48 protein-coding genes and 9 pseudogenes (2 of these 57 running past the window's edge) are annotated in these 57671 nt (G+C 61.8%); 35 read left to right on the top strand and 22 right to left on the bottom strand.

The genetic code is table 11. The features are described from left to right. Positions 1–1362 carry the 3' portion of a methyl-accepting chemotaxis protein gene (locus tag G5S42_RS33680; protein WP_246392256.1) on the top strand. Its footprint begins 315 nt before the window's first position, so only the last 1362 of its 1677 coding nucleotides appear in the window; its start codon lies beyond the left edge, outside the window; its stop codon occupies positions 1360–1362. A 193-nt stretch (positions 1363–1555) separates the two neighbouring features. On the opposite strand, the gene G5S42_RS33675 is transcribed toward G5S42_RS33680, so the two are convergent. Genes G5S42_RS33675 through rbsK form a run of 4 tightly spaced genes read right to left on the bottom strand, consistent with a single transcriptional unit; the run spans position 1556 to position 6033 of the window. Then, entirely contained in the window at positions 1556–2650 is a 1095-nt protein-coding gene (locus G5S42_RS33675) for a LacI family DNA-binding transcriptional regulator (RefSeq protein ID WP_176111087.1), read from the bottom strand. 58 nt (positions 2651–2708) lie between these two features. Continuing rightward, positions 2709–3668 (bottom strand): Dap2 family DHDPS-related protein, encoded by a 960-nt coding sequence (locus G5S42_RS33670; RefSeq protein WP_176111086.1) that lies wholly within the window; start codon positions 3666–3668, stop codon positions 2709–2711. Positions 3669–3706: 38 nt separating this feature from the next. Further along, on the bottom strand, positions 3707–5026 hold the full coding sequence (locus G5S42_RS33665; protein WP_176111085.1) for an MFS transporter: 1320 nt from the start codon (positions 5024–5026) through the stop codon (positions 3707–3709). A 53-nt stretch (positions 5027–5079) separates the two neighbouring features. Next, a complete protein-coding gene (gene rbsK, locus G5S42_RS33660) occupies positions 5080–6033 on the bottom strand; it encodes a ribokinase (RefSeq protein WP_176111084.1) in 954 nt (317 codons plus the stop codon). A 621-nt stretch (positions 6034–6654) separates the two neighbouring features. Here rbsK and G5S42_RS33655 point away from each other — a divergent pair. Further along, a complete protein-coding gene (locus G5S42_RS33655; protein ID WP_176111083.1) occupies positions 6655–7518 on the top strand; it encodes a class I SAM-dependent methyltransferase in 864 nt (287 codons plus the stop codon). A 433-nt stretch (positions 7519–7951) separates the two neighbouring features. Then, positions 7952–8758, top strand: a complete 807-nt coding sequence (locus G5S42_RS33650; RefSeq protein WP_312883674.1) for a hypothetical protein — start codon at positions 7952–7954, stop codon at positions 8756–8758. A 547-nt stretch (positions 8759–9305) separates the two neighbouring features. On the opposite strand, the gene G5S42_RS33645 is transcribed toward G5S42_RS33650, so the two are convergent. Together G5S42_RS33645 and G5S42_RS33640 are read right to left on the bottom strand one after the other, a co-directional pair. Continuing rightward, complete coding sequence (locus tag G5S42_RS33645) at positions 9306–9698, bottom strand: hypothetical protein (protein ID WP_176111082.1); 393 nt, start codon at positions 9696–9698, stop codon at positions 9306–9308. Between the two features lie 177 nt (positions 9699–9875). Beyond that, a complete protein-coding gene (locus tag G5S42_RS33640) occupies positions 9876–10709 on the bottom strand; it encodes an NAD-dependent epimerase/dehydratase family protein (RefSeq protein WP_176111081.1) in 834 nt (277 codons plus the stop codon). A gap of 157 nt (positions 10710–10866) precedes the next feature. Between G5S42_RS33640 and G5S42_RS33635 the strand changes: the two genes are divergently transcribed. Beyond that, positions 10867–11880 (top strand): LacI family DNA-binding transcriptional regulator, encoded by a 1014-nt coding sequence (locus G5S42_RS33635; protein WP_246392254.1) that lies wholly within the window; start codon positions 10867–10869, stop codon positions 11878–11880. A 14-nt stretch (positions 11881–11894) separates the two neighbouring features. Here G5S42_RS33635 and G5S42_RS33630 read toward each other — a convergent pair whose 3' ends face one another. After that, on the bottom strand, positions 11895–13172 hold the full coding sequence (locus G5S42_RS33630) for an MFS transporter (protein ID WP_176111079.1): 1278 nt from the start codon (positions 13170–13172) through the stop codon (positions 11895–11897). 496 nt (positions 13173–13668) lie between these two features. Between G5S42_RS33630 and G5S42_RS33625 the strand changes: the two genes are divergently transcribed. Beyond that, positions 13669–15822, top strand: coding sequence for a hypothetical protein (locus G5S42_RS33625; RefSeq protein ID WP_176111078.1), 2154 nt, complete (start codon positions 13669–13671; stop codon positions 15820–15822). 937 nt (positions 15823–16759) lie between these two features. Then, a complete protein-coding gene (locus G5S42_RS33620; protein WP_246392252.1) occupies positions 16760–17326 on the top strand; it encodes an alpha/beta hydrolase family protein in 567 nt (188 codons plus the stop codon). 402 nt (positions 17327–17728) lie between these two features. On the opposite strand, the gene G5S42_RS33615 is transcribed toward G5S42_RS33620, so the two are convergent. Both G5S42_RS33615 and G5S42_RS33610 read right to left on the bottom strand, forming a co-directional pair. After that, positions 17729–18520: a DUF8737 domain-containing protein gene (locus G5S42_RS33615; protein WP_246392250.1), complete on the bottom strand. Its 792-nt coding sequence runs from the start codon at positions 18518–18520 to the stop codon at positions 17729–17731. A gap of 740 nt (positions 18521–19260) precedes the next feature. Next, a complete protein-coding gene (locus tag G5S42_RS33610) occupies positions 19261–20586 on the bottom strand; it encodes a hypothetical protein (protein WP_176111077.1) in 1326 nt (441 codons plus the stop codon). Between the two features lie 432 nt (positions 20587–21018). On the opposite strand from G5S42_RS33610, the gene G5S42_RS33605 reads away from it, so the two are divergent. From G5S42_RS33605 to G5S42_RS33585, 5 genes are all read left to right on the top strand, one after another. Further along, on the top strand, positions 21019–21357 hold the full coding sequence (locus tag G5S42_RS33605) for a YggL 50S ribosome-binding family protein (RefSeq protein ID WP_176111076.1): 339 nt from the start codon (positions 21019–21021) through the stop codon (positions 21355–21357). A gap of 9 nt (positions 21358–21366) precedes the next feature. Continuing rightward, complete coding sequence (locus tag G5S42_RS33600; protein WP_176111075.1) at positions 21367–21561, top strand: hypothetical protein; 195 nt, start codon at positions 21367–21369, stop codon at positions 21559–21561. A 36-nt stretch (positions 21562–21597) separates the two neighbouring features. Further along, positions 21598–21753, top strand: coding sequence for a hypothetical protein (locus G5S42_RS33595; RefSeq protein WP_176110687.1), 156 nt, complete (start codon positions 21598–21600; stop codon positions 21751–21753). 476 nt (positions 21754–22229) lie between these two features. Continuing rightward, the gene (locus tag G5S42_RS33590; RefSeq protein WP_176111074.1) at positions 22230–22652 is read left to right on the top strand and encodes an HU family DNA-binding protein; all 423 of its coding nucleotides are present in this window, start codon (positions 22230–22232) and stop codon (positions 22650–22652) included. A 5-nt stretch (positions 22653–22657) separates the two neighbouring features. After that, complete coding sequence (locus G5S42_RS33585) at positions 22658–23158, top strand: YciE/YciF ferroxidase family protein (protein ID WP_176111073.1); 501 nt, start codon at positions 22658–22660, stop codon at positions 23156–23158. 205 nt (positions 23159–23363) lie between these two features. Here G5S42_RS33585 and G5S42_RS33580 read toward each other — a convergent pair whose 3' ends face one another. Further along, on the bottom strand, positions 23364–23627 hold the full coding sequence (locus G5S42_RS33580) for a hypothetical protein (RefSeq protein ID WP_176111072.1): 264 nt from the start codon (positions 23625–23627) through the stop codon (positions 23364–23366). A gap of 711 nt (positions 23628–24338) precedes the next feature. Between G5S42_RS33580 and G5S42_RS33575 the strand changes: the two genes are divergently transcribed. Both G5S42_RS33575 and G5S42_RS45505 read left to right on the top strand, forming a co-directional pair. Then, positions 24339–25481, top strand: coding sequence for a sensor histidine kinase (locus tag G5S42_RS33575; protein WP_176111071.1), 1143 nt, complete (start codon positions 24339–24341; stop codon positions 25479–25481). 182 nt (positions 25482–25663) lie between these two features. Beyond that, positions 25664–26203: an ATP-binding protein gene (locus G5S42_RS45505; protein ID WP_312883706.1), complete on the top strand. Its 540-nt coding sequence runs from the start codon at positions 25664–25666 to the stop codon at positions 26201–26203. Between the two features lie 232 nt (positions 26204–26435). On the opposite strand, the gene G5S42_RS33565 is transcribed toward G5S42_RS45505, so the two are convergent. After that, positions 26436–26903: a response regulator gene (locus G5S42_RS33565; protein ID WP_176111069.1), complete on the bottom strand. Its 468-nt coding sequence runs from the start codon at positions 26901–26903 to the stop codon at positions 26436–26438. A 466-nt stretch (positions 26904–27369) separates the two neighbouring features. Then, a complete protein-coding gene (locus G5S42_RS33560) occupies positions 27370–27594 on the bottom strand; it encodes a hypothetical protein (protein WP_176111068.1) in 225 nt (74 codons plus the stop codon). Positions 27595–27742: 148 nt separating this feature from the next. Here G5S42_RS33560 and G5S42_RS33555 point away from each other — a divergent pair, with 148 nt between their 5' ends. The 3 genes and pseudogenes from G5S42_RS33555 to G5S42_RS33545 form a co-directional block, all read left to right on the top strand. Then, positions 27743–28999, top strand: a complete 1257-nt coding sequence (locus G5S42_RS33555) for an MFS transporter (protein WP_176111067.1) — start codon at positions 27743–27745, stop codon at positions 28997–28999. Positions 29000–29174: 175 nt separating this feature from the next. After that, positions 29175–29642 (top strand): PRC-barrel domain-containing protein, encoded by a 468-nt coding sequence (locus G5S42_RS33550; protein WP_176111066.1) that lies wholly within the window; start codon positions 29175–29177, stop codon positions 29640–29642. Positions 29643–30024: 382 nt separating this feature from the next. Next, positions 30025–30255, top strand: a pseudogene (locus G5S42_RS33545) (response regulator); the annotation flags it as partial. A gap of 274 nt (positions 30256–30529) precedes the next feature. Here the strand turns inward: G5S42_RS33545 and G5S42_RS33540 are convergent. Together G5S42_RS33540 and G5S42_RS33535 are read right to left on the bottom strand one after the other, a co-directional pair. Continuing rightward, positions 30530–31465: a hypothetical protein gene (locus G5S42_RS33540; RefSeq protein ID WP_217710238.1), complete on the bottom strand. Its 936-nt coding sequence runs from the start codon at positions 31463–31465 to the stop codon at positions 30530–30532. Between the two features lie 505 nt (positions 31466–31970). Next, the gene (locus G5S42_RS33535) at positions 31971–32345 is read right to left on the bottom strand and encodes a phage holin family protein (protein ID WP_176111952.1); all 375 of its coding nucleotides are present in this window, start codon (positions 32343–32345) and stop codon (positions 31971–31973) included. Positions 32346–32763: 418 nt separating this feature from the next. Here G5S42_RS33535 and G5S42_RS33530 point away from each other — a divergent pair, with 418 nt between their 5' ends. The 5 genes and pseudogenes from G5S42_RS33530 to G5S42_RS33510 form a co-directional block, all read left to right on the top strand. Continuing rightward, positions 32764–33174, top strand: a complete 411-nt coding sequence (locus tag G5S42_RS33530) for a hypothetical protein (RefSeq protein WP_176111065.1) — start codon at positions 32764–32766, stop codon at positions 33172–33174. Between the two features lie 137 nt (positions 33175–33311). Further along, entirely contained in the window at positions 33312–33479 is a 168-nt protein-coding gene (locus G5S42_RS45865) for a DUF892 family protein (RefSeq protein ID WP_376777043.1), read from the top strand. A 647-nt stretch (positions 33480–34126) separates the two neighbouring features. After that, positions 34127–34552, top strand: coding sequence for a ribbon-helix-helix domain-containing protein (locus G5S42_RS33520; protein WP_176111064.1), 426 nt, complete (start codon positions 34127–34129; stop codon positions 34550–34552). 80 nt (positions 34553–34632) lie between these two features. Next, positions 34633–35694 (top strand): extracellular catalytic domain type 1 short-chain-length polyhydroxyalkanoate depolymerase, encoded by a 1062-nt coding sequence (locus G5S42_RS33515; protein WP_246392248.1) that lies wholly within the window; start codon positions 34633–34635, stop codon positions 35692–35694. Positions 35695–36729: 1035 nt separating this feature from the next. After that, a pseudogene (locus G5S42_RS33510) lies at positions 36730–37010 on the top strand (helix-turn-helix domain-containing protein); the annotation flags it as partial. Between the two features lie 92 nt (positions 37011–37102). Here G5S42_RS33510 and G5S42_RS33505 read toward each other — a convergent pair. Further along, a complete protein-coding gene (locus G5S42_RS33505) occupies positions 37103–37408 on the bottom strand; it encodes a hypothetical protein (RefSeq protein ID WP_312883671.1) in 306 nt (101 codons plus the stop codon). 186 nt (positions 37409–37594) lie between these two features. Here G5S42_RS33505 and G5S42_RS33500 point away from each other — a divergent pair, with 186 nt between their 5' ends. Continuing rightward, entirely contained in the window at positions 37595–38464 is an 870-nt protein-coding gene (locus tag G5S42_RS33500; RefSeq protein ID WP_246392246.1) for an RNA polymerase sigma factor, read from the top strand. Between the two features lie 190 nt (positions 38465–38654). After that, complete coding sequence (locus tag G5S42_RS44575; protein WP_246392244.1) at positions 38655–38927, top strand: hypothetical protein; 273 nt, start codon at positions 38655–38657, stop codon at positions 38925–38927. An 87-nt stretch (positions 38928–39014) separates the two neighbouring features. Here G5S42_RS44575 and G5S42_RS33490 read toward each other — a convergent pair. The 3 genes and pseudogenes from G5S42_RS33490 to G5S42_RS33480 all read right to left on the bottom strand — a co-directional run. Then, positions 39015–39239 (bottom strand): annotated as a pseudogene (locus G5S42_RS33490) (substrate-binding domain-containing protein); the annotation flags it as partial. A gap of 29 nt (positions 39240–39268) precedes the next feature. Further along, positions 39269–39577 (bottom strand): annotated as a pseudogene (locus G5S42_RS33485) (type II toxin-antitoxin system RelE/ParE family toxin). Further along, a complete protein-coding gene (locus G5S42_RS33480; RefSeq protein WP_176111061.1) occupies positions 39531–39980 on the bottom strand; it encodes an antitoxin PaaA2 family protein in 450 nt (149 codons plus the stop codon). The pseudogene G5S42_RS33485 and the gene G5S42_RS33480 overlap by 47 nt, the downstream one beginning before the upstream one ends. A gap of 1102 nt (positions 39981–41082) precedes the next feature. Here G5S42_RS33480 and rpoD point away from each other — a divergent pair. Continuing rightward, a complete protein-coding gene (rpoD, locus tag G5S42_RS33475) occupies positions 41083–43086 on the top strand; it encodes an RNA polymerase sigma factor RpoD (protein ID WP_176111060.1) in 2004 nt (667 codons plus the stop codon). Positions 43087–43242: 156 nt separating this feature from the next. Here rpoD and G5S42_RS33470 read toward each other — a convergent pair whose 3' ends face one another. Together G5S42_RS33470 and G5S42_RS33465 are read right to left on the bottom strand one after the other, a co-directional pair. Continuing rightward, positions 43243–44625: a hypothetical protein gene (locus G5S42_RS33470; protein ID WP_176111059.1), complete on the bottom strand. Its 1383-nt coding sequence runs from the start codon at positions 44623–44625 to the stop codon at positions 43243–43245. Between the two features lie 445 nt (positions 44626–45070). Then, a pseudogene (locus G5S42_RS33465) lies at positions 45071–45889 on the bottom strand (IS30 family transposase); the annotation flags it as partial. Between G5S42_RS33465 and G5S42_RS44570 the strand changes: the two are divergent. The 4 genes and pseudogenes from G5S42_RS44570 to G5S42_RS33445 form a co-directional block, all read left to right on the top strand. Next, a pseudogene (locus G5S42_RS44570) lies at positions 45879–46133 on the top strand (alkanesulfonate monooxygenase); the annotation flags it as partial. The pseudogenes G5S42_RS33465 and G5S42_RS44570 sit on opposite strands and share 11 nt — an antisense overlap. Before the next feature lie 289 nt (positions 46134–46422). Next, a complete protein-coding gene (locus G5S42_RS33455; RefSeq protein ID WP_176111058.1) occupies positions 46423–46890 on the top strand; it encodes a rhodanese-like domain-containing protein in 468 nt (155 codons plus the stop codon). 98 nt (positions 46891–46988) lie between these two features. Next, a complete protein-coding gene (gene epsC / locus G5S42_RS33450) occupies positions 46989–47939 on the top strand; it encodes a serine O-acetyltransferase EpsC (protein ID WP_176111057.1) in 951 nt (316 codons plus the stop codon). Then, positions 47936–48031 (top strand): annotated as a pseudogene (locus G5S42_RS33445) (helix-turn-helix domain-containing protein); the annotation flags it as partial. The gene epsC and the pseudogene G5S42_RS33445, both read left to right, overlap by 4 nt. Before the next feature lie 7 nt (positions 48032–48038). On the opposite strand, the gene G5S42_RS33440 reads toward G5S42_RS33445, so the two are convergent. Next, positions 48039–48850, bottom strand: a protein-coding gene (locus G5S42_RS33440; protein ID WP_176107597.1) for an IS5 family transposase whose coding sequence is annotated in 2 segments (ribosomal slippage) — positions 48039–48502 and positions 48502–48850 — 813 coding nt in all. Because the reading frame shifts where the segments join, the coding sequence is not laid out codon by codon here. Between the two features lie 84 nt (positions 48851–48934). Between G5S42_RS33440 and G5S42_RS33435 the strand changes: the two are divergent. The 7 genes and pseudogenes from G5S42_RS33435 to G5S42_RS33405 all read left to right on the top strand — a co-directional run. Next, positions 48935–49111 (top strand): annotated as a pseudogene (locus tag G5S42_RS33435) (helix-turn-helix domain-containing protein); the annotation flags it as partial. Between the two features lie 187 nt (positions 49112–49298). Then, positions 49299–50231: a family 2A encapsulin nanocompartment shell protein gene (locus tag G5S42_RS33430; protein ID WP_176111056.1), complete on the top strand. Its 933-nt coding sequence runs from the start codon at positions 49299–49301 to the stop codon at positions 50229–50231. After that, entirely contained in the window at positions 50206–51900 is a 1695-nt protein-coding gene (locus G5S42_RS33425) for a family 2A encapsulin nanocompartment cargo protein cysteine desulfurase (RefSeq protein ID WP_176111055.1), read from the top strand. Before G5S42_RS33430 ends, G5S42_RS33425 begins: the two co-directional genes overlap by 26 nt. Positions 51901–52384: 484 nt before the next feature. Continuing rightward, positions 52385–53608 carry an acyl-CoA dehydrogenase family protein gene (locus G5S42_RS33420; RefSeq protein ID WP_176111054.1) on the top strand — a complete coding sequence of 408 codons (1224 nt, stop codon included), beginning with the start codon at positions 52385–52387 and terminating at the stop codon, positions 53606–53608. 106 nt (positions 53609–53714) lie between these two features. Further along, positions 53715–54059 (top strand): DUF3088 domain-containing protein, encoded by a 345-nt coding sequence (locus G5S42_RS33415; protein ID WP_176111053.1) that lies wholly within the window; start codon positions 53715–53717, stop codon positions 54057–54059. Between the two features lie 22 nt (positions 54060–54081). Continuing rightward, positions 54082–55063 (top strand): annotated as a pseudogene (locus G5S42_RS33410) (LLM class flavin-dependent oxidoreductase). A gap of 42 nt (positions 55064–55105) precedes the next feature. Further along, positions 55106–56461 carry an LLM class flavin-dependent oxidoreductase gene (locus G5S42_RS33405; RefSeq protein WP_176111052.1) on the top strand — a complete coding sequence of 452 codons (1356 nt, stop codon included), beginning with the start codon at positions 55106–55108 and terminating at the stop codon, positions 56459–56461. A gap of 131 nt (positions 56462–56592) precedes the next feature. On the opposite strand, the gene groL is transcribed toward G5S42_RS33405, so the two are convergent. Beyond that, positions 56593–57671: the 3' portion of a chaperonin GroEL gene (groL, locus tag G5S42_RS33400; RefSeq protein WP_176111051.1), read on the bottom strand. Its footprint extends 562 nt past the window's final position; the window shows 1079 of its 1641 coding nt (coding positions 563–1641); its start codon lies off the right edge, out of view — the gene reads right to left on this strand; it ends in the stop codon at positions 56593–56595.

Genomic DNA, 57671 nt, shown 5'->3' with positions numbered 1-57671 from the left:
GTAGCGGGCGCTTCCGACATGAGCGACAACGCACGCAGACTCGCGGCCGAACTTCCCAGGATCGAGGCGCTTTACCGCCCCGTGGCCCTGGAAATCAACAGGCTGGCGGTGAGTAATCAGCGCGACGCGGCGATTGCGGCAATTGATACCAAATGCAGGCCACTGCTTTCGGCTCTGATCAAGGCGTCCAACGAGTACGAGGACTTCACCCGTGAACGCGCACAACAAATGGTCCGCCAATCGAGCGATCAATTCGCGACTCAGCGGAATCTGCTGATTGCAATCTGTCTGGCTGCGCTCGTGCTGGCGGTCGTGGCAGGTGCAGTCATCACCCGCAGCCTGCTACGCGCTTTGGGCGCCGAGCCCGTGGCACTGGTCGAAGTGACGCAGCGCGTGGCCGGCGGCGATCTGAGCCCGGTGCCGGGGGCGAACAGTGCGCCGACCGGAAGCGTGCTCGCCTCGATGGGCAAGATGCAGGCTAGCCTCGTTCAGCTGATCGGTCAGGTTCGTACTTCCGCCGACAGTATCGCGACAGGTTCGAGCCAGATCGCGTCGGGCAACGTGGATCTTTCCACGCGCACAGAACAGCAGGCTGCGTCACTGCAGGAAACTGCGGCAAGCATGGAGGAGCTGACGTCAACGGTGAAGCAGAACGCCGAGAACGCACAGCAGGCGAGCTCGCTCTCGGCCAACGCATCCGAAGTGGCGGGACGGGGCAACCAGGTCGTTGGCGAGGTGGTCGATACGATGAGCGAAATCAGGACGAGTTCCACCAGAATCGCGGATATCACCGGGATCATCGAGGGGATCGCCTTCCAGACCAACATCCTCGCACTGAATGCCGCGGTGGAGGCCGCCCGTGCAGGCGAGCAGGGACGTGGGTTCGCGGTGGTCGCGAGCGAAGTGCGCAGCCTCGCTCAGCGCTCGTCCAGTGCCGCGAAGGAGATCAAGGATCTGATCAACGCGTCCGTGCAGAAGATCCAGAATGGGTCGTCGCTTGCCAACGAGGCGGGGAAGACAATGGCGGAGGTGACACAGGCCGTGGCGCGGGTGACCGACATCATGGGAGAAATCGCAGCCGCGTCGACCGAGCAAAGCCGCGGGATCGAGCAGGTCAATCAGGCGATTACGCAGATGGACGAAGTGACGCAGCAGAATGCCGCGCTGGTGGAGGAAGCGGCGGCGGCGTCGAAATCGCTCGAGGATCAGGGCAGGCAGCTGAACCAGGCGGTTTCGTTCTTCCGTCTGGATTCCCAGGCCGCTGCGCACGCAACGGGCGGAGCTGCTGCCCCGGCAAGCGTCCCGGTAGCACGGCTGCGGACCGCGCCGCGAGCACCCCGGAATAGGGCAGCCTACACGTAACGTTGCGCTCGGGAGGCGGTAGATGTTGGCGAGATGCGGCTCGTGCGCAACCAAAAAGAGCGAGCCGCGGTACTTCTGAACCGATCGAATCCAGGCATCGCTGTAATGCGACGATGGTGCTGTTCGATCAGATTATCGAGCTACTTCGAAGAGCGCGCCTCCGTGCCCCTAGGCTGCAGGACATCAACAACACTCATCCCACGCACGGCCCGGTTGACCCGCGCACTTTCAATTCCACCGGCACGGCATACCCTTGTCGCGTCGGTCGTCCATCCAGCGCATCGAGCAGATGCTTCGCGGCGACCGTGCCGATCTCGCGCGTGTCCACATGCATCGTGGTCAGTGGCGGCCGCGCTTCGCGCGCGATCGCGAGATCGTCGAAGCCGGTGACCGAAAGCTGCTCGGGTATCGCGATGCCGAGTTCTTCCGCCTCCCGTAAGACGCCCAGCGCAATATGATCGTTGCCGCAGATCACGGCGGTTGGACGCGGCCCCGGTTGTTGCCAGAGCGCGCGCAACGCCCGCCGCCCGAAATCGAGCGTGGATTCACCCTCGATCAGATGCTCCGGCCGAACCGCGAGACCATGACGTTCGAGCGCGACGCGAATTCCCGCGAGCCGCGCCTGCACGCGGTCGTTATCCCGCGTCGGCTGGATGCAGACCGCGAATGACCGGTGGCCGAGCGCGACGAGATGCTCGGTGATCTGCTCATAGGCCGCGCGGTTGTCGAAGCCAATGCAATCGTGGGGGCTTCCCTCGCGCCACGCATAGAGCACGACGTAGGGCACGCGCCACACGCGCAGCGCTTCGAAGAGTTCCGGCGGATGCACTTCGCCCACGACCGCGATAGCCTCCACGCCACGCGCGAGCATCGCGTGAACCTGAGAGAGCGCTTCATTGGGGTTGTAGTTCGAACATCCTAGAAAAAGGGTGATGCCGCGCGCGGCGAACTCCGCCTGCATGCCGCTCACCTGCGAGGCGAAGACCTGATCGTCGAGCGTGGGAATCACGATGCCCGCAATGTGACTGCGGGTGGACGCGAGCGCGCGCCCGGCCGCATTCGGAAACCAGTTCAGCTCCAGCGCGGCCTGTTCGACGCGCTCGCGCACGCTGTCGGACACCTTGCCGGGCTCGTTGTAGACGCGCGATACCGTCGCCGTGGACACGCCCGCGCGTTTTGCGACATCCGACAGGACAGGGCGGCCCGCGCCGCGGCGGGCGCGCACGCCGGCCGAACGTCCGGTCGGCGACGGTTCTTCGAGAGTGGCGGAGTCAGAGGAGCGAGGCATCAACGGTGTGATTCGAAAAGAACGCCCGTCATCTTACCCGCGACGGGGTGACGGATGGTCAAAACCCGGCGGCGATGCGCGAACGGAAATGCTCGGTGCCTTCGACGATACGGTCGAGCACCGCGTCGAGCGCCCAGAAGCGCTCGCGCACGTCGTAGTCGATTGCGCGGCAACGAATCGACTGAAAAGTGCCGATCCGCTGGTGATACATCTTCGCGAGCGCCGGATAGCCGAGCGCCTCCGACACCGCCGCGAGTACGAGAAAAGTCGAAAGCTCGTGTGCGAGCGCCGGATTCTCGTCGGCGCGGTTGCGCAACCAGTTGTACAGGTCCGGATGAAAGTTCGTGAACACACCGTTGAAACCCGCCGAGCCGGCTTTCATCGCGTCCCACGCGATCGCGGCATTCGCGTTCAGGATCTTCAGGGGCGAGCCCTTCGCCAGCGCGACGCGGCGCTTCACGGTGTCGAGATCGCAGCTGACGTCCTTCAGCATCACGAAGCGGCCGGTATCGATGCACATCTTGAGCTCGTCGTCGGACAGCAGGCGCCGGTAAGGAGCGGGGCACTCGTACAGCCCCAATGGAATGTCGGAAGGAAGGCGGCTCATCAGGCGACGCAGGTTCGCCGTGAACGCTTCGGTGCCTTCGCGGCGCGGATCGAGCCGGTTCGTCACCAGCACGATGCCGTCCGCGCCCGTCGCCGCGGCCGCGTTCAGCTCCTCGGCTTGCGCCTCCGGATCGTCGCTGATATGGCCTGAGACCACGACCGGCGCACGGCCGGCGACGCGCTCGACCACGAAGCGGCCGAGCGCGGCGCGTTCGTCGAGGCTCAGGAATTGCATTTCGCTCGACTGGGCGACCGCGAAGAGCGCGTCCGAGCCATGCGCGAGATACCACTCGATCAGTCGTTCGAGCCCGGCATAGTCGATGGTCCCGGCGTCGTCGAAAGGCGTCAGCATGACGGGAACGATGCCTTCGATCGAGCGCGTCGAGCGCGGCAGGGAAGTGGGGAGGGTCATGTCGGTGTTGTCCTCTTGAGAATTGAAAATGACGCTTCTCAGGCGTGAGCGCGAGCCGGCGTACCCGGTTCGGTCTCGAACTCGATCGGCTTGCGCACGAGGAAGAGATAGCTCATTGCGCCGACGAAGGCGATTCCCGCGGCCGTCAGCAAAGCCGGCACGAAGGACCACGCCTGCGCGATGTAGCCCGTGAGAATGGGCGCGAGTGCGCCGCCGAGAAAGCCGCCGAAGTTCTGGATGGCGCCGAGCGAGCCGACGCGGTTGGCCGGTGCGGCTGCGGTTGCCAGTGCCCATGAGCAGGCTGATGCTGCATTGGCGAGAAAGATCACGACCGAGATGCAGACGATGGCGATCGTATTGCTTTCGACGAGTGCGGCCGGCACGGTGAACGCCACCATGCCGAGCATCGCGATGACGACCGCGTTGCGCCTGCTCGCCACCGGCGAGGCGCTCCTCTTCGTGATGAGGTCGGAGAACCAGCCTGCGCAGAGCGCGCCGAGAAAGCCGCAGAAGAAGGGCACCGAGGCCGCGATTCCCGTGTGCATCAGAGTCATGTGGCGCTCTGTCGTCAGGTAGCCAGGCAGCCAGGTCAGATAAACCCAGTTCAGATAGACCGAGCCGAAGAAGCCGATCAGCATCCCCCAAGTCGTGACGTTCGAGAACAGCGCGCGCCAATCGGCGAAGCTGAGCTGCTCGGCAGGCTTCGTCTGCGCGGCGTCGCCTTTGAGGTAGTGCAGTTCCTCTGCAGTGAGCGCAGAGGGGTTTGGATCACGATAGATAGCGAGCCAGATCACCGCAACCGCGAGACCGAGCGCGCCGGTAACGATGAAGGCCCAGCGCCAGTGAAATTCCACGACGAGCACCGACAGGCACAGCGGTGCGAGCGCCGTGCCGAGCGGCGACGCGGAATTGAAGATGCCGGTCGGCTTGCCTCGCGCACGCAGCGGAAACCAGTTGCTCACGACGCGCGCCGCCGACGGAAACTGCGGCGACTCGCCGATGCCGAGCACGATGCGCGCGACGACGAACCAGCCGAAGGTGGACACGATGCCGCCCGCGGCCTGCGCGAGCGACCAGATGATCAGGCCGACTCCGAGCAGCCTGCGCGGTCCGATGCGATCGACGAGGCCGCCGACCGGCAGTTGGAAGAGCGCGTAGCTCCAGGAGAATGCCGACAGCAGCAGCCCCATTTCCCCGAGCGACAGACCGAGATCCTTGCGGATCAGCGGATTCGCGACCGCGAGCGTGCCGCGATCGAGATAGTTCACGATGCCACTCACCATCAGCAGCGTCAGCGCCACGATCTGGGCGCGGCGCACGCGCGCAGGTGCCTGCTCGGACACGGGGGTTGGGTTCATGCTGTCGTCTCCATATTGTGTTGTGGATAGGCTGCGATCCCGCGCAGCCGGGTCTATCGAACCGTTGCCGGGAACGCGGGTTGCGCCCGCACTTCGGCGTGGGTCGGAATGGATGCCTGCGCGCCTTGACGCGTGACGCTGAGCGCCGCGGCCCGCTGTCCGAACTCGATCGCGTCGCGAATGCTGGCGCCGCGCACGCGCTCGGCTGCGAAGCCGCCGACGAAGGTATCGCCGGCCGCCGTGGTGTCGATCGCATCGACGCGTGGCGCGGGCAGGTGACCTTCCTCCCCGGTTGTCGCGTACCAGACGCCCTCGGCGCCGAGGGTGACGATCACCGTCTCCACGCCTTTCGCACGCAGGTGCGCTGCGGCTTCACGCGCGGACGCCGGGCCATCGACGGGCACGTCCGTCAGCAAGTGGGCCTCGGTCTCGTTGAGAACCATATAGCTGACCTGCTGGTAAAGCGCGTCCGCAAGCGGCTGTGCCGGAGCCGGGTTCAGCAGCACCGGCGTGCCGAGCCTTGCCGCGACTGAAATGGCATGCCGCACGGTGTCGAGCGGCACCTCGAGTTGGCAAATCAGCATGCCGGCGGCGCCGATGGCGTCTTGCGCCGCATCGACGTGAGCGGGAGTAAGCGCGGCGTTGGCGCCCGGCGAAACGACGATCGTATTCGCACCGTCCGCGGCCACCGTGATGGCGGCGATGCCGCTCGACATGTCGTCCACCATGTGCAGGTGCGCCGTGTCGATGTGCTCGCTGTCCAGACGCGCGCGGAGATGAGCGCCGAAGTCGTCGTCTCCGATGCAGCCGAGCATCGCCACTGAAGCGCCGAGCCGCGCCGCTGCGACCGCCTGATTGGCGCCTTTGCCGCCGGCGAATGTGGCGAACCCGCCCCCGAGCAAGGTTTCCCCCCGCGCCGGCAGACGCTCCGCGTGCACCATGAGATCCATGTTCGCGCTACCCGCGACGATGATCCGGACCGAGGAGGGTGCTTCGCTGGAGCGCATGTTAGCGCTTACATTTTCAATAGTTTCCAAGGATGACATGCAATGAGGACCGGTGAAGGTTGCAATTCGAAACGTGTTAGCGCTTACATTACCCGCCAAGGCACGACGACGCAATCCAAAAGTCACGACCCTCGGGAAGTCCCCTAAAAAGCTGATGACATGGCGCCCATTCACTTGTCAAAGCCAGATCCAAATGTCGGGGGCGGGAGCGCGGAGGGGTTCTGTGACTGCGGCTAAGCGGTCAAGCGTCTCCGTTAGCAGCGCCCGGAACATGTCTGGCACTGGCTGAGTCTCCTCGTAAAGTACCCGGCTATCAGACTCTTCGTCCTGCCTTTTCTCGGCGAAATGTCGGATCATCAGGGGAGTAGAGATACCACCGCGTTCGCCAAGTGGCCGCCCGTTCGAATCGAAGTAAGGACGCTCCCGCTTCCAATCGGTAGGCAAACAGCCCAACTTTGCCTCCGCGCATTCCGGCAATGATCAATGTACGCAATGCAGCGAAGCGAAGTACGTCCATGAACGTACGCGGCTCTTCGGTCATTACGATGCGGGTGAGGTTCGGCTCCCCCTTGCCTCGACAAAGGGTAGCTAGTTAAGAAGGAATCAGAGCAAGGAGATGACATGACAGAGCAAAATGCTTATCAGGTGACCGACTGGAATGGTCAAAGCGGGGAGCGCTGGGTCGCCAACCAGGCCCGGCTCGACGCTATGGTGGCGGTGTTCGGCCAGGCCGCGATAGAAGCCGCCGCGCCCGCGGCGGGCGAGCGCGTGCTGGACGTCGGCTGCGGCGCGGGCGCATCGAGTCTGGCTCTGGCCGCCCGCGTCGGCCCGAGGGGCCAAGTGCTGGGCGTGGACATATCCGAACCGCTGATCAGCCGGGCGCGCGCGCTTGCGCCACAGGATACGCCGGCCCTGTTCCGGGTGGCCGACGCCAGCAGCGCCGAGTTGCCCGAGGGCGCGTTCGACATCCTGTTCTCGCGTTTCGGCGTGATGTTCTTCGACGATCCGACAGGAGCGTTCGCCCATATGCGACGCGCGCTGCGGCCGGGGGGGCGGGTCGCTTTCGCCTGCTGGCGCGGCGCGGCCGAGAACGATTGGGTGCGCCTGCCGATGGGCGCGATCAAGGGCATCCTCCCGCCGAGCGCGCCGCCCGATCCCGAAGCGCCCGGCCCATTTTCGTTCGGCGACCGGGGGCGGGTGTCGCGCATCCTGACCGCAGCCGGCTTCGCCGATATCGCTATCGCGCCCTTCGATGCTTCCGTCCCGTTCGGAGAGGGCGGGACGCGGGACGCTGCGATCGACGACGCGGTGAAGATGACGCTCGAGGTCGGCCCACTGTCGCGCGCGCTCGTTGATCAGCCCGACGACATCCGCGCCCGCGCGTCGGCCGCGGTTCGCGCCGCCTTCGCGGGCCTGCCCGGCGAGCGGTCGGTGATGATCGACGGCGCGGCGTGGATCGTCATGGCACGCAATCCGGCACGCTGACAGGGATTAACAGGGGAGAAACCCCCTCGGTGGAGCTGGGCGTCTTTGGCCGCTCAGATTGATGTCCCTTCTGGCCGATGAACGAGCGCTCGCGTTGTGACAATCAGATGGCCTGTTGTGAAGCAGAGCCGACTCCTGAGCGGCCTGCCGGCCGCGCATGTGACCGGTAGTTTGTGGCCGGACTGAGTCCGAGGGGTCGGGCTCAGTTCGACTCACATGTGCCCTTCGACCCAACGCGATCACTACGGCAGCTTCCAAAGTGGAACAGCCATTCGAACAACGATCTTGGCCCCGAAGTTCTCGGCCTTGCTGCCGTTTGGGTTGCTGAACTGATGAAAGACGGATCGAGCCCGTGCCTACGGCCGCTGTCGCGCGGTCGAGTTTCCCATGTAAGGCTTTGCGATAGACTGCCTTGATCCTGGAGGGGTTTGTCGTGGCTGATCTCAAAACCGTGCTGGTCCGTTCGAACGTCGCTTGCACCCTTGTTTGCATGTCGCTCCTGGCGCACGCCGGGATGTCGTCAGACTCAGCCACTGTTCCCAATGCGATTGAGCCTGAAATTTCCGCCTCTGCAGATGTCCTGTCGACTCAGCCTTTCGTCGGCGACGACCCGGTTGCCATCAGGGACGCTTTGGCGGGCCAGAGATTCGATGCCGACTCGCGTTCGTTGAGCGCTCGCATCAGGAACCTGATCCACGTCCCTGTCCTTAAGGCGCCCAGCGAGCTCGACTCGCCGAAAGCCAGTCTCGAGCGCGACCTTGCTTTCGTCGTACCTGCGCCCTACGGAATCCGATATCAGTCAAAGACGCACCTGTTGACGGTAGACGTAGATCTAGCCGACGACAACAAGCCGGGAGCGATCCTACTCAAGAAAACCATTACCGGACAACGCGGTCGAGGGCTGGTGGTGGCGCCAGAGGCGAAGGCTAAGGGGTACATCCAACATATCGATCTGATTGTGCTCAAGTCCGGTGAACGGACCAAAACCAAGGTTCACGGACGCGTGACACTCTCGCAGGCGGCGTTCGACGAAGCGAATGGAGACTTCGCGATTGTGCTGATGTGCAGCATGGCGCCGCCTTACCTGACCGACCGACGCGAACATAGCGATCCCAGCAATGACGAGCCCACCGACATCACGACAAGAACCTCGACCCTTTACACCGACATTCACGCCATCTGGTTGGTGAGCCCGCAGCGGGGTATCGTGCTATCGAAGAAGCTGCGTCTGTCGAAGTAAAGAGCCATGGGCAACGCGTCGCTACACCCTCTCTCGTTCGAACGTCATCGGAGTCAGACTAATCAAATATCCGAAATCGACCCTCCGGTCAGATGACCTTCTCCAAACCGGTCAGTCAAATAAATCCAGTTTTCGCGAACCGGAGTGCCAATAAGCGGCCGTTGGCGACTTCACCCCATCGGCCATGAACGGCCGGTCGAGGTCGTCGTCCAGTTAGGCTGACCGAGGTTTCATCCGGCCTCGCTCAATGGCCGGTTTGCAGCGAGCAAATTTCAGAGGGCACTGCCTCGATGCGGCCAAACTGAGCCATTCCGGTATGACCGGCGAGCGTCGGCTTCCCGCCAGACTTCAGACCGAAGAGCGACATTTGAACAGCACGAAGAACTACGCGTTTCACTAATTGAGCGGTCTCGCACTTGCATGGAAGTCGTTCGTGTCTTCCTCCGAGCGAGCAAGGAGTATCCTTCCAGTGAGGCCGACGCATTTCGGTTTCGTCTCCCGGAAGTGCAACTGCCTGCAAGGCAGGTTTCAAGCGTCGAAGCACCCTTCAATGGAGAGTAGGCAGGTGGCCGTCGAAGGTTGCCGTGCGGCCAGACGGAAAAAGGAGGCAGGCATGAGCACTTGCAGCGAACCGCATCACGCACACCATGACCATCAACATGGCCCGGGCTGCGGACACACCGCAATCAAGCATGGCGATCACATAGACTATCTGCACGATGGCCATTTGCACCATCCGCACGGCGATCACGTGGACGAACACAAGATCGACGTTAGCGCAAAAAATCCGGACCAATGCACACCAGACTGCGGTGGCCATGAACCGGGCCACATCCACGGCCCGGGCTGCGGACACGACCCAGTACCGCATGGCGATCATGTCGATTATCTGGTTAACGGCCATCTTCATCACCCGCACGGCGACCACTGCGATGACCACGGTCCAGTGGAACTCGCCTGAGCGTTATTGAAGCGTGGGCGGGTCCGGGAGTGTCGTCGCCGCGGCCGCAATCGAAGTGCCGACTGTGGGCCCACGGGCTTGTGCAAACCCGACGACGGTTTGAAGTTGTATGCCGTTTATCGCGAGTTGGGGAGGCACGATCTTGCGAGCGCTGCTTCACCGCTTCGCCTCCATCGGCTCGCCGAGCACGAATGGGCCGCCCTGGAAGCGTTGCGCGGGGTCGTCGTGCGAGTCGCCCGGTGCAGTCGCGGGGAAACGTTCTGCAAACTGCGCAGCGCTGTCGCGCGGGTTGAAGCCGAGGAAGCTGGCTTTCGTATTGTCCCACCACTTGACCGGATTGTTCGACGCGCCGTACACGACCACGTGCCCGACGCGGCTCGTGAACAGCGAACACCGCACCAGTTCGATGAAGTCGCGATAGCTCAGATACGTGACGAGCATGCGTGGATTCTTCGGCTCTTCGAACGACGAGCCGATTCGCAGGCACACCGTCTCGATGCCGAAACGATCGTAGTAATACCGCGAAAGCGCCTCGCCGAAGCACTTCGTCACGCCGTAGAGGCTGTCCGGGCGCTGCGGCGCGTCGGTGTCGAGCACTTCGGTGACCGGATGAAAGCCGATCGCATGATTGGAGCTCGCGAACACGACGCGCTTGACGCCGTGCTTGCGCGCGGCCTCATACACGTTGTATGTGCCGGCAATGTTCGCTCCGAGCAGATCCTCGAACGGGGCGTCGATGGAGATGCCGCCGAGATGCACGATCGCATCGACGCCCTCGACGAGCTGCATCACCGCCCGCCGGTCCGCCAGATCGACGATGGTCGTTTCCTCATGTGGCGCGGGTTCGCTGAGCTTCGCGATGTCGCTCACGCGCACGACATCGGCCCAGTTGGCGAGCGCGCCGCGCAACTGGCGGCCCAGGTTGCCGGCGGCGCCGGTCAGAAGCAGACGCCGGAAGGGCTTGAGCGACGCTGTGGTTGTTTGGTTCATCAAGAAAAATTCCTGAAAAAAGATAGTTTGGAAAACGTTTTCCAAAACGACGGGCGATATGCAGCGCCAATTGTCGAGCGCATCGCCAGCAGCTGGGCGGTTTAAGCTGGTGGCATTTGCCCGCTGCCCGCGTTTCCTGCGACAATCTGTTAACAAAATGGAAAACGTTACCTTCCGCATGAAAAAACTCTTTCCAACGATTCGTGACGTCGCCGCTGCGGCTGGCGTGTCGGTCGCCACGGTGTCCAAGTACATCAACGGTGCGCAGCGCTTCTCCGCGCCGGTTGAGGCGCGCCTGAAGGCGGCGATCGAGGAACTCGGCTACCGCTCCAATCCGCTTGCGCGATCGATGATCACCGGCCGCTCACGCACCATCGGGCTGACCATTCTTGACATCAGCAATCCGCACTTCACGAATGTCGTGAAGGGCGCCAACCGCGTCGCGCTGCGCCACGACTACACGCTTCTGCTCGTCGACACCGACGAAAACCAGGCGCGCGAGCGTCCGCTGATCGAAGCGCTCGCGCAGCGCGTCGACGGCCTGATCGTCAGCTCGCGGATACCCGACGACGAGGCGCAGTGGCTGCTCCATCTCGACAAGCCACTTGTGCTGTTGAGACGTAGCGATGCGCTGCCGCTCCCGAGCGTCGGCATCGACAACCGGCTCGCAACCTACATGCTCGCGCGGCATCTGCTGAACCTCGGGCATCGTCATATCGCCTACCTCGGTTTCGGGCAGGCGCGCATCAACGACGAGCGCATTCGCGGTGCGCGCGAGTGTCTCGAGGAAGCCGGCCTCACGCTCGACGTGTACGACGCTCACGCGCCGACCGCGCATGCAGGCGAGGACGCGTGCTCGCGCGTGATGCTCGGTCCGCGCAGGCCGCAGGCGGTGATCTGCTACAACGACCTGATCGCGCTCGGCTTCATGAAAGAGGCGGCGTCGCTCGGCATCAGGGTGCCGCACGAGCTGTCGGTGACCGGCGTCGACAACGTCCCGTACGGCGAGTACGCAGCGCCCGCGCTGACCACCGTCGACATCCAGAGCGAGAAGATGGGCGAGCTCGCGATGCAAAAGCTTATCGACGCGCTCGCGGGCCACTCGGTGGCCGGGCATTCGACGTTCGAGCCGAGGCTCATCGTCCGTGAATCGACCGCGGCCTGCGGCTGACACGCCTCGCGCCTTCACGCGTCGAGCTTCGCGGGCGTCATGCGCGGCGTCAGCATCTGCATCACGGCCAGGGCGACGAGGTAGGCAAGTGCGCCGATCGCGAACAACACCCAGTAATGGCCGGTGCGTTGCAGGACCTGCCCGATTACTTCCGAAAACAGCACCGCGCCGATCGAACCCGCCATCCCGCCGATGCCGACCACCGCGCCCAGCGCGCGCTTCGGGAACAGATCGGACGCCGTGGTGAAGAGGTTCGCGGACCAGCCCTGATGCGCTGCCGCCGCCAGTCCGACGATCGCGACTGCGCCCCAGAGGTTGTCGACTTGTGAGACGAACGCGATCGGCAGCACGCAGCACGCGCAGATCAGCATCGCCGTCTTGCGCGCGGCGTTCACGCTCCATCCTGAGCGCAGGAACGCCGAAGAGAGCCAGCCGCCGCCGATGCTGCCGAGGGTCGTCATCGCATAGATGCAGACGAGCGGCAAGCCGATGTGCTGCATGTCCATACCGCGCGACTCGTTGAGCCACTTCGGCAGCCAGAACAGATAGAACCACCACACCGGATCGGTCAGGAACTTACCGATCAGGAATGCCCACGTCTGGCGCTTTCTGATCAGTACACCCCAGCCCGGCGCGCGGGCATTCACGTTGGCGGCATCGAGCACCTCGACTTCGTCCTGCCCCTCCTCGAGGGAGCGCGGGTCGGCGGATCGGTAGAACGCGAACCATACGGCCAGCCAGACGATGCCAATCGCCCCGACGATCACGAACGCCGCGCGCCAGCCGAACGCCAGCGCGAGCGGCGGAATGATGGCGGGCGCGAACACCGCGCCGATATTGGCGCCTGAGTTGAAGATGCCGGTCGCAAGCGCGCGCTCGCGGCGCGGGAACCATTCGGCAGTCGTCTTGATGGCGGCCGGGAAGTTGCCGCCCTCGCCGATGCCGAGCAGCGCACGCACCATGGCGAAGCCGGTCACCGAGCCGACCGCCGCGTGCAGGACTGCAGCCACGCTCCATATCAGCATGGCGAGCGCGTAAGAAATGCGCGTGCCCAGCCAGTCGACGATGCGGCCGAAGCACAAGAGGCCGACTGCGTAGAACGCTGAGAAGGCGATCACGATGCGGCCGTACTGCACCTGGGACCAGCCGATGTCGTGCTGCAGCACTGGCGCGAGCAGACCGAGAATCTGACGGTCCATGTAGTTGATCACGGTCGCGAAGAAGAGCAGCGCGCACACCGCCCAGCGGTAGCGGCTGGCGGTGCGGGCGAGCCCGATGACGGCGGTTTGCATGTAAGTCTCCGTTGCGCGGCGTCGCTCGTCGCGCCGCGCTATGTGTGATGAATGTCGGCGAGCGCCGAGCCCGCGACGCATGGCACTGCGGGCGGAGTTAGTCACGAGCAGGTCCAGTTAGGAAAACGTTTTTCTAAGATAGAAGATCTGTGACGCTTTTACTAGCCCCGTAGTTTACCTAGCCTTGCGCTTTAGGTAGCAACGGTGTGACCATCCTGTCCTGACGTTTAGTTAATCGTTTTCTTTGACGTCCGCAGCAGCCTGAATCACGCCGAGATGGTGCGACGTCGACGGCGATCGAGGGGACGCGGCGGGCGGAATATGGGTCGTTGATGTGTCGGCGCGAACAGAGTGAAACGACGTGAGCGGATTTTCGTAGGGTTTTCTGACTTCCGTCGAACTGGTGCTCAGTTGCAAACCCAAGAGAACGAATAGCCAGATACGTTGGTGAGATTGCTAATTTCGGCGTCGATCCACTTACAATCAGGAGACAAAAATGCGTCCATCGCGAAAATCATCCGTTATGTTTGCGTTCAGTGCACTGACGCTTCTTCTCGTCAGTGCCTGCGGTGGAGGCGGCGGGATTGACGCTGTGAAAAATCCGGTTTCTTCTGCACCTACAGTTTCTCTTCATGGAATTGTCTATGGAGCGACGGATACGAGCGTCCCTTCAGGCGCAGGGGTGCCCATCACCATGATGGGACAGATGAGAGCGCTTTTTGACCTCATCAGGAAGGCACCTGATTTCACGCAAGTGGTCATGGACTTGGGCGACGGCAGCCCAGTGCACGTGCTCGATACCAACACGGGCGATAAATTCCTGCCTGGCAAACTGGCACTCGGTCTGTCGTACATATTGATCGATATGAAGGCGAAAGGGGATCCGAAATACGCGGATTACCTTGCGACGTATCAAAAGATAACGACCGCGATGATGGCGCAGACGAGCGGCGCCAGTTACACGTACGCAAATACGTCATGGGGCGAGTACTACTACCTCGTTGCGCTCAATAATTTCAAGGCGCACGGTATGCTCAACGAAGTCTTCAGCGACGCCATGCTGGCTACGCTGCAGAATCGCCTGACCTTCTGCGATATGTTCGGCGCGGATGCAAGCGGCACGAAAAATACGTGCCCCGCCGCAGGTGTGCCGATCGACGTTGCATCGCTTAATACCGCACAGAATTACTATGCGGTTTCTTACGGTATTGCGGGGCTGAGACAGAAACTTGGATGGACCAATCCGACTTTCTCTTCCGCCACCGACCCGGCTGTGGCATCGATGGGCGCGCGGGACGCGCTTCTGTATACACTCACGAATCACATTAGAAGAGACTCGTCCGGCGGTTTTTCCGACGAGGCCTCGAATACACATACGACCTATTTTGATCAGGCACGCTTCGATCGATATAGCACGCTGCTCATTGGAGAAGTCGTTGAGCGAACGTTCGAAATGGGCAATGAGGCCAATCTAACACCTGAATTGAAATCCTATCTGCGCAAGTCAGTCGATCTGATTCTTCCCCAGCTCAACGCCGACGGCCAGGGTTTCAATTATGGCCGCTCCATCGGCCCATACGGCGACACAGCCTTCATGGAAATCCTGACCGCGGCGGCCAATGCAGGCGTGTTGACCGCGCAGGAAATGCAGGTCGCCTATTCGTTCATCTATAAGGCGGCTTACCGCTTTGACACTTTCTGGTACGACCCGACCCTGCCGACGCCGTCGGTGAATATGTGGGTCAAAGGGCGCGGAACCGATGCGTATCGCGGCAAACCTCGAGTCATGGGGGAGAATTTCAGTCTTTTACACCAGTACATGTATGTGAATGCCTGGTGGAACAAACTGGGTTTTGGCGGCAATGCACCCATGTCTGATTCCGACCTGCAAGCCTGGCTGGATGCGAGGCCGCATTACACGCTCACGTGGTACAACCTGCCCACAGATACGGCTCACCCATACAGCGCAGCGCTCATCACGGTGCGCGACGGCAAGCGCATCATCAATCTCAACCTGAACCAGGCACCCGACTACAATTCGTACACGCCCTATTACCCGACGCCGTTCTCCGACAACCTGATTTATGGCACAACGGATCAGGGCTATGCGTTGCTGATTCCGCAAGTTTCCTATAACGGGAAAACTTACATTCCGGTCACGTATTATAGGAACCTGAACGTTCAGGAAAATAACGGCCAGGTGGTCGTCTCTTTCGACACGACCAAGTTCCGGCAGGCCGTTAAGAATGCAACCTATGCCACAGATATCGACCTGCAGGTCCACACGGTCCTAACGTTTGGTCAAGGCACACTGACGCGAGCCGATACGCTGAATTCTGGAACGTTGACCGGCAACATCGCGGTCGAGACGGACTTCACGTCTTTTGCAGATGTCCAGCACGCCACAGCGGGTAGCGATGGTTACTCGGTTCGCTACTCCAATAGTAATGCGACCAGCTATGACACTACGGGTTTTGACAGTTGTGTCCTGTCTAACTTCGAGATGGCGGGCGGGGTCACCAATCCGCTGTCGACAACGCCGATTGGGCAACTGCATTCGAATTTCGCCTGTACGACGCGCCCCTTCGCACTCAACGCGGGCAGTGGCCGTACGTTCACCTGGACTCTGAAGTACTCCGGTTCGAATTGATCCTGTGAAGTGCGCCGGCCCTTATAAGGGCCGGCGTTGCCCTGCAAGGAAGTTTATTAGCTGAAAAGCTTGCTATGGTCGAATTTTCCTGATTTGTAATTTGATGTTCAACTTTCCTCTCACACAAAAGGGAGTGCTGTGCCAGTTGGTGTGTCATTCGCAGACGACTCATCGGGATCTGCCTGAAATATTGGTCGTCCAGCCCACTTCCAGATGCAGTTCGGGCAGCCCAAAGCCCGACGAAGGACTGTTCGTTACTCGAAAGCTGCCAATGGTCCGAGCGGTTCGACGGGCTGCAGTGGGTCGGGTTACGCCTTTTGCACCGCTCATCCGCCCGACGACCGTCGCGCTCGGTCGTCGGGCGCTAGCCGGCCCGCGTTGAGGCAATGCCACCTGCGATCTGCCCGCCGAAGACCGGTCATTGAGATTGAGCGGACGATGCCTTGGATGTCCGAATTGGATGGCGACCTCGACCGACCGCTTGTGGCCGAACCAAGAACTTTCTGCAGCCGGACATGCTCTTCCAGAGAGCCAGATAAATGAACTGCCCTTCGAAAACTTCCTTTGACGGTGATTGCAGTGTCGTAACAGCTCGCTGACAATGATGCAGGCGTGCTATTACGCAGATGTCTCAAAGCGCGGATCACGCTGCGGCCCACAGGTCGGGCTTGCGGTCGTCAACCGACACATCGCGACTGCGGCGCCGTTCACGATGGGCGCGCGCTCCATGGACCGGCCGGCAAACTCCGCCTGCGCAATGCCTTGCCGGAGGCCGCCACAAACGCTCCCCGATGCCTCATTGATACAGAATCGGCGCTAAGGCCACAACGACACGACCTGAATACGATGGACGACCCAGAATCGCTTTCCATGGCACTGCCCGACGGCACCAAGGTCTCTGCGCTCCTCCGAGTGCCGGAGGACGCGCGAGCCCTGTATGTCTTCGCGCACGGTGCGGGGCGGGCATGCAGCACGCCGGCATGTCGCCACATTGCGCTACCAGTTTCCGTACATGGAGCGGGGCTCCAAGCGGGTGGACTCGCCGGCCGTGGCACATGCTGCCGTGCGGGCAGCCGTCGCAGAGGGCCGCCGGCGGCTGCCAGCCCTGCCGCTCTTCGCGGGCGGCAGGTCGTTCGGCGGCCGCATGACGTCCCAGGCCCAAGCCATCTCCCCGCTCGACGGCGTGCGTGGCCTCGCTTTCGTCGCGTTCCCGCTGCACCCGGCGGGCGCGCCCGGCATGGAGCGGGCACGGCACCTGGCAGACGTCACGGTGCCAATGCTCTTCCTGCACGGCACGCGCGACAAACTGGCCGAGCTTCACCTGCTGAGGTCGGTAGTCGATATGCTGGGGCCACGCGCCACGCTGCATGTGGTGGACGACGCAGATCATTCGTTCCACGTGCGCGCGTCCTCCGGTCGGACCGACGCGGAGGTCGTGCTCGAACTGGCACGGACGATGTCGGCGTGGTTCTTCGCCGAAGGAGAGTTCGTGCCCGTTACCTGAGCAAGCGCAGGAATGCTTGTAGCAGAGTCGGGACGGCGAGCCGGCGAATTCGCCGTGCTGCACGCCTCAATCTCTTCGCTATCCGCAGATGGTCTGTCGCATAGCCACGATAAGCGACGCCTGTCGCGTCAGCGACGTTTTCCCAGTGCCGAGTGAGTGAATTTGTCAGATCCGCCTGCGGTGATCCGCCTCCGGAATTCGCGGAGGGCATCTGCCTTGATTGGGCCGGCGCCGATCCGTGAGTGACCGCTTAGGGATGCGGGCGGAACCAGCCAGGCGGAGCGTCGAACGACGCGCATTGGCCGGTCACTGCCCGACGCGGTCGCCCGAAACCGACCCTCCTCGGCCGCTCAGTGCAACGATCGAAGGCGACGGCTTTCGATTGGTTACCGGCTGTTGAGACTAAGCATCAAGAGGTCGCAGAATCGCCCTTCGATCCTCGCCGCTTGCTGGTCGTCCTGCACGTCGTCGGGTCAACTGGCGTAGCGACAGCGCGTGCAGCAGGATCGAACTCGGCACCACGAAAGCAGGGGTCAGCACATACGGATAAGCGCCGGCGTTAATGCCTGGCACGTTCGGAACGATCAACTGGAAGCGGCCGGGCGAGGTTACTATCCCCAAGGTAACCGCGACGGCGAAATCGGCGAGGCCGAAGATGTTCCAGACGAGCGCCGCCTTCCGCCCTTGAACTGTACCGCTCGCCACCGCGATTGCCGCCGGCACGGCGAACAAGCCCGTCAGTACATCGCCAGTTCCCGCTGGCAATGCCACGAGATCTGGCAGCGCACCATGCAGCCAGGCAGCGAGAGCCCAACTTCCGAACACCCGGTAAAGCTGAAGAGCGACCAGCCAAGCCGCCGGCATCACGTCGAGCACCTGGCCGACCCGCTTCGAAAACAGCAACAGCGGCGCGCCGATGACCACCGGCAGGATGATCGCCAACGGCAGCAACGGCACCGTTGGGGGTGAGGAGCTCAGGTGAAAGACGCCGTGGATCGCGACGCTCCAGACGATCGCGAACCATAGTGTGTGCGGGATGATGATCGCAAGCCAGGTCGTGCGGCGTTGACCCGGCGTCAGGTCGGTGCCTTCGAGGCCGAGCCACAAGCCGACCGCGATGAACGCCTGGGCAATCAACTGGTGTGCCGTGGTTTGAGCGCCACTGTCCGGGATAATCGGTTGCCAGTAGATCAACACAATCCACAGGACCGTAAGCGGGGGAGCCAAAGCAGGCTGCGCCAGGCGGGGCGTGGCAGGACGATGCCGGCGGAAACAGAGGCGGCGGTCATCAGCGGTTCTCTTGGTGAATTCAGGACTTCATGGCCAATCAGGCCGGTCGCGCGATCGTATTCGCGCATAGCCATCAAATGCGTGAGGCATTGCAAGCTCGTCACTCCTGACTGACACGTTAGGTGTAGCATCAATTTGCGTGAGCGACTATGCCTCACAATGTTGATGGGCTATGAAGCAGAACTTCACAGTCAGGCAGGGCGCGCTTGATCACCTGAAGAGCCGCCAGGCTGGCGATGGCGATGTTCCGGCAAAGGGATGACATGAGACAAAGAGCGTGATGGCCTGCGTGAATTCCACGCATGGGACCGCGTTCGACTAATCCCTGCTGCGTCGTCCTTTCTCCGGTAAAGGGCAGCTTCCGAAGTGGAGGAGACGCTTGAGTATCCTGCAACCGTTGCACCTGAACGGCCGCTGATGGACGACTTCGTCCGACGACCGAGCGCGACAGTCGTCTCGAACGTGTGCTTGATGCGATCGGCATAAGTCGACCCTGTCCTGCCGTTCGACGTTACTGCAAAGGCGTCCGCTTTCGCAGTCCTTTCCGGCCGCTCGCGCCCGTCCTGGACGACCGCGCTCAATGTACAGCCGGCGGCGAGATCCTGCGTCGCCGTCAGGCGCTCATTCACGCCAACGCGAAGAGTTCAGGGTGCGTATCGCGATGCGTAACTCGCAGCACGCGCAGCCAACTGTGCTTGTCGTTCCGTCGCAGTGACGTACTTCGTTGTCGTGGGGAGAACGGTCTGAAGATCGCCAAGCTTCACAACCTTGACCGTCGCCGACGGACCCACCGAAGCAGGCGTCGTGGGTAACCCTTGCCAGCGTGGGTTAAGGAAGCCCTGGTGCAGTCCTGCCGTGTCAACCCAGTTGTAGACGCTTGGGTCTTTCGGCGATATCACGAACGTGTACGTGCCATCCGGGTTGGGCACCGCTTGCGCGTTGTTTAGCGTCTGGGTGTGATTGATGTAGTCGGTCGTGATCGTCCATCGGCCATAGGCCGGTGCGATGAAGTATTTTGCCCCACCGAGGTTGACGTTAAGGACCAGTGCTTCGTCATCGGCAAGCTGGAATGCAGCATATGAGGCGGCCTGGTTGGCGAGGCGCCCCCCAGTGCCGCCAAGCGATGGCGCAGGAAGCGTGTTGACAGGCTGAGCGTACCCAAGGGCATTGTAGGCAATGAAGGGCGCAGCCGCAGCTGGAGTTTGCAGTGTCGCTGCCAGAGTTGTAGCGAGAGCGTCAGCGGTCTGTGGTTGCGTCGAGACTGACGGGGTCCGCTTTATCGCCAGGCTGTTGAATTGTTGTACTCCCCATTCGTTGATCGTATCGCGCACGAAGATGGATGCGGCTTCCGAGACGAGCTGGATTTGATTGCTGCCCCCGCTTGATAACGAGCTGGCGTTGATGACGAAACTGCCATCTGCCTGTGGGGCGAGCTGGTCGCCGGCGAGGTTGGAAAGCGTTGCGCTGGTGCTGCTGTAGAGGCTGAAATTGAAATCGACAGGCTTTTGCGCGTGGACTGTTCCCGCTAACACGTAGCTCAACGCAGGATCAACCGGGATCTTGCGGTATATGGTGTCCGGGTTATCAAAGGTTGTCCGCGATCCCGGCACGTTCATTCCGTACCAATTGTGCGGGGCTGCGAGAAACGAAACCACCTTCGGGTCGTTGGCATCGCCGGAAGCAAGCGATAGCGCGAAGGCGAACACACTTTCATCTACGGCTTCATCGAGGTTTGTCAACGCCTCATCCGATACACCGCCGGTCGCCCGAGCCGCCGCCAGCCAGTTGGCTTTAAGCGTAGCTTTTGCCGCAACAACGGCAGGCTCCTCAACAACAGCGATTGCAAGTTTCTCGGCTGCCAACTGATCCGAGGTCGCCAAAGGGTTCGGGCTATCCGAAATACTGCCTCCACCGCAGGCCTCCAGAATGAATGGGAACGCGGCCAAAGCTATCAAACGTCTATTGAACATGTCGAGCGTGTCTAAGTTATTGGAATTTTCGAACGCACAATCTATTGGACGTTAAGGAACAGCGGAACCAAGAAAAACGAATATGAAAAGTCATTTCTCCGGCTATGCGGCGTGCATTCGAACAGATAGCTCGGCGCCGGCGCCATGGCTCGTCGAGTTTTGCGGGGACGAGACAATCAGTTTCGGGGGGGCCGTCTCCGTCAGAAAATGACTGGTTGGCACTCGCAAATGGCCACTGATGTGGTTGTTGCGACCGGCGCCTCCTGGGCCGAACTCTGCCCGGAGCGATCGGCCAGGTCAACCCTGAGCGGATCTCTGATCCGGGGCGGCGCCGGTGGCAACTTCGGGGTGCTTGATTACAGTTCCCGCCTCAGCCCGATGAGCCTAGTCTCGAAGGGCGAGAACCTCTTTGACTAAGGAAAACACACCTCGATGTCCAAACAATACAATCGTCGCCAACGCAAGAAGCTCCATCTCGGCGAATTTCAGGGGCTGGGCTTCGCTGTGTCCGCTGCGCTACGCGCGGGTGTATCCGCAGCGGAGGCCGAACTGGTTTGTGATGCGTTCATCAGTGAGTGTATCGAGGCCACCCGGCTGGCATATGGTGGAGCGATCGTGCACAAGCTTGACGGATTCGTCACGGCCTATGCCGGTCGGGCATCAGCGACGGAAGCGCAGCGCAGCGTCGTACGCGATTGGCTCGAAGCGAGGCCCGAACTGATGGCTGTTGACGTCGGGCCACTCGTCGACGCGTGGTACGGCCACGATTAGGAAAACACCATGGAACGAATCGTGGTGTCGGCCAGGTACGAGGTGGTCAACAACGTGAAACCGGTCGCCGGCCCCGTCGAGTTTGTTGCGCGTGTGGCTGAGGCTACGAAGGGAAACGACTTGGCCGCGCGAGCGCGGCGGGCTGTTGCCCGTCGATCGGGCATCCGACTCGCGGATGTCAAGATCCTCGTCATGTTGAGCTAAACAGGACGGAAAACGGGTGACTGGATGATGAGAAACATGTCTACCGTGCTTTATGTCCTGACGCTGGTGATCGTGATTACCGGCATGGATGTGCTGATTTTCAGGGACCGGTTCTGGGAACGGCTGATGGCGAACGTCGGGATTGTCCTGCTGTTCGCCGCCTTCTATCTGCGATTCATGAAGAATCCGTGAGTGCAGGGACCTACAAGAAGACGGAAAACGTAACGGAGGTCGCGGTGAGCAAACGACCGAATGTAGATAAGCCGACTGACCGGCTAAATCGAGCGCGCAGCTCGTTCATTAGCTACTTGGAAGCGACCGTAAAGCCACTTGTCAAAATCGACCGGAGCTGAGCAGAGGCTACTGCTTGCACGAATTCGGCGATCAGGCAGCAGCTAAAGCAGTCGGTGGCGGCGCGCCCACGCCTCGCCCGTTCCTTCGTCGGGGCGCTTCCTTTCGCCAGAGTCGCCGCACTGCAGCTATAGCGGTACTCAATCCCGGGAAACTACTGAGACAGAAATGGAGAAAGTAACCTGTATGAAGGGCTGATCTCATTGCGTGGAGAAACAACCATTGCTACGCTAGGGCCCAGCTTAAGACGGTGCAGTAACGCGCAGCGTCGTGTGCCGTCTTAAGCGGTTCTCTAAACCCGAAAAATGAGGATTTAAATGGCAAAGAAGACCGCAGGCTCTTCAGCGAAGAAAACTGAAGCGAAAACCGCAGTGAAGAAGGAAGCATCGCCAAAGAAGACAACTGCCGCAACCGCGACACCCAAACCCCTGAAAGAGCAATTCACCAAGGCGTCGCTTGCGAGCCATGTTGCCACGCAGGCCGGTGTTGAACCGAAGCAGGCAAAGGCGGTGCTCGCCGCACTCGAAAGCACCATCCTCGGCGCCGTCCATAAGAAAGGGGCAGGCGAGTTCACGCTATCGGGTCTGCTCAAGATTGGGGTGCAGCAGGTTCCGGCAAAGAAGAAGCGTTTCGGCAAAGACCCGTTCACAGGCGAGGAGCGCTGGTTTGATGCCAAGCCGGCAACCGTCCGTCTGAAGGTACGTCCGCTGAAGAAACTCAAGGATGCTGCAGCAGCCTGAGGAGAATGCTCAGGCGCAACGAAGCCCGCTCTGAGGGGGCTTTTTTTGATTCTTTGGTCGCGGGTATCGAAGCCGACCGCATCTTCAGCGTAAATGGGGCGATTGACCCAGGAGACACTGACGTACCTGGCGCTTGGGGGAGAACTCTCCTTCTTGAAGAAACGCAAGGCCAGGTGGAACGTATAGATCAGGTCGTCGAGGCAACCGGAATACGCCTCAAGCGAATGAAATGCGTCGCGATGGAAGGCCTGATTGAGGAGGGCCAGGAGTTGATCGATGAGATTGAAAAAGGACCCGTGCTCGATGCGGGCCTCGTTGCCGCCGCACAGAAAGTCGAGCACTATGAAATCGCGGCTTATGGCGGCCTCTGCGCGATAGGCAAGCAGCTTGGCTTTTCTGAGGCCGTGACGCTTCTGAAGGAGACGCTGGAGGAAGAAAAAGCGACGGACCTCAAGCTGACTCAATTCGCGGAAAAGGCGGCCAACATGAAAACAACCAACGACTAAATAAACCTCTGGCCATCCTGCCCCAGCGCGTCGAGGCTTCGCTGCTTCGCAGCCTGCGCGATGCTCCCAGGTGGACTCGCCGCGCAGGCCCCGCGCCCGCCAGCCCACGGCTACGCCGCTGCGACGTTGCAAAGGACGTGGATCTATCACGTCGGCTGGAAATATCGCAGTGGCGCCGCTGCCGCAACGAGGCCTCCGGCCGCACTCACTGCTTCATTGTGCCGGTTGCGTTCGAGTTGGACGCGCCTTGAGGCGACATGGCGCTTTCGCGCTTTTGCATCAATGAGCCACTCGCCGGCTTGCTGTTGCCAACGCCCGCAGCACGGCCCATGCTCTGGCCAGCGGCACCCGGCTGCATGCTTTGAGCATTGTGATCTGCTGGCTGCACGTTGCCAGTATTTGTTTGCGCGAGTGCGCAAGTGCTAGCGATGACTGCAACTGCGCTCATTCCTGTCAGTATCAGCTTCATGACCCTCTCCATGTTTGAGAAGCGCCTTTGGCCCATCTCCGGCATATGAGCAGCATGGTTCGTGCCCCAAGCATGGACAAACGCACGCCTTGGCGCGAGCCCCGCGATTTTGCGGACGGACCGTCGCAGCTCGGACATGGCTCCGCAAACTGGCCTCTTTTTGGGGCTTCTGCTTTACGTCGGGATTCGTACAGAACGCCTTCTTCAATACTGGCAGGCTGACACCGGGAGCCGAGAGGAAGCCCACGATGACCAGGCTGCCGTTCGCAGAGCCGGGTCATGGAAAACACTGATGGTTTGCGTCCGGCGAATGGTGGGCCGTGCCATTCCTACATTGACAGCTCAGACCGATCGTTCGCCGGGTCGGGTATGCGTGCGATGCGGGGCCATGGGCCCGCGCATGCCCTCCTTCAGGCGCGGTCAGCGTGCCTGCGTGGCGTAGCTTCGGACGGCCTGGGCGTCCTGAATTTCGACTTCCCGCCTCGGTTCCGAAAAACTGCTCGGCGCTGCATGACGAGCCGAATCGGGGAAAATGCCCGGTTCGCGAAGGTTGTCGTAGAGCGGAAGGCGGCCACGACGCGTTGATCAGCAACGCTGCCCGAAAGCTGGTGGCTGGCGCAGCGTAAACCCGATGGAATCGCGGGACGAATCCGCGCGTAATATAAATTCGGTAAAAAGATCTCCATAATTTCCGTTCGAACAGGACCGGGCATGCGACTGGCCGACTTTATCTCGCGGGACATCGAGCCCATTCTGGCGCAATGGGAGGCCTTCGCGGCCACGCTGCTGCCGGCCGCAGGCAAGATGGGGTCGCTAGCGTTGCGCGACCACGCGCAGCAGATTCTCGAAGCAATAGCCACAGATTTGCGGACTTCTCAGACGAGGGAAGCGCAACGCGAAAAATCTTTGGGGCGGGCTCCAACGCTGATTGATGCGACGGAGACAGCGGCACAAACGCATGCCGTTCTGCGGGCACGAGGCGGCTTCAACATCAACCAGCTGGCTGCCGAGTACCGTGCGTTGCGCGCCAGTGTGTTACGTTTGTGGATGGACGATTGCCAACCTGATGCGCCATATCTGGATGACATCATCCGCTTCAACGAGGCCATCGATCAGGCGCTCGCCGAATCACTCGCTTTTTTCAGCACGCAAGTCGATCAGGCTCGCAATCTGTTGCTTGGGATGCTCGGGCACGACATGCGCAGCCCGCTTCAGACGATTCAGATGACAGCTTCATATCTGTCCGCGCTCAATGCGGGAGAGCGCGTGTCAGAGGCTGCGGCACGACTGGTTCGTAGTGGCGCTCGCATGCAGGGACTGCTCGATGACTTGTGCGATTTCAATCGGACGAGGCTGGGACTCGGTATCAACGTCACACCGGGCGACGTTGATCTGGCGGACATATTTAACGATGAGCTGGACCAGTTGCGCGCGATACATCCAGACCGGCAGATCGAGCTCGAATTGCACGGTGACACTCACGGTGTCTGGGATGGTCCGCGTCTGCAGCAACTGCTGGGCAATCTTGTCCTGAATTCGATCAGATATGGCGCGCGCCACGCGCCGGTGCGTGTTGTGGTGACTGGCGAAGAGGCCGAAGTGCGCTTCGAGGTCAGGAACAGCGGACCCGCAATCGAAGGACAGTTACTTGAGCGGATCTTCGATCCTCTTCAGCGTGGCTCCGATCGTGAAAGCAGCCACGACGGCCAAGGCAGCCTTGGGCTCGGTTTGTATATCGCGAGCGAAATCGCCAAGGCGCACGGCGGCGCGATAGAGGCGCGGTCAGACGAGGAAGAGACTGCTTTCTCCGTACGCCTGCCGCGCCGTGTCCAGGCAGGAGGCGAGCGTGAGTAGAGGGCGCGCCAGGACTTTGCCGGGAGGTGCGGTCATTGATCCCTGCTCGCGCATAGCCGATGCCGATGCATCCGACGTTGCGCGGGCAGGCACCTGCCCTCTGAAATAGACTCTTCGATCGCCCAGTATTTGTCGGAGAGCGGGATGCTCGCGGCCATCAAGGCACCGGAGCGGTTCGCGGCATCGCCCCGGAAAATGTTGCAGCAGTGTTCGGCATGTTCTCCCAGTTGCCGGCCGCGTGCGCCCGCTCGCAAGGTGGCCTGGGCGTCGGGCTGTCGCTCGTCCGGGCATTGGCGGAAGCACATGGCGGTACCGTAACCGCGGCCAGCCCCGGGTTGGGGCAGGGCAGCGAGTTTACCGTCCGGCTTCCGCTTGCACCGATCCAGGATCTTCGTAAGAGCCTCGCGCTCCCGACGATATCTGAACCTGATCTTCGGCGCCGCATCTTGCTAGTAGACGACAGCGAGGACGCGGCCGTCAGCCTTTCGATGCTGCTTGAGAGCGACGGGCACCAGACGAGAATCGCAACAACCGGCGCCGCCGCGCTAGTGATGGCATACGAATTTGAGGCAGAGGTGCTGCTCCTCGATATCGGCCTGCCGGACATCTCGGGGTACGACGTCGCGCGCCGCCTGCGTCACGGGCAAGCGCATGCTTCTTATCGCCGTCACTGGCTGGAGTCAGGAGCACGACAAAGGCGCAGCTTTCGAAGCCGGGTTTGACTATCATCTCGTCAAGCCGGTTGACTACGATCGGTTGGCGATGCTCCTGAACGGGATGCCGGGACACCGGCATGATCCGGGCAGCGCGGACGGTGGCTGAACCTGCACACAGCGTACGGATGAGCTCTCCGTACGCCTGATTCGGATGGTATGCCAGAAATAGCCTCGCATCCGGTCGACAGGCCAGCGGCGGTGATGCTCCGAAAACCCCTTGTTGCTCTAATGCAGCAGATCACGGCCAGCACCCGGAATGAACGGCCGGCAAACGCGAGGCGGCGGGACAAAGGTATCTCAGGGCCGAGCTCACAGAGGCGCCAGACGAATAGTGAGCGCGCGCGGCGGTCAATCGGATCGCGACGTGAGCGTCGATAGCCTCTATGAGATCGCCCAGACTGACGGGCTTCCGAAGAAAACGGTTCCAGCATTGCGCGCCCCTCAGCGGCTCCGGCGCGGCCGACAGCATGAGCACTGGCATCTCATTACGTGCGGGATGCGCCCGTACCCAGCAGCTTAGTTGCGCTCCGTCGATGTCCGGCATCTCATAGTCCGTGATGAGGATCTCGATGGTATGGCGACGCAGGATATCCATTGCGCGCTGCGCATTGTCCGCCACGCTTACGCGGTGGCCGTGGCTCTCCAGCGCGATCTGCAGGGACCACAAGTTTTCCGGGTCGTCGTCGACCAGCAGTACATTTGCCACGATTCACCCTTCCACGCTTATTGCTTGTCGGCCGACCGCGCCATCGCTCGTCCGCTGCCGCTTCCGGTGCGTGGTAAGCCTTAATTGCCTTTGTCTTTCCTTCCGCTTCCGGCTCATCCTTCCTCTGCGACGATCTCCGCGGCCTGCCTGCCTGCGTGCCGGGCGGATCGTTCACTACCGTCAAGCCGGGGACATGCCATGTTTAGCAACGACCGTGCACGAAACGCAGAAACCGATACGTCCTCCCGAGCGGCGGTGGACATGAGCTTGAGTTGATTGCTACCAGAGTTCCTCAGGGTTCCGTCAGAATGAAGCCCGGCGACCGGGCGATGGTTTATGCGTTGCCGCGTGGGTAAGCGGCAGCGCAGCATTGCCGGGGGAGAACGCTGTCTCGTGGACAGCAGCCCGGTCGCATCCAGGCCGGTACGCCTCGTCTCGACGTCCGGCGACTCCACGCCCGCGCGAGCTACTCGCGCCCGACTGCTCTGTGTACCTGCTGCGGCACGCTGGAGCAATAACTGCTTGACGCGCCCAGCACCTGCATTTCACCCTTGCGTATGCTCGTCATATGGCACCTACTGGGGTCGAACGCGAAATTGAGCGGTTCATCGGTACGTTCTGTTTGATCGTCCGAGAAGCGATCGCAGCCAGGTGCCGCATTCGGCACGCGGCTTGCCGTCAGCTTGCTCATTGCCGCACGTCGCTTCGAGATACGGGAACTAGCGCAACGCTCGTCGATTCCTGCTCGTGCGGTGTTCCCGGTATCCCGCTGGGACTCGCTCCGATCGAGCATGCTGCACCCCCATGCTGACGCCTCTTCGATCCGGATGGAGATCGCAATGATTCATGAGCGCCCCCGCGACTACGCCTTGTGGATTCTCACATCTGCCTACCTGTTGAGTCAGTTTTTCCGCAGCTACGTCGCAGTGATCGCGCCTCAGCTAATCGCGGACTATGGCTTCACGCAGAAGATGTTTGGGTGGTTCGCGGGAGCCTTCTTTCTTGCCTTCGCCCTTATGCAGATACCGCTCGGCCTTGCATTCGACCGCTTTGGCGTGGGCCGGCCAACGACGATCTGCATGGCTGTGGGAACGGCCGGCGCCGTGGCGCTTCCCGCTACGCACGACGCAACGGTCGCGCTCGTGTCGCAGGCCGCGTTGGGCTTCGGATGCGCACCGATCTTCATGGGACTGCTCAATCATGTCCTGGTCTCCGGCGGCGGGCAGCGGCAGGTAAGAGCGGTGACGATTGCAAGCGCCATCGGCATTTTTGGCGCACTGATCGCGGCGCTTCCGTTGGCGTGGGCCACGTCGAAACTCGGCTGGAGGCCGGCGATGGGTATCGCTGCGGCCGCAATGGCCGTGATCACAGCGGCGGCGGCTGTTACCCTTCTGGGGGTTCCGCGCCCGGTGCCGAAAAGAGAACGTCTTGAGCAAGGGCAGATCGGCGATGGCGGCTCGTCGCGCAACGGTGCATTCGTCACGCTGTTGCCGGTCTGCTTCGCAATGTCGGCCGGCGGGACGTTCAGAACTTCCTGGGGCGGTCCCTTTTTCGCGGACGTTTTTCATCTGAGTACCATTGCGATAGGGCGGGTGATGACCGCTGCGAGCGTGACGGCGCTATTCGTATCGCTCGTCATCCCGCTGCTCGTGCGAAGATTTCCGCTGAAGACACTGGCGCTCTCCGGGATGTCGCTCGGCGTGCTGGCCGCGGCGCTGCTCGTTGCAATGCCGTCGTATAGCGCGCTTTTGAGCGCTTCTCTTGTGTGTGTGCTATTCAGTGTCGGCGCGATTCATCCGCTGGTGATGTCGCAGGCACGGTCCATTTCCGCCGCGCACAGTCTTGGATTGCGCCTCGGCATACTGAACAGCACGGTATTTCTCGGCGTCGCCGTGACGAGCAATTGCTTCGGGTGGCTCGCGCAGAGTGGAACCCGACAGGGGCTGTCAGCCCCCGACAATTTTTCGCGACTTTTTCTCTTCACGATGGTGGTCCTCGCGGTTGGCCTTGCGACATACGTCTTCAGCCCTGGCGCGGCCGGCGAACAGCGCGGACCGAATGCGGCGAAATTGTCCGGTTTCGACAATCGTGCATGAGTGACCGGCAAGCGGCGATTGCGGCTCATGCCCTGCATAGCCAATGTCTGCCGGCTTTGCCGGGGCGCCTTCATCGTAGCTTCGTCAGGACGCCTCCAGGCGCGCCGGCGCTGGTCGCCTCGCGCGCGGGCACAGCTGTTGCGGCGCTCTCACCGCATAAACTATGGAGGACATCATGAGCACACTAGACCCGCAAGGCACCGCGTCCGGCGGAGGGGCCGAGATTGTCGGTGGCGGCAGGGGCGATGGCCCCGGTCCGGAGGTTATGGCCGCAGCGACGCTCAAAGGCACGCAGGTGATTTCATCGGACGGCGAGGACGTCGGTAAGATTTCACACATCATGCTTGACGTGCGCAGCGGCAGGGTTGCATACGCGGTTCTATCCGAAGGCGGATTTCTTGGGATGGGCAGCAACCTGCATGCGATTCCCTGGAACGCACTCACCCTTGATACGGACGCGGAGTGTTTTCGCGTCAGCATTGCTGCCCAACGAATCAAGGATGATCCCGGCTTCGACAAGGATCACTGGCCGGCAATGGCGGATGCGTCGTGGGGCAACACGCTTCATGAGTACTACAACCGCGACCCTTACTGGTCGCCGACGCGCCGCGGGGTTGACGAATTGCCGCCCACTGACATCTGAAAACGAGGCGTAGGGGAGCGAGCGCGCGCGCTGTGCCGCCACGATGCGTCGGTGCCCGCGGGAAAGTTGCCCGCGGGTTTCCGGCGCTGTGGGTTGTACCGTTCGGCCCACAGTCCGACGTCGTTCGCGACCGCCAGCACGCGTTAGAACCGGCCGCGCCACGGCGCTGATTTCGAGCCATGAGTCGAAGCAGCTGTTCGCGCCGCTGTTGTAGCAGGCGCTCGCACGTCGACTGCATCGCTGAGGCCCCCGCCGTCCGACCGGCAACGAGCGAGTCGCAGCACTTCCCTTCTCCTTTCCACCGCTCGGCAAGCGTGCCGAGGGGCGGCCGCGATCCTTCGGTCGCTGCCGTTGCGCTGAGACGCACATAACCGGCCGCGTGCCTCGCTTCGAGCCGGACGTGGCGCTGCTCGATATCGGCTTGTCGGAGATCGACGGTTACGAACTCGCGAGACAGGTTCGCCGAAAAGGCAATACGAAGCCACTGCTCGTCGCGATTACCGGATACGGCCAGACGGAAGACCGGCTGCGCGCGCAATCGGCCGGTTTCGATTACCACTTCGTCAAGCCGGTCGACATCGACAGCCTGCTGAAGGTGCTTGCGTTGCTGTAGGATGCGGCTCATGTATCAAGCCGAGCGCTTCCAATCCTGATGTTTTATCCAGCGCCGCGGGAAGCCCCGCTTGCGACTTCGCTCCAGGCCATAACAACCTGGGGGTACCAGCACCGGGGCGCTGAAAATCGTCCGTCCCGAGCGCGACGGACGATCGCAACGCATTCAATGCCAGAACAATGCGATCAGGATGATGATCGGAATCGGCACGCCGAGCAGGTAGAGAAGAATCGAGCGCATGAAAATCCCCTTGTTGAAGTGACGAAAGCTCCCATTAGAGCTGGCGCACACGGCCACCATAGGTTGCCGCGAGACTGGCCGAGAATGCACCCATCAGCAACGATACGAAGAGCCACAACGAAGCTCCGATAGCGGCCTTGCGAGCCCTGTCGGCGGCTTGTTTCGCAGCGGCATCGAATGCGCTGATTTTCTGCAATAGCCTTGCGTAGGTCGTCGTGACTCTCGCTTGTGCCGCTTCCGGCGCCATTCCTGTTTGTTGCGCGACCAGGCGGCTCAGGTATGCGGTGTCATCCGGCGACAAGGGATCACCTGTCGCGGCGCTATTGAGAAAAATGCGCGCCGTTTCCGCGCGCGGTATCTCGCCGCGTGACGAGGCTCCCTCAGCTGGCGTGGCCTGCGCTCCGGCAGGCATACGGAACAAGGAGTCGATGAGGTAGCCGAGCGGCCACGTATTTATTGCGGCGGCCGCGTTCCCACGCTGCATCGTCTCGGTCGCGAGCGCGGAGCTTCCGGACGCTACCGGCGCAGCAGTTTGTACGCCGGTTCGTGCGATGCCCGAGACAGCCGAAGTCAGGATGGCCGCGATGACGAGCGTCGCTATGGCCCAGCTAAGGAAGCCATGCGCAGTGTCGCGAAAGTGCATCTCGTCGACGTGGACGTCGAGCCATCGTCGGCGCAGCCGTCCGGCGAGATAGCCGCCAATCCCGGACGTGAGAACGGACGTGACGCAGACCCAGATCACCGCAGCAAACCCGAACGCCTTCGCGTTAGCGGTGCCCGACGACCATGGCGAGAGGGACGTCAAACCGAGGCCCGTGCCCAGCGTCAACAGAATCAGTGCGAATGCTGCTGCGCCGACGCCGCCAGCGAATATCGCACCCCATGAAACTGCGCTTTCGTTTCGATGCTTTAGGGCGGCGGCATCGTTTGCTGCAAAGCTGTATTCCGTCGGGTTATTCACTGGTTCCATATGCCGCCTCCCTGAACTTGTCTACGCTGAAATAAGCGCTTATCCGCTACGCCGGGCACGGCCGCCATGCGGGACGTGGCCGCCTCGTTCGCCGCATTTATTGTGCCGCGTCAGATGACGTCTACCGGCTAGCGGATAAAGGCTTCGAAAGAGAGTGATAACGCATGTCGGGCCAGCGGCGGTTAAGAGCGACGGCACGCTATTCGTCAGGAGCCGACTGACCTTCGCACATTGCGGGCGATACAGGCGGTGGCACCGGCCCGGCCAGCGATCGTCAGCTTGCGTCGTGACCTAAGCGCAATGGCCGCCGACCACCAGAGCGAGCAGCAGGGCCACACGCGGCGCCTCGGCGAGCGCAGCGAGCACATCGTTGGAGGATGACCGCGGCCCGTAGGCGCTGCCGGCAACGCGACAGTCCGGTTCGCCACGACCAATGCGGTCCGTGACACCTCCATGCGTTCCAGAACGATTGGCCGGGCAAGCTCATGTGCATGATGTCGCGGGTTCATTTGAGCGATTCGCTGAGAGCGTCGAGATCGCGATGTATCTCGGTCTGGAGGACGTAAAGCGATTGCGCCGGTTTCTGCAGGCGCAAGACGAGGAAGGAAACGATGCAGATCAGCAGCCACGCCGCAGCAACGCCCCAGACTACCGCAAGAAAGTAAGGCGTCGGCCATGCGGTGGCAATGATCGCGATGCAAAGGAACGACAGCGTGAAGAGTCCCGCGACGGCCAACGCCACGAGGGCGCTCAGCTCGCGCACCAGGCGCTTTCGGGTTTCCTCGATTTCCAACGTGATCAGCTCGCTGTAGTCCGTGACGCGCTCGACGCAGAATCGGCCAATGTTGCGCCACGTTGTGACCTTCGCATGGATCGACATTCGGTCCTCCTGCCGACGTTGTGTGGGCGGCAACGCTTTAGTCCAAATTTCTCGAGTCACGCCTGCGAAGTTTTCTGACACGACGGCTCGCTCCGCGCAGCGCGCCCCAACACAAAGCCGACGCCAGCGGCAATGGCGAGCGTGGCAAGCGGCCGTTCCAGCGTCGCCTTCCGCAACAGTTCGGCGAAATCGGAGTAAAGCTTCTGTGCTTCTGCTGCCAGCTGGTTTGCATCCCCCTTAATTTGCTCGCTCGCGTCGCTGAGACGCGTGAGGCTGTCCGCTCAGGGTTCAAAGAGGGGAGCGTCCAAAGTTGTGTGCGTCTTTCCCGATTCCATTTTCTACTCCGCACCTCACACTGCACACTGCGCGATGGCTTTCCGTTGGGGCGAACATCGTCGCGAAGACGGCCGTGTGGCTCATGCGCACGGTCGCCGCATCGCAGCTGAATGTGGCGCAAAAGCCGGGCCCGCGCCAACTGAAAATATCGGCGGCTGATCCGCACAACTCGGCCTGGGGTGTATACATTGCTTCGGAAGGAGGGACTTGCATAGTAAAAACGCGTGCGCTGCGCAAAAAGTACAAGCTCAAGCGAAGTAAGGTGGGAGCTGTCGATCTTCGCATCTCTGCGCCCACGTCGGTCTCTCTCGAGACATTGTCCCTGCCGATCATGCTCGTCTCCATCAATGTATTGCGCTACCTGCCGACCGGCTTCCGGAATGCTTTGACTTCCCCTACTCAGATCGGTGACGCAGCCGGCGGGCAACGTGCGAATTGGGCCGTGCCGATGCGCGGCAAGGAGGCGGATCACAACATGAGCACATCTGGATGAGTGGAATCCCGCGGTATCAAACTGAAGCGAATCAAATGCGCCGCGATGGAAGAACTTGTCGAGGAGGGCGGCGAGCAGATTGGGAAATTGAGAAGGGGCCTGTCCTCGACCTCGCCCTTATCGGAGCCGCTCAAAGGTTGAATGAAATCGCGACGTACGGAACGCTCGCTGCGCTGGCTGAACAGCTGGGTGAATCTGCCGCTCAGAAGCTCCTGCTCGATACGCTGGAGGAAGCGAAGTCCGCCGATGAAAAGCTGACGGTGTTGGGACAAGGAACCAGCGTCGAAGAGGCAGCGACTCAATAACCGTTGCGACATCTAAAAGCGTCGGTACCATCGGACAGGGGCTGCGTCCCAATAGTCGACATTAAAGCCCACCGGGCGTAACACCGCTTATCCTCAGGCCCGGCCTCCTGGGCCTGAGGACTCCTTGGACCTGAGGTCCGCCTACGACTCAATTTCTATCATCAGCTTCCACCCGAGGCAGGGTTGGTAGCTGACGAAGGCGTGGCGGGTCCGGCCTTCTTATGCATCTTGTTGTGAGAACTGGTCGTCGCCGGTGCCATGGTGTTAGCCCCTGACGCGCCTGAGACCGTATCGGTCGACCCGCTAGAGTTTGGCTTGCTCATTCCAGTACCGCCTTGTCCTCCAGCGGCACCGCCGCCCGCGCCTTGGGCGAAAACGCTGCCCGATGTTCCAACTAAAAGCGCCGAAATCAAAACCCCTATCGTCGCAACTCGCATGGCAGTCTCCTCAAGTACGAACCGGTCAACACCGGACGGCGTTAATCCGTAGGTTCGTGACCGCAATTCGCATACCGTGCCGGCGGCAAAGCAGCTTGGAACCAGGAAACGACGAGCCCCTCTGTTGCAGTCGCCTGAAGCGAAAATTATGTTGCGGTGCAGCGAAAATACGCCTATAACCATCCAAATGGATGTCCACCGGATGGAAAAATGGAAAACCCCGCGTCCCGCGGCACGAGTCGCCCCAGGGGCGGCGAGTCGGAAAAAATCACGATCAACCTCGGCCCTGTCGACCTCGGCCAGATCGATCTGCTGGTGGAAGAAGGCTTTTATTCAAACCGGACGGACCTGATCAGAACCGCCATTCGCAATCAGTTGGCGCTGCATGCACAGGTCGTTCAGGAAACGGTGACACGCCGTGCGCTTGTGCTCGGCCTACAGCATTTTTCGCGGCAGGATCTGGAAGCGGTTCGTGCCGCTCATCAGCGCCTCACCATCCAGGTGCTGGGACTCGCCAGCATCGCTGGCGACGTCACCCCGGAACTCGCACTCGCGACCATCGAAAGCGTCGTGGTGTTGGGTGCCTTTCACGCATCGACTGCCGTCAAGACAGCGCTCGCCGACAGAATCCGCTAGCAGCGCGTCCGACGCTCAATCCTTAACGGACCAACACTAGGAAACTCGAACAAGGTTTTCTGAACTCCATGCGCGAAGCAATGACTTTGCTGCGCACCCGCGGCCCCGCCGAAGCTACGCAGGCGATACAACGTGCCCTGCGCGGGGAGACCGGAGGTGTCGTGAACGGGGCGGTGCCACGCGAGGTGACCCCGGAAGCCGCTACCGTTGTATTCGAGGCGCCGGCGAAAAGGAACGCCGAAACGCTCAAACCGCGAGAAGTCCGCGTTGACGTCGAGAACCGGGGACATTTCAGCACGCATATGTATTCGAATGCCGTGGGCCGCCGGCAATATAGACTGTATGTGCCGGCAGGCAATCACAGCGAGCCGCTGCCATTGATCGTGATGCTGCATGGCTGCACACAGAACGCCGATGATTTCGCGGCGGGCACGCAGATGAATTCGTTGGCTGAGCAGCATCGATTTCTCGTCGCCTATCCCGAGCAGCCGCAGCAGGCAAATCCGTCGAAGTGCTGGAACTGGTTCAAACCCGATGATCAGCGTTGCGGACGCGGTGAACCGTCGTTGATCGCAGGCATAACACGCGAAATTATTGGAGCCCACAGCGTCGATCCCGCGCGCGTGTACGTCGCGGGTCTGTCCGCGGGGGGAGCAATGGCGGCGATCATGATTGGCGCGTATCCAGAGCTGTACGCGGCCGCAGGTGTGCATTCTGGTCTTCCAGCAGGATGCGCACACGATCTTCCCTCCGCGCTCGCGGCCATGAAAGGCGGCAGGCCTCCCAGACACGCACGAGACGCCATGGACGGTACCGCCTCATTACCGAAGCGGCCGGTCATCGTCTTTCACGGCGACGCGGACGCCACGGTTCACATGCGGAATGCCATGCGGCTCGTTCAGGGTTTCGACGCGCGACTGCATGACGGCCGCGAACCGCGTCGGACAGTTGCAGGTCGACGTGCGTGTACCGTCTCCCATCTGGTCTCCACGAACGGCATGGACGCCGAACTGTGGACTATTCACGGGGCACCACACGCGTGGGCAGGCGGAAATGCGCGGGGCAGCTACACCGATCCCATGGGGCCAGATGCGAGTGCGGAAATGCTGCGATTTTTTCTTGAGCATCCGCTGCGGCGATAACGCGATGACGCGGGCCGAGTGATGGCGCTGGCTGTTAATGTGTGAAGGCAGCGGCAACCCACAAGTTGCGCGCGTCAGGACCATCAGCAAGACGGTCAGCGTGTCATCGTCAGGACGAAGAACCCCGCGATACGCACGCAAGCCCTCGCGCGCCAGGCAGCAACAAACTTGGCGACCGCGTCATCGGACAAGGCTGCGCATCATTCCATGCCGAAGGCGCAGGCTGCGAATCAGGCACGAGGGCTTCCTGTTCGGTCTGACTGTTGCAGTTGGGCTTGCATTAACGTTCGTCGGATGCGCGTCGCAGCCGCTATCGTTGTCGACGCCGGGCGAGTCTGCCGAGCAGTCTCCTTTCCCCCGGCGCTGAATGGACACATGCTGCTCCTGCCACGCAGGGTTTCTCGCAGGAGCGTATCGATCAGGCCATTGCTTACGGAAAGGAGAGAGAATCAACGTCCGTTATGGTGGTCTACAACGGATCTCGGACCCAGGGGATGAAGATTACAATGGTCTCTGCGTTTACCACTATGAGGCCTTCCTGAAAGATGACTAGCGCCGGGCGCGAGACCTTCACACACTGACGGCGAACACTGCCACAGTTCACACAGGGCAAATTGGGCAACGAAGCCAGTAATTGCCGCCTTCATGGCGCCCCCTTCTTCAACTTCACGTCGCGCGAAAGTTCGCAGCGTCGGCTCCCAGATATTCTAGACAGAGTATCCCTGACCGCCAAACTGCTCTTGCCGTACGGCCGGCTCAGTTACTGAGCAGTTGTTGGTCAATGTCAACCAGTCGCCGCTAACAGGATTCGACAGCAACAGGCTGTGACAGGCAAACCGACATCTTCGGCGTGGTCGGACCGCGCAGCGTGACTATCCGGGCCGAGGGGTGTGGCGAGCATGTTCAACTGGAAATGGCCGTTCACTAATGCGGATTCAACCGGTCGACGCAACACAATCGAAGTTGCGTAAGCAGCGGGAGAGTTGCAGATGAAGTACAGCCCGGACCTTTTATAGCGAAAGCCAGAAAGCGTTAATGTGGGAGCTCTGACAGAAAGGCGAGTCGCTTCAGCATATTGCGCAACTGTTCGATCGGAATCACTCGTCGGTGCAGGGAATCCTGGCGCAGACAGGTGGAATACGGCCGGCACTACGACGTCGTTCCAGACTGGCGTTGACGTTGGCCGAGCGCGAGGAGATTTCACGCTCACTGGTAGTCGGGACTCGACCCGTTCGGTGGCCAGCAGGCTTGGACGGGCACCGTCAACCATCAGCAGGGAAATCCGGCGAAATAGCGGATCTCCAGGCTATCGGGCAAACCACCCCGTTGCGACGCCTCGGGCCTGGTGTACGTCGGCGGCGCCAGTGATGTTGACCAGCGCCGCAATATCCGAAGCGCATCCTCCGATTCAACGTGCCGCCGAATCGTCTGGCAAACCGTACGAGTCCAGTAAGTCGACGCCCAATCGCAAGACTTCGACGGGCGCTTCCAGGCGTTCCGTGAGACCTTTCTGGTATGCCTTGAAGGCAGGAAGCTCGGTGACGGCTGCCGAATCGTCAGCGGCGAGATTCACGAAGAGGTGAATGAATTCACGGCCGTTTCTGAACAGCGCATAGGCGGTGTGTTCGGGCGCCGTATTCCGGAGGCTATCGAACACAGCCCGCGACAGCGCTTCGTTTTCCGCGGTTTGTTCGGGTTTGATGGTGTAGCGCACCAGTGTCAGTCGTTGCATGATTTCTTCCTTTCACGGTTATCGGCGCCGGTGTGGTCCGATAACCGTAAAGACGACGGCGACAAGCTAAAGGATGCGCGCAAAAAAAATTTTTCCGGACCGCATCCTTTGGGTGAGCGGGAACGTCTATTCGATATCGGGGTGCGGGATCAACCGGAGGATTCGGCTTTGGATGCGAATGAACTCACTCAACTGATGGCGGCGATGCGCCCGCGTCTGCATCGGTATTGCACGCGCATGATGGGCTCGGCTTTCGATGGAGAAGACGTCGTTCAGGAGACGCTGTCCAATGCGGTCGCGGCCTGTTCGGCAGCCGGCGAGATTTTGCACCCGGAAAGCTGGTTGCTGGCCATTGCTCATCACGCGGCGCTGGATGCACTGCGCCGCCGCAAGCGACAAGGCCACCAGGAGTCCGACGAGGCGCTGGCGAATCTGACGGACCACGGCGCCCAGGCCGATGCGAGAGTGGCGGCGACCGCGAGTCTCGCGATGTTTCTGCATCTGTCCGTCGTTCAGCGCTCTTGCGTGGTCCTTGCGGATGTACTTGGCTATTCGCTAACGGAAACGGCAGCGATCCTGAGTGTCAGCGTTCCATCAGTCAAGGCCGCGCTGCACCGGGGGCGCGGTCGGCTCAGGGAACTGGTCGGCGTATCCGACGCCGCGCTACCGCGCCTCGCCGAAGCCGACCTCGAGCGGCTGCGCGCTTACGCCGAGCGTTTCAACGCTCGCGACTTCGACGCGTTACGCGATCTGCTCGCCGAAGAAGTCCGTCTCGACCTCGTGAGTCGAGCGCGTCTGGCGGGCCGTAAAGACGTCTCGGTCTACTTCACGCGGTATGCGGAGTCGATCGGCTGTTCGCTGTCATTGGGCTGGGCCGAGCATCGCCCGGTGCTGCTGGCTACCGATCCGGTAGTGGCCGACGCGGGCGTGGCATATGTCATCCTGCTGGATTGGACCGACGACGACCGTATCATCGCGATCCGCGACTTCCGGTTCGCGCCTTACGTGATGGAAAGTCTCACGGTGCAGCGACTGTGATCGGCAAGGCGAGGCGGCGGCGCTAACACTGTTGCGATAGGTACGACTGTCCGGTGAGTGCCGCATTCTGAGCAGGAGATCCCGCTGAGATACATTCTTTCTTCAATTTGCCGAACTCGTTCCGGCGCCAGGGGAGGCGATTGCCGAAAAGAGTTATCGCGACGCGTTCGAAGACACCGATCTGGAGCAGGTGCTGTCGAGGCTCGGCGTTGGTCAGCTGACCTACGATACCCGCTCTGGCAGGATTATCAGCGTTCACCACGGCGCCACCGACGTGAAAAAGGTGCGTCAGCGTGCTCACGATCACAGCAAGATCGATCATCAGCATATCGATGTAATTCCTATCCAGCTCGACGAGCTTCAAAGAGAAAAGCGATATAAGGTGGACCATGCCAGTAAGACGCTGGTTGAAGCACCTGCGAATGAAGGTATCGGTTTCAGCTTTGGCGCGACCTCGGCGTAAAGCAGTAAAAACCCTGCTTCGCCGGTAATGCCGTTCGGTCAAGCACTGAACTGCATCCTTGCCACCCGCAAGCGCACACGAAAATCATCATCCTTTGCCAGCCGAATCGTGACACGGCCCTGTTGACCCGCGTACTTTCAGCACGGCTGGCACCGTATATCCTTGCCGCGTCGCGTGGCCGTCTAGCGCATCGAGCAGATGCCTCGCGGCCACCGTGCCGATCTCGCGTGTGTCCACGTACATCGTCGTAAGGGGCGGGCGCGCTTCGCGTGCGATCGCGAGATCGTCGAAGCCGGTGACGGAAAGGATGCCGCGAAAGCGGCTTGCGGTCACCGGCATGATTAAGGCCACTGCTGACGGGCGTGTTTTACGCGCAGGATCGTCACCACTTCATCGCTGGCGCGATAGAACACAATGTAGTTGCGGTGAATGATCATTTCGCGGGTGCCTCGAACGCGCCCGGCACGATACAGCGTTGGGCGCTGTCGAAGGCCGTCAACCTTGGTGCGGATCTTTTCCACCAGCCCGAGCGCGGCATCGGGATTGTCCCGTCAAATGTAGTCGAGTATGTCAAAGAGGTTGTTTTCTGCCTGTACCTTCCATTCAAGCCTTCGCACGCTTGCCCTTCCGCATTGCCTCAATGCGTGCATCGGCTTCGTTCATTACGTCGTCGTGCGCGATCGTCGGACGCGGGTCGTCGATGGCATCCTGTACCTGCTGGCTCACCCACTTATCGTAGGCCGCGGCGCTCGCGTGCGTAGCCTTCATCGCCTCGGCGCGGTCGGGCCGGCTGTGTCGGTCGATTTCAACTTCATCCGGCCGCCAGGCCTCGAGCGAAAATTTTCCCGTCTGCAGGCCGAGTTCGCGAATCACCTCAAGTGCCTTGACCGGGTTGCGAAACGCGCGTGGCCGGCGATTGTTCGACGTGACGAGCACGGCTGTACCAGCGGCGCGGTTTTCGAGTTCGACGTAGAAGGAGCCGCCTTGGGCCTTCAGAATGGCAGATAGGACGCCACCCGCGAGAGCGGCAGCCGTAGCCTGAGATACGTCCAAGGTTTTCTCCTGGCGTCGGGCGGCTCAGGACATTCGAGCGGGCCGCAGAGGGCGCCCACCGCGCACAAGAGCTCGTCCGGAAGCAGAGGCGACGGCCGCCGGCATTTCATGGGCTCGGGAATGGGTTGACGCCAATGCGTGAAAAGAAGTAGCGCTCGCGCCGGAAATGCTCACGGCCCATTCCTGTCGCTGAAGACAGGGTCCCAACTTGGAAAGGTGCAACAGAGATACGCGAAAGCCGACTCCGCCGTTAATGCCAGGGCCTGCGCCTCCTCTCGTGTTGCCGGTTCGATGCCTCGATCCCAGCACTCGGCAACGACAATGCAGGACGTAAGAATTGTCCAGACCATGCTTGCCGCTTGTTTACGCGAGTCGGGGCGATCTCGTCACACGCCCGGCTGCGCGCCGCATAAACCTAGCATCCGGGTAGGCGCTTTATCGCTGCTGCCAACGATTGTCGAGTGGACCAGTACGCTGCCCACGGGTCCTGCGACTGGAAGCTGAGAGAAAGTTTCCTCCAAAGGAAGGCGTTAGCGCGTACGTTTATTGGAGGCTGTACGTTAAAAGCGGACAACGCAGATAACGGTACACAAGCGCCAAGCGGCCAATTCCTTCGAGGGGGCGATGCAATCCGGGTTCGCGGAGTGGATTTGCGTCTATGCCCACCGCGTGCGCAAGCGCAAGTTACCGCTGCCAATGCAATTAGCATCATCGTCCCATCGTGGCTTCAAGATCTCACTGCCAGTCGTTGCCTTCGTGCTCATGAGCCACTGTCCTTTCGCGCTTCGTGGGAATACCGACCCGCAGCGTCACCGGCGTCGCCTCGGCGAGGATACCGCTGGCAATTTTCACGTGACATGGAGGCTTCGTTTCCCTTCGTGAATTGGTGCGTTGCAGCAATTTGTGTTACATTGTCAGCCTGAGTGTCATTGCGCCAAGTCTTGCGCTTCCCAAGCGCCCGCTCGTATCTGCGGGCCGCGTTCATTGCCCGTTGCGATCACCGTTGTGCCGCCCATAGCCCTGGAATGTGCATGGTTTGCCCGCTGTGGCGTCGGCGGCCCGTGGCCTCGCGATCGTTGGGCAAACCCGTCCAGGAGAATGTATGGCAAAGGTTGATCGGAGCAACTCACGTCCGGACATAGCTACATCCGCGCCGACCGCATCGGCCCAGCGCGCATCGAGGGGCAAGGCCGCCGCAACCCTGCTGCCGGTGGAAACAGTGTCGCGGGACGATGAGCAGCAGCGCCAGATGCGGGCACTCATCCAGCTCGGCAAGGAGCGCGGCTACCTGACCCATGCCGAAATCAACGATCATCTGCCGGACAACTTCGCGCAGACCGCTGCCATTGAAACCATTGTCAGCACCTTCAATGACATGGGCGTAGCAGTCTACGAGCAGGCACCTTCAGCGGAGGCGCTGCTTTTGAACGACGCGGCGCCGGCAGCCATGTCGGATGACCAGGCCGACGAGGAGGCCGAGGTCGCGCTTTCTACCGTTGATTCGGAATTCGGGCGCACGACCGATCCCGTCCGGATGTACATGCGTGAAATGGGCGCGACCGGATTATTGACTCGCGCGGGCGAGGTTGAGATTGCGAAGCGCATTGAAGACGGCCTCCACGAAATGGTCCAGGCGATTGCGGCCTGCCCGGCGACCATCTCCACGATCCTTCTGAGCGCGAAGCAGGTTGAAGCCGGCGAACTGAGCATCGACGAACTGGTTGATGGCATCAATGAGAAAACCGAATCGGTCGAACTGTCCTCGTCGGACCAGGCTGAAACGCCGGACATCGAGCAGGCCATCGCTGATGGTGACGACGCCGGGAGCGACGAGGGCGATGAGGACAGTGAGTTCGAAGAGCGGGACACGGCGAGGGCGCACGAAGCGCGTCTGAAACAGCTCACGAGCGACAGCCTCGCTATATTTGCACGAGTGCGCGAACTGTTCGAGCAGATTTCTGGTTCCTGTGCTGCGCAGGGTAAGGGGCGCGTGACCCACGCTCACCTGTGCGAAGCTATCCAGCGCGAGCTGGCGCCCATTCGCTTTACGGCGCGAACCATCGACCGGCTATGTACCGACGTGCAACAGCAGGTCGCACAGGTGCGTGCGGTCGAGCGGCATATCCTGCAAATTGCCGTTGACCGGTGCGGCATGCCGCGCGAGAAATTCGTCGCGTCGTTTCCTGGACAAGAAACTGATCTCACGTGGACTGAAAACACGGCGGCGTCGTCGCGCGCGTACGGCGACGCGCTCGAACGTAGTCTGCCGGCAATTCAGGCCGAACAGCAGAAGCTTCTCGATATCGAAGCGAAGGTCGGACTGTCGTTGCAGCAGCTGAAGAAAATCAACCGGCAGATGATGGCGGCTGAGTCAAAGATGCGGCAGGCAAAGCGCGAGATGGTCGAGGCCAACCTGCGGCTCGTGATCTCCATTGCGAAAAAATACGTGAACCGGGGCATGCACTTTCTGGATCTCATCCAGGAAGGAAATATCGGCCTGATGAAAGCCGTCGACAAATTCGAATATCGACGCGGCTGGAAGTTTTCAACCTACGCAACATGGTGGGTGCGGCAGGCAGTGACGCGTTCACTTGCGGATCAGGCCCGCACGATCCGGGTGCCGGTGCACATGATCGAGTCGATCAACAAGCTGAACCGGATTTCCCGCGAGATCCTGCAGCAGACCGGACGCGAGGCTCATCCTGCCGCGTTGGCGCAGCGCATGGAACTGCCGGAACAGAAGGTTCGCGGCATGTTGAAGGTCGCGAGGCAACCCGTATCGCTCGAGACGCCAGTGGGTGAGGATGCCGACGCGACACTTGGCGATATGATCGAAGATCCGATGGCGGCATCGCCCGCAGATGCGGCCGTGCAGGCGAACCTGCGCGTCGCAATCGATGAGGCGCTCGATGCATTGTCGCCGCGTGAAGCGAAGGTGTTGCGGATGCGTTTCGGGATCGATACATCGACTGACTATACGCTCGAGGAACTGGGCAAACAGTTCGACCTGACGCGCGAACGCATCCGGCAGATCGAAAGCAAGGCAATGCGAAAACTGATGCACCCGAGTCGCGCCGCCAGGCTTCGGCCATTTCTCGACCATTAACGCGTAGACTCGTGCATAAGCGGGTTGCGCTGTTTCAGGGACGGCAGGCGCTCCCGATCGTCGAGCGCATAGGCCGTTGTGGAGCGCACCGGGCCCGGACGGCTCAATGCGCTTCACGCCTCATCGGACAGCGGATCGTCGTACGCTACCGCCGACTCACAGCAGGACTGCCTGCTGCAGAAGTTCCAGAGCCTTCAATTCGTCCAATCGGCCCGTGCGTGCCTTACCTGCCAGCGTCTTGATCAACGCTTCCGCGATTGGCGCGATACCGACAAGGTTGTCCAGGCTGGTGACGGAAGCGGGGAGCGACACGGGGTTTTGCTGCGGGATTGCAGCGGCTGGAAGCAATTGAGCGGTGGGCGGTGTGACCACCGGCAGCTTGCCATCACTGCCTTCAGAGGAACGACCGGCGGCCTCGGCGGAGGCACCGCTTATGTGATCTTGCTGGCTGACGACGATTGCCTCTGTCGCTTCTCCGGCATCCGCTGAAGCAGGCGAGGCGCTGTCTGGCTCAACCGGGACGCCCGTCCGCGCGCGCCGCGTGTGCACCTTCGAACTTACGGGTCTTCCTGACGCATCGTCGTTCGCGGTGGCCGCAATCGGCTCGTGTTGATCCGCGGACGCACGTCCGCGCGAAGCGGGAGTGAGCAGCCGTGACACCGACTCGGGAATCTCCGCTTCCGAGCGGGGCGAGTCCAACCAGCCAGTCGGCAAACCAAGTCGCTCCGTGAAACGGTTCGCCTCGACATCGTCCATGCGCTTCTTGCCATATAGCCGATGTGCCATGTTTGACTTGGTCATGGATAGGACTACACCAAGTCGCGCTTTGGATCCGTTGCGACCCGTAAGGACGTGGAGGTTCTGCCGTCGAATGTTTTCGACCGTAGCGCTGTCGTCTAACGCCAGCGGGTGCTGCCGGGTCGCTTCAGAAGAGGCTCTGGATTTCGAAGATGAATCTTTTCCTGGTGCATGGGTGCCAGTCGGTCTGGCCATCTGGCTTCGACTCTTTTTGACGGTCACCGGCGACCCGCCCGTTGCTTTCTTTGGCATTTCCGTTTCCTCGGACAGGTTATCTTCCAGCATGGGTTGTTGGCCGCCGTTCGGGGCGGAAGCCGGTACGGGCGTTTCAGACTCCACCTCGGGCTCGTCGTCTGGTTTGACAAAGTCGAGCGGTGACTTCAGACGGGCGATGGTTTCGGGCGCGAGCGCAGGATGGGGCTGGTCAAAGAAACCGTGCGGAAGCCCAAGCGTGGTTTCCATATGAAAAGCGGTCTCGGGCGTGAATCTTTCGCCCTTCATCAGTTCGGCCACTCGCGTCATGTTCGAGTCGAGTCCGAGCGCGATATTCTCTGCGCCCACGGCATCGACGAGAAACTGAAATGATCGTGTTTTGAAAATCGACGCAGTCTGAGTGGAGTCTCGAGGCGGTGCCTTCACGTACGGTTGTCCCTGCCTGTTGGGCGGTGACTTTTTCACGTGACGAGGTTGGCGCTGGCCGCTGTCCCGAGGTCCCGCATGTCGTCCGCGGGGTTGACTCATAAAATAGGGCTCCGTGCGATCATTGATGTTCTGGCTCGTGAATTATAGACGAGGGTAGACTTCGAACATCGGATGCGTTAGCCTGCCCATCTAGCGAGAAATACCCCCACGCGGCGCACGAATGATGAAGAGCCCGAATCTATCATTGGCCGCGGCTTGTCATGCGACGCCAATATTGTTTTTCGTCCCTGTGTGTTATACCGAGCAAAGCAGGATACTGCCATTGCCTCTGTCCGTTTTCCGGCCTTTTTAGACCCGTCGGTTTAGCCAATCAGGAAGGCGCCGCTTCACTAGTACGACAAAGCGGCGGCATACGGTGAGTCAGGTTGAACGCGAACAGTCGGCCGCGAGCTGCGCTGCAGTGCCCCGAGGAAACCCTCTGTTGGATTTTGCTGCACTACTCCAAAACCTGACGGTCGTGCTACGCACACAATTCGGGGCGGATTCAACCGGTGGATGCAATAGTCCGTTGGAATCGTTCGGCTGGCATTTCGTAGTTCAGGGTCTTCCTGGGACGCTCATTAAGGCGTCCTGCCACGGCGTCGAGTTTGGCCTGTGAACGCACTGACAGATCGGTACCTTTCGGGAAGTACTGCCTCAATAGTCCATTGGTGTTCTCATTCGAACCACGCTGCCAGGGATGTTGCGGGTCGCAGAAGTAGACGGCAATGTCTGTGGCAACGGTGAACCGCATGTGGTTGGCCATCTCCGTTCCACGATCCCATGTTAGCGATCTATAGAGTTCCTGTGGCAACTTGCCGGCATGCCTGATGAGTGCATTGATGACCGTCTCGCTGTCCTTACTGGCTATCTTCACCAGCATCACATAGCGTGTCTGGCGCACGACGAGCGTCGCAATCTGGCTGTTCGCGCTACCGCACAGCAGATCACCTTCCCAGTGTCCCGGTACCGCGCGGTCTTCAACTGTCGCTGGACGTTCGCTGATCGATACCGTGTCGCGAATCCTGCCGTGATCATCCGTCTTCTGCGTGTGATGGCGCGAACGGCGCATGGCCCGAGTACGCCGCAAATGTTCCAGCAGCTCCTTCTTCAGGGCACCGCGTGCCTGGATGAAGAGACTGCGATAGATGGTCTCGTGTGACACGTGGAAATCCTCGTTGCCCGGGTATGCGCGCCTGAGCCCTCCGGCGTTCCGCTGAGGCGACCACTCCAGCTGGAGTTTGTCTGCCACGATGCGTGCCAACATCCGGTGTTCAACCAGTTTACAGAGTTTGGGCCGCGGCGCCCGATCCCAGGGGACTGCGCTGGTCGGCGATCCGCAGATCGTCGCCGAGCGGTTGCGCGAGTACATGGAGATCGGCGTCGACCGGTTCGTGCTGTCTGGCTACCCGTATCTGGAGGAGGCCGTGCGCTTCGCGGGACTGGTGTTTCCGCTGATACCGGGCAAGCGCGCGATTACCGAATCGAGCAGAACCTATACCGGCAGTCCATTCGACGTGCGTGGTTTGGGTGCGCAAGGCGGGTCGCCAGGGCATCTCATCGAGTGACCGCGAAGAGGCCTTGAGCGACCGGCACGCGCGCGTGGTTGACATGCTTTGAGAGCCGGCGTATTTGCCTGATTTATTTGGTGCGACGCCCGGCAACATTGCGAACGAAACAGCGCGCTGGCTGACCGGCCGCCCCGGCCGGACTCGGACACCTCCATTCCATTTGCCGATCTTTAGAAATGAAATTTGATTGGTTCTGTTGCCCTTACCGCCTGGCTCATGATCGCTTCTGATGGCTATAGACGGTTTGCCGCGCTGTGGCGGCACTTTCCATCACCAAGGAGGCGACATGACAGCAGTACTCGAACAACGACCGGTCCACGCAGAGCTCGAGACGGCACGCGAAAAGGCGGCAACGGCAGGGCTCCCTTATGCCGGCGGCGTCGCGCCGCAGGACGCATGGGCGCTTTTTTCCAGTGGCGCTGCGCTGCTGGTGGATGTGCGAACGGCAGAGGAGCGCAAGTTCGTCGGCCATGTGCCGGGCACGGTGCACGTGCCGTGGGCGACGGGCACGAGTCTCACGCGCAATCCGCGTTTTGTGCGCGAGCTCGAAGCGAAAACTGGCAAGGACGCGGTCGTTCTGCTTTTGTGCCGCAGCGGCAATCGCTCGGCGCTGGCGGCCGAAGCGGCGGCCAAGGCGGGCTTCACGCAGGTTTTCAACGTGCTGGAAGGTTTCGAAGGGGATCTGAACGACGGCCAGCATCGCGGCGCAGTGAATGGCTGGCGCTTTCACGATCTGCCGTGGGTGCAGGACTAGCGCGGGCTTGTTGGCGCCTTCGGGGATGCGCGCGCTTCGCGCGACGAGGCGCAGCCTGACGAGCCGCGTGCCGGTCATCAATCACAGGGAGCATGGCAGTGGCGGCATTCGATATCGACGACATCGCCGGATCGTTACAAACGGTCCGGCAACAATGGCGTGACGTGCAGCGTCGCGCGCTGGAGCCAGGCGGCCGCGATCTGCCGTCGCGCGACGCACTCGCAACCGTCATCGACGCGCTGAAGGGCGCGCTGTTTCCAATGCGGCTCGGGCCGCCCGACCTGCGACAGGAAAGTGAAAACTTCTACGTCGCGCACGCGCTCGATGCAGCGTTGAACGGTCTTCTGGCGCAGGCGCGGCTCGAACTGCAATACGCGGCACGACGCGAAAGAATCGATGGCGAGGCGATAGAAGGCCGCGCGATCGAAGCAATCCGCGCATTCTCGCGGCGCCTGCCCGCGATTCGCTCGCTGCTCGACAGCGATGTGATCGCGGCGTACCACGGCGATCCCGCGGCCGGCAGCGTCGACGAGGTGCTGCTGTGCTATCCCGGCGTGCTCGCGATGATCCATCATCGGCTCGCTCACGAACTCTATTGCCTTGGCCTGCCCTTGCTCGCGCGGATCGTCGCTGAACTCGCGCATGCGCAAACCGGTATCGACATCCATCCAGGTGCGCGAATCGGCTCGGGCTTTTTCATCGATCACGGCACCGGTGTCGTGATCGGCGAGACCTCCGTGATCGGCGAGCGGGTACGCGTGTACCAGGCGGTGACGCTCGGCGCGAAGCGCTTTCCGCTCAACGAAAACGGTCACCCCGAAAAGGGGCTTGCGCGCCATCCGATCGTCGAGGACGACGTCGTCATCTACGCGGGCGCGACGATTCTTGGCCGTGTGACGATCGGACGTGGCGCGACGATCGGCGGCAACGTGTGGATCACGCACGATGTCGCGCCGGGCTCGCACGTCAGCCAGGCGGTACTGCGCAGTGAGTCGGCGCGAGCGGCGGCGCCGGCCGCCAACGCGATATCGGCGGAGGTACCGGGATGACAGCACTTGTGCGCGACTTCGGGGCGACGGTGCGGTCCTTGCGCGAAGCGCTGTCGTGGTCGCAGGAGCAGCTTGCCGAGTTTGCGGGGCTAAGAAGCGTTAACAAAATGAGTTCTTCAGTCTTCGCCAGCAGATGATGCAGCATGCGATTTTCATGAAGGCTTCATGGATGGAGGCAAGACGTTCGAAGCGGATACGCAGTCGTCGAAAGTTATGGAGCCATGAAATGGTGCGCTCGACAACCCAGCGTGTTTTGCCCAGTCCGCTGCCATGTGGCTCGCCGCGTCGGGCGATTTCAGTCGCGATGCCGGCTGCGTGTAGCGGACGTCGGTATTTGTCGTGATCGTAGCCTCGGTCGCCCTGAACAATATGGGGCTTCGAAAGTGGCCGGCCGCGCTTGCCAGCAATGGGCGCGATGGCGTCAACCAGTGGGCGAAGCTGGGTAACGTCGTTACGGTTGGCGCCTGTGAGGATTACCGCGAGCGGGATGCCCTGCGCCTCGGTGATGAGATGGTGCTTTGAACCGGGTCGCGCGCGATCCGTGGGATTCGGTCCCGTTTTTGACCTGCGCCCACTGCGCGGATCGAGGAGGAATCGACGATGACACGGGACCAGTCAATCTGGTCAGCCGCACGCAGCTTTGCTAGCAGGACTTCATGCAGTCGGTCCCAAACGCCGGCAGCCTGCCAGTCCCGCAGACGGCGCCAGCAACTCATGCCGCTGCCGCAGCCCATCTCGCGTGGCAGCAGGTCCCAGCGCAGGCCTGTCTGCAGGATGAACAGGATGCCCATGAGGAGCGCACGATCATCAAGCGGTTTGCGCCCAGGATAACGGCTTCGCCTTGGTTTGGGAGGGGGCAGCAACGGTTCGATCAGTGCCCAAAGTTCGTCGTCGAGTATAGGTTTAGCCATGTCCTTTTCGTCGTCGAAACAATGAAAAGGTTAACAGGATTCATCGAGAGTAAACAGCCCCCCTCGTTCATTTTGTTAAGGGTTCTAAACCGGTCGTATGTCGGCGAGATCGAACGGGGTAGTGCGATCGCGTCGATCGTTACGGCCGACAAGCTGGCGCGCGCGCTCAACGTGCCGATCGCGACGCTGCTGTGCGCGCCGCCGACGGCCGAGGCGTCCGCGTACGAGCAGGGCGCCGCGTCATCCCGGCTTCCCGCCTGATCGTTGCGCTCCAGGATTGAATTCGCAGTGCTTCACGGGCACAGGTAAGCCGCGTCGCGACGGGAAGCAGGGCCCGTTGCACGCGTGATGATGGCTATAGCATGTTGAGCCAGTATTTGAGTCTCCTGATAATTCCCTGCCGTCATAAGCATTCCCGTTTTTCTTCTATAGACCCTGGAGCCTTCGTATGTCGACGTCAGCGAGCGGCCAGACCGCGCTCGGCGATAACGCAGCACGGCAATTAGCCAACGCCACTAAAACAGTCCCGCAGCTTTCCACCATCACGCCACGCTGGCTGACCCATCTGCTGCAATGGGTGCCCGTCGAGGCGGGCATCTATCGTCTGAACCGAGTGAAGGATCCGGAAGCCGTTCAGGCCGCCTGCACCGCGCGCGAAGACGAAAGCACGCTGCCCACGACGTACGTTCCTTACGAGGAAAACCCACGCGAGTACTTCCTCAATGCGGTCAGCACGGTTCTCGACGTGCACACGCGGATCTCCGATCTCTACAGCAGCCCGCATGATCAGATCAAGGAACAACTGCGTCTGACGATCGAGACGATCAAGGAAGTACAGGAAAGCCAGCTCATCAACAATCCGGACTACGGTCTGCTTGCGAACGTCGATGAAGAACAGCGCGTATTTCCGCTGACGGGCGCACCGACACCGGACGATCTCGACGAGCTGCTGACGAGAGTCTGGAAGGAGCCGGCGTTTTTCCTCACGCATCCGCTCGCGATCGCGGCGTTCGGCCGCGAGTGCACGCGCCGTGGCGTACCGCCGCCGACGGTCAGCCTGTTCGGCTCGCAGTTCATCACGTGGCGCGGCATTCCGCTGATTCCGTCGGACAAGGTGCCGGTCGCCGATGGCAAGACGAAGATTTTGCTGCTGCGTGTCGGCGACAAGCGTCAGGGTGTGGTCGGTCTCTATCAGCCGGGCGTCGCCGGCGAGCAGGGGCCGGGGCTGTCGGTGCGTTTCATGGGCATCAACAACCAGGCGATCGCATCGTATCTGATCTCGCTGTATTGCTCGCTCGCCGTTCATTCACCCGATGCGCTCGCAGTGCTCGACGACGTAGAGATCGGCAAATACCATGACTATCCAGACACCTACCGGTAGTCCGCTCAGCGCGGGGGCATCGTCAGCGGTGCCGCCGTCCGTGTTGCCGGCGGGACTGCCTGATCCGGCGCTGCTCGCACTCCTCGCGACCGAGTTCTTCAGCGCGTTGCCGGGCGGCGCGCCCGCACCGGATGTGTCGGCAGGTCATGCGTGGGCGCCGAAGGCAGCAAATTCGCACCCGGCCTCGCCCTACTATTTCATGCAGGCGCCGGCGCATGGCTGGTCGCGTCCCGATCAGCAGATCGCGTTGCCAGCGAGCGGCGCTGCCGCACCCGGTTCATTCGGACTTCCTGGCGAGGACGAGTTGCGCGAGTTGCTGTCGATTCATCGCTTCCCGCCGGTAGGCGATCCGCTTGGCTTGCCGCGTGGCGGCGCGCCGTACTTCGTCGAGGGCACGCAGGGCAACGCCGATTCACGCGCGCTCGCGGCAGGCACACCGGCAGGCCGCCCGCTGTTCGACGTCAACGCGATTCGCCGTGATTTTCCGATTCTTCAGGAGCGCGTGAACGGCAGGCAGCTGATCTGGTTCGATAACGCGGCGACGACGCAAAAACCGCAGTCCGTGATCGACCGGCTCGCGTATTTCTACGCGCACGAAAACTCGAACATCCATCGCGCCGCGCATACGCTCGCGGGCCGTGCGACGGATGCCTACGAAAACGCCCGCAGCACGGTGCAGCGCTTCATCGGCGCGTCGTCGCCGGACGAGATCGTGTTCGTGCGCGGCACGACCGAGGCGATCAATCTGATCGCCAAGTCGTGGGGCGTGCAGAACGTCGGCGCCGGCGATGAGATCGTCGTGTCGCATCTCGAACATCACGCCAATATCGTGCCGTGGCAGCAACTCGCGGCGCAAACGGGCGCGAAGCTGCGCGTGATTCCCGTCGACGATTCGGGGCAGGTGCTGCTCGATGAATACCGCAAGCTGCTGAACGACCGCACGAAGATCGTTTCGGTTACCCAGGTATCCAATGCGCTCGGAACGGTGGTGCCGGTGCGCGAGATCGTCGAACTCGCGCACCGGGCTGGGGCGAAGGCGCTCGTGGACGGCGCGCAGTCGGTCTCGCACATGCGCGTCGACGTGCAGGCGCTCGACGCCGACTTCTTCGTGTTCTCGGGTCACAAGATCTTCGGTCCGACGGGCATCGGCGTGGTCTACGGCAAGCGCGCGATTCTCGACGACATGCCGCCCTGGCAGGGCGGCGGCAACATGATCGCCGACGTGACGTTCGAGCGCACGGTGTTCCAGCCGCCGCCGAACCGCTTCGAGGCAGGCACCGGCAATATTGCCGACGCGGTGGGACTCGGCGCCGCGCTCGACTACGTTGAGCGCGTCGGCATCGAGAATATCGCGCGCTATGAGCACGATCTGCTGGAGTACGCGACGCATGCGCTCGCGCCCGTCCCGGGGGTGCGGCTCGTCGGTACCGCGCGCGATAAGGCGAGCGTGCTGTCTTTCGTGCTGAAGGGATATGAAACCGAAGAGGTTGGGCGTGCGCTGTCGCAAGAAGGTATCGCGGTGCGCTCGGGACATCACTGCGCGCAACCGATCCTGCGTCGTTTTGGACTGGAAGCGACGGTGCGTCCTTCGCTGGCGTTCTACAACACGTGCGATGAAGTGGACGCGATGGTGTCGGTGATTCGCCATCTGTCCGCACGGCGGGCCTGAACGGTTCTGCCCGGCATCAGTCGTTCTCTTACGCGAGGCATGGCGCCGACTGGCGTCGTGCCTCGCGCCTCCTGAAGCGACATGGAAGCGGTCTCGAACTTCATCCCCGTTTCGCCCGACGATCGTCGGGCCTACTCTTATTTCCCGCCGCCCGCGACGCGGGCAGGGCAGGCATTTCTGATTCTTTAAGTGCGCCGGTTTTCCTGCACGGCTTGCATCCTGCGTCAGCATGCTTGCGGCCGTTATGGCAGACATGGCCATCGCTGTATCCTCAGTTGCCCACGGGGTTTGTGCAGATTCGCGTGGTGCGCGCCGCACACAGAAGGCACAGTGCATTTTCATTGCAGACACGCGAATAACGTAAGCGCAAATCGGTTGTTATCTGCGGCAACCCGCGTCCCTATACTGGCACGCTGTCCTGTCGATGAACGTCGACGTCTGGCACACGTTTGCCGGTCTGCCTGTCCAGCATGAGGAACGACGAATGCCTGCATCCGATCAACGGAACACCGCTGCTGACGAGCGACTTCACGCCGCGCTCGCGTCGCTGCCCGCGCTAGCGAGCACCATCGGAGAGAACGCCGCGTCGCGGGAAGCGCGGCGCGAATTACCGTTCGACGGTTTCGCATCGTTGCGCCGCTCCGGTCTCGCACGCCTGCGCCTGCCGTTCGAATGGGGTGGCCTCGGTGGTTCGCTCGAAGACGAGTTCGCGGTCATCGCGACGCTTGCGGCCGCGGACAGCAATCTCGCACACGCGCTACGCATCCACTTCGATCAGGTCGAAGCATTGATGCTGTCGCCACGCACACCATTCAACGAAACCCAGATACAACGCATCGCCGATGGTGCGATTTTCGGCGGCGCCTCGACGGAACTGGGCACCGCGCGCCCCGGCGAAATCACGACCCGGCTGCGCCGCGACGGTGCGCACTACCGCCTGAGCGGCCGTAAGTACTACGCGACCGGAACGGCGTTCTCCGACTTCGCGCGCCTGAACCTGCAGGACGAGAACGGCGACCCGGTGCTCGCGATCGTACCGGTGAAGCGCGAAGGCCTGCGCGTGCTAGACGACTGGGACGGCATGGGGCAACGCATGACGGCGAGCGGCAGCCTCGAATTCGATGAGTTACTGGTTCGCGACGACGAAGTGACACCACGTGTGCAGACGGCGCTGGTTGGGCGTCATGGCGGCGCGTTGCGGCAACTGCATCTGGTGGCGGTGGCGGCGGGCATCGTACGCAACGTCGTCGCCGATGCGAAGCATTACGTATTGCAGCATGGCCGTCCCGTGCTGCACAGCCCCGCGCCGTCCGCGCACGAGGATGCCTTCATCCACCAGGTGATCGGCGACCTGGCAGCGCACAGCCATACGATCGACGCGCTCGTGCGCGATAACGCACGCGTGCTCGACCGCTCGGCGCGGGCGATCCGCGAGGGCGCCGCCGACGCCGACGCGCTCGTGCTGGAGAGCTCGCTGGCGACTGCCCGCACGCAGCTCGTCGTCAGCAAGCTCGCGCTCTACGCGGCCGAACGGATGTTCGAGGCGGGCGGCGCGTCGGTCACGTCGCGCGTACACAACTTCGACCGGCACTGGCGCAATCTGCGCACGATCTTCAATCACAACCCGCTGCAGCACAAGGCGCGCGTGATCGGCGACTATGAATTGAACGGCGTGACGACCCACCTGACGGAAGGGCGTGTTTTCTAGCACGAGCCGTGAGGCAGGCAGATCCATCCGCAATCTTTGCGGCGACGAGATAGCGCCGCCAGTCTTCCAACAAGCTCGCGATCGAATTCGCAAGGAAACCTACAAAATGAGTCGAGACCTTCTGATCCTGCTGGAACCGGGCTTCACCGATCCCCGCCATCCGGGTGAGCGTTTCATATGTCCGCATGGCGCGCCGATCGAGGGGCTGCTCGCGAGCGACCCCGCGCGCGTCGCGCGGCTCGACGTGCTGCGCGTGCCGTTCGAGCGGCCACGCAAGGCCGTGATCGAAGCGCTCGATGAAGCGCATCAGGGGCTGCCAACGCTCGTATTTGGCGACGAGCTGCCCGCGCCTGCCGATGTCGAGTCGCTCGGTGAGCGGCGCTTCATCACCGATCCGCACCGCATCCTCGATCTGCTCGCCGAGCGGCACGGCTTTCCTAAAGTCCACTGAGCCAAAGCGAGGGAAATCGCCTATGAGTCAGCTTTCGGCACGCGCTGCACCGCGCCGTCTGCATCTGAACGTCAACATCCTGCACTCGGGTTTCGTGCCATCGGCGTGGCGGCTCGAAGAGGCCGATCCGCGAGCGTTCATCGATGTGGACCACTACGTTCACGTCGCGCGGATCGCCGAGGCGGGCAAGCTCGACGCGGTATTCCTCGCCGACAACGCGGCGATCGTCGATCAGATCGACTTCCGCCCGATCACCGCACTCGAACCGACAGTGCTACTCGCCTGCATCGCCGCGGCGACGACTCACATCGGCGTGATCGGCACCGCCTCGACCAGCTACAACGAGCCGTACAACATTGCCCGGCGCTGTGCGACGCTCGATCACGTCAGCAACGGCCGGGCCGGCTGGAACGTCGTGACCACCGCCGATCTGCCGTCGGCGCGCAACTTCGGCCGCGACGCGGTACCGAACCATGCCGAGCGTTACGAGCGGGCCGCCGAATTCACCGAAGTGGTGAAGGCGCTGTGGGATAGCTGGGAAGACGACGCGTTCGTCGGCAACAAGTCCGGTGGCCGCTTCGTCGACGTGTCGAAAGTGCATCCGATCGCGCATCGTGGCCGTCACTTCGAATCTCGCGCTGCCCGGCGCCGGCAACGGCAACTACACCTTCTTTCACGCGACGCTCGCCGAGGCGCGCCGTCACGGCCGCACCGTGCGCGAGCTGATCCGCTCGCTGGCGGGCGGCACCGGCCACCGGGTGATGGTCGGCACGCCCGAGCAGATCGCCGACGACATCCAGCGCTGGTTCGAGGGCGGTGCCGCCGATGGTTTCAACCTGATGCCCGACGCGCTGCCCGGCGGATTGCGCGATTTCGTCGATGGCGTCGTGCCGATCTTGCAGCAGCGCGGCATTTTCCGCAGCGAATACGAAGGCACGACGCTGCGCGAGCACCTCGGACTGAGCCGTCCACACAATCCGCAACGCTGGCGCGCCAGCGCATAGAGTTGCGCCGCCTCACCGCCTGATCAACGACTTGTACAGACCATGAGCCAACGTAAAGGACATCTGCGCCTCGGCGCTTTTCTCTATCCGACCGGACATCACATCGCCGCGTGGCGTCATGCGGACGCGCATGCGGATGCCGGCCGCGACTTCCGCCACTACGTGCAGCTCGCCCAGGCTGCGGAAGCCGCGAAGTTCGATCTGGTCTTTCTCGCCGACGGCTCGGGCACGCGCGGCGACAATGTCGATTTCCTGAGCCGCACCGCGCATAGCTATGTGGCCCAGTTCGAGCCGATCACGCTGCTTTCGGCACTGGCCGCGTTGACCGAACGTATCGGCCTGGTTGGCACCGCTTCGACGACCTTCAACGAGCCGTATCACATCGCGCGCAAGTTTGCGTCGCTCGATCACATCAGCGCAGGGCGAGCTGGATGGAATCTCGTCACGTCGTCGAGCGCGCACGAGGCGAAGAACTTCGGCTTCGACGAACATCTCGCGCACGCGCGGCGCTACGAGCGCGCGGTCGAATTCGCGGAGGTGGTCGACGGCCTGTGGGACAGCTGGGACGAGGACGCGTTCGTGCGCGACAAGGCCGCGGGCCGCTACTTCGAACCGGCGAAACGCCATGTGCTCGATCATCGCGGCGAGTTCTTCAACGTGCGAGGACCGCTGAACGTCGAACGCTCGCCACAGGGCCGGCCGGTCGTCGTGCAGGCCGGGTCGTCGGAAGCGGGAAAGGCGCTCGCGGCGCGCACCGCGGAAGTCATCTTTACCGCGCAACAGACGCTCGACGATGCGGTCGCGTTCTACGCGGACGTCAAGGGCCGCCTCGCGCAATACGGTCGCGAGCCCGACGACCTGAAGATCATGCCGGGCGTGATGCCAATCGTCGGCGAGACCGAGCGCGAGGCGCGCGAAAAGTTCGATGCGCTGCAGGCACTGATCGACCCTGCGGTCGGTCTCTCGCTGGTATCGACGCTGACCGGCGGTTTCGATCTGTCGGGCTATCCGCTCGACGGGCCGATTCCCGAACTACCCGAAACGAACGCGAGCAAGAGCCGCCAGTCGCTGACCCTCGAACTGGCGCGGCGCGAGAACCTGACGATCCGCGAGCTTTATCTGCGCGTGGCTGGCGCACGCGGGCACTGGCAACTGGTCGGTACGCCGCAGCAGATCGCCGATGCGCTAGAGGAGCGTTTCGTCAACTACGGCGCCGACGGCTACAACGTGATGCCAGCGTTGCTTCCCAACAGCCTCGACGACTTCATCCGGCTCGTGTTGCCGGAATTGCGGCGTAGAGGTTTGTTTCGCCACGAATACGAAGGCCGCACGTTGCGCGAGCATCTCGGCCTGCGGCGGCCGGTGTCGCGCTACCAGTGTGAGGCCGTGACGGATTGAATCACGATCGGGGAGGGCGCACGAAGCGGTTGCTGCTTGGCCCGTCAAAACAACGCGCCGCGCATCGACGGTCGCGATGCGCGGCGCGTTGCGCCGACGCCTCGCGGCGTCAGCAGGCTAGAGCAGTTCGACTAGTAGTCGAAGCCGGGACCACCGGCTCCGGGTCCCGCCGGCGACGCAGCCGGTGCCGCATCTTTCGGCGCTTCGTGCACGGTGGCGTCGGTCGTCAACAGCAGGCTCGCCACGGAGGCGGCATTCTGCAGGGCCGTGCGCGTGACTTTGGTCGGATCGACCACCCCGGTTTCGACGAGGTCGCCGTATTCGCCCGTGGCCGCGTTGTAGCCATAGTTGCCGCTACCTTCGGCCACCCTGGCGACGATCACGCTCGCTTCCTCGCCCGCATTGGCGACGATCTGGCGCAACGGTTCTTCGAGCGCGCGACGCACGATGTTGATACCGGCGTTCTGATCCGCATTCGCACCCTGCAGCGCGGCGATCGCCTGTTTCACTCGAATCAGCGCGACACCGCCGCCCGGAACGATACCCTCTTCGACAGCGGCGCGCGTCGCGTGCAGCGCATCGTCGACGCGGTCTTTCTTCTCCTTCACCTCGATCTCCGTCGCGCCGCCCACCTTGATCACGGCGACACCGCCCGCGAGCTTGGCGACGCGTTCCTGCAGCTTTTCACGGTCGTAGTCCGAGGTGGCTTCCGCGATCTGCGCGCGAATCTGCTTGACGCGAGCCTCGATGCTGACCTTCTCTCCGGCGCCGTCGATAACCGTGGTGTTTTCTTTGCCCACCTCGATGCGCTTGGCCTGACCGAGTTCGGCGAGGGTCGCTTTTTCGAGCGTCAAGCCGGTTTCTTCTGCGATGACCTGGCCGCCGGTGAGGATCGCGATGTCTTCGAGCAGCGCCTTGCGGCGATCGCCGAAGCCGGGCGCCTTGACCGCGACCGTCTTCAGAATGCCGCGAATATTGTTCACGACGAGCGTCGCGAGCGCTTCGCCTTCGACGTCTTCGGCGATGATCAGCAGCGGCCGGCCGGACTTTGCGACCTGTTCGAGGATCGGCAGCAGATCGCGGATGTTCGAGATCTTCTTGTCGTGTAGCAGCAAGAAGGGTTGTTCGAGTGCGGCGAGCTGCCGGTCCTGGTCGTTGATGAAATAGGGCGACAGGTACCCACGGTCGAACTGCAGACCTTCCACGACGT

The sequence above is a fragment of the Paraburkholderia youngii genome (assembly GCF_013366925.1).
Classification (GTDB): domain Bacteria; phylum Pseudomonadota; class Gammaproteobacteria; order Burkholderiales; family Burkholderiaceae; genus Paraburkholderia; species Paraburkholderia youngii.
This window is presented reverse-complemented; position numbering and strand designations above follow the sequence as displayed.

What these genes read in the sequence shown, in the direction of transcription:
- G5S42_RS33575 (WP_176111071.1), top strand. Translation starts at nt 24,339, where the DNA reads ATGCGACTGGCCGACTTTATCTCGCGGGACATCGAGCCCATTCTGGCG.
- G5S42_RS33585 (WP_176111073.1), top strand. Translation starts at nt 22,658, where the DNA reads ATGCTCAGGCGCAACGAAGCCCGCTCTGAGGGGGCTTTTTTTGATTCT.
- G5S42_RS33520 (WP_176111064.1), top strand. Translation starts at nt 34,127, where the DNA reads ATGGAAAACCCCGCGTCCCGCGGCACGAGTCGCCCCAGGGGCGGCGAG.
- G5S42_RS33515 (WP_246392248.1), top strand. Translation starts at nt 34,633, where the DNA reads ATGACTTTGCTGCGCACCCGCGGCCCCGCCGAAGCTACGCAGGCGATA.
- G5S42_RS33635 (WP_246392254.1), top strand. Translation starts at nt 10,867, where the DNA reads ATGGAAAACGTTACCTTCCGCATGAAAAAACTCTTTCCAACGATTCGT.
- G5S42_RS33535 (WP_176111952.1), bottom strand. Translation starts at nt 32,345, where the DNA reads ATGTCGATCCATGCGAAGGTCACAACGTGGCGCAACATTGGCCGATTC.
- G5S42_RS33655 (WP_176111083.1), top strand. Translation starts at nt 6,655, where the DNA reads ATGACAGAGCAAAATGCTTATCAGGTGACCGACTGGAATGGTCAAAGC.
- G5S42_RS33425 (WP_176111055.1), top strand. Translation starts at nt 50,206, where the DNA reads ATGACTATCCAGACACCTACCGGTAGTCCGCTCAGCGCGGGGGCATCG.
- rbsK (WP_176111084.1), bottom strand. Translation starts at nt 6,033, where the DNA reads ATGCGCTCCAGCGAAGCACCCTCCTCGGTCCGGATCATCGTCGCGGGT.
- G5S42_RS33415 (WP_176111053.1), top strand. Translation starts at nt 53,715, where the DNA reads ATGAGTCGAGACCTTCTGATCCTGCTGGAACCGGGCTTCACCGATCCC.
- G5S42_RS33455 (WP_176111058.1), top strand. Translation starts at nt 46,423, where the DNA reads ATGACAGCAGTACTCGAACAACGACCGGTCCACGCAGAGCTCGAGACG.
- G5S42_RS33540 (WP_217710238.1), bottom strand. Translation starts at nt 31,465, where the DNA reads ATGGAACCAGTGAATAACCCGACGGAATACAGCTTTGCAGCAAACGAT.
- G5S42_RS33610 (WP_176111077.1), bottom strand. Translation starts at nt 20,586, where the DNA reads ATGTTCAATAGACGTTTGATAGCTTTGGCCGCGTTCCCATTCATTCTG.
- G5S42_RS33620 (WP_246392252.1), top strand. Translation starts at nt 16,760, where the DNA reads ATGTCTTCGCGCACGGTGCGGGGCGGGCATGCAGCACGCCGGCATGTC.
- G5S42_RS33595 (WP_176110687.1), top strand. Translation starts at nt 21,598, where the DNA reads ATGTCTACCGTGCTTTATGTCCTGACGCTGGTGATCGTGATTACCGGC.
- G5S42_RS33560 (WP_176111068.1), bottom strand. Translation starts at nt 27,594, where the DNA reads ATGAGCAAGCTGACGGCAAGCCGCGTGCCGAATGCGGCACCTGGCTGC.
- G5S42_RS33670 (WP_176111086.1), bottom strand. Translation starts at nt 3,668, where the DNA reads ATGACCCTCCCCACTTCCCTGCCGCGCTCGACGCGCTCGATCGAAGGC.
- G5S42_RS33625 (WP_176111078.1), top strand. Translation starts at nt 13,669, where the DNA reads ATGCGTCCATCGCGAAAATCATCCGTTATGTTTGCGTTCAGTGCACTG.
- G5S42_RS33600 (WP_176111075.1), top strand. Translation starts at nt 21,367, where the DNA reads ATGGAACGAATCGTGGTGTCGGCCAGGTACGAGGTGGTCAACAACGTG.
- rpoD (WP_176111060.1), top strand. Translation starts at nt 41,083, where the DNA reads ATGGCAAAGGTTGATCGGAGCAACTCACGTCCGGACATAGCTACATCC.
- G5S42_RS33405 (WP_176111052.1), top strand. Translation starts at nt 55,106, where the DNA reads ATGAGCCAACGTAAAGGACATCTGCGCCTCGGCGCTTTTCTCTATCCG.
- G5S42_RS33550 (WP_176111066.1), top strand. Translation starts at nt 29,175, where the DNA reads ATGAGCACACTAGACCCGCAAGGCACCGCGTCCGGCGGAGGGGCCGAG.
- G5S42_RS33470 (WP_176111059.1), bottom strand. Translation starts at nt 44,625, where the DNA reads ATGAGTCAACCCCGCGGACGACATGCGGGACCTCGGGACAGCGGCCAG.
- G5S42_RS33590 (WP_176111074.1), top strand. Translation starts at nt 22,230, where the DNA reads ATGGCAAAGAAGACCGCAGGCTCTTCAGCGAAGAAAACTGAAGCGAAA.
- G5S42_RS33580 (WP_176111072.1), bottom strand. Translation starts at nt 23,627, where the DNA reads ATGAAGCTGATACTGACAGGAATGAGCGCAGTTGCAGTCATCGCTAGC.
- G5S42_RS33640 (WP_176111081.1), bottom strand. Translation starts at nt 10,709, where the DNA reads ATGAACCAAACAACCACAGCGTCGCTCAAGCCCTTCCGGCGTCTGCTT.
- G5S42_RS33430 (WP_176111056.1), top strand. Translation starts at nt 49,299, where the DNA reads ATGTCGACGTCAGCGAGCGGCCAGACCGCGCTCGGCGATAACGCAGCA.
- G5S42_RS33630 (WP_176111079.1), bottom strand. Translation starts at nt 13,172, where the DNA reads ATGCAAACCGCCGTCATCGGGCTCGCCCGCACCGCCAGCCGCTACCGC.
- G5S42_RS33675 (WP_176111087.1), bottom strand. Translation starts at nt 2,650, where the DNA reads ATGCCTCGCTCCTCTGACTCCGCCACTCTCGAAGAACCGTCGCCGACC.
- G5S42_RS33665 (WP_176111085.1), bottom strand. Translation starts at nt 5,026, where the DNA reads ATGAACCCAACCCCCGTGTCCGAGCAGGCACCTGCGCGCGTGCGCCGC.
- G5S42_RS33420 (WP_176111054.1), top strand. Translation starts at nt 52,385, where the DNA reads ATGCCTGCATCCGATCAACGGAACACCGCTGCTGACGAGCGACTTCAC.
- G5S42_RS33605 (WP_176111076.1), top strand. Translation starts at nt 21,019, where the DNA reads ATGTCCAAACAATACAATCGTCGCCAACGCAAGAAGCTCCATCTCGGC.
- G5S42_RS33530 (WP_176111065.1), top strand. Translation starts at nt 32,764, where the DNA reads ATGCGCACGGTCGCCGCATCGCAGCTGAATGTGGCGCAAAAGCCGGGC.
- G5S42_RS33555 (WP_176111067.1), top strand. Translation starts at nt 27,743, where the DNA reads ATGATTCATGAGCGCCCCCGCGACTACGCCTTGTGGATTCTCACATCT.